This is a genomic window from Labrys sp. Lb11, assembly GCF_057554225.1.
In genome coordinates this window covers 964,049-1,021,719 of sequence record NZ_BAAJOT010000002.1, presented here as the reverse complement: position 1 = coordinate 1,021,719, position 57,671 = coordinate 964,049, and the positions used below count along the sequence as shown (strand labels likewise).

The 57,671-nt window shown below is 70.4% G+C and carries 45 protein-coding genes, 1 pseudogene and 1 riboswitch (2 of these 47 running past the window's edge); of the genes and pseudogenes, 17 read left to right on the top strand and 29 right to left on the bottom strand.

Annotation, left to right across the window (positions count from 1 at the left end; genetic code table 11):
* The 14 genes from AC27L4_RS09795 to thiC all read right to left on the bottom strand — a co-directional run.
* A protein-coding gene (locus AC27L4_RS09795; protein ID WP_487141900.1) for a Gfo/Idh/MocA family protein crosses the window boundary here: on the bottom strand, positions 1-399 show its 5' end (the start). 633 nt of this gene lie to the left of the window's left edge; 399 of the gene's 1,032 nt are visible here — the first part of the coding sequence; it begins with the start codon at positions 397-399; the stop codon falls past the left edge of the window.
* A 4-nt stretch (positions 400-403) separates the two neighbouring features.
* Positions 404-1,468, bottom strand: coding sequence for an ABC transporter permease (locus AC27L4_RS09790; protein WP_487141899.1), 1,065 nt, complete (start codon positions 1,466-1,468; stop codon positions 404-406).
* Positions 1,465-3,027, bottom strand: coding sequence for a sugar ABC transporter ATP-binding protein (locus AC27L4_RS09785; RefSeq protein WP_487141898.1), 1,563 nt, complete (start codon positions 3,025-3,027; stop codon positions 1,465-1,467). Before AC27L4_RS09785 ends, AC27L4_RS09790 begins: the two co-directional genes overlap by 4 nt.
* Entirely contained in the window at positions 3,024-3,647 is a 624-nt protein-coding gene (locus AC27L4_RS09780) for a DUF2291 family protein (protein ID WP_487141938.1), read from the bottom strand. Before AC27L4_RS09780 ends, AC27L4_RS09785 begins: the two co-directional genes overlap by 4 nt.
* A gap of 221 nt (positions 3,648-3,868) precedes the next feature.
* Positions 3,869-4,810, bottom strand: a complete 942-nt coding sequence (locus AC27L4_RS09775; RefSeq protein WP_487141897.1) for a substrate-binding domain-containing protein — start codon at positions 4,808-4,810, stop codon at positions 3,869-3,871.
* Between the two features lie 47 nt (positions 4,811-4,857).
* Positions 4,858-5,685, bottom strand: a complete 828-nt coding sequence (locus AC27L4_RS09770) for a phosphogluconate dehydrogenase C-terminal domain-containing protein (RefSeq protein WP_487141896.1) — start codon at positions 5,683-5,685, stop codon at positions 4,858-4,860.
* 257 nt (positions 5,686-5,942) lie between these two features.
* On the bottom strand, positions 5,943-7,307 hold the full coding sequence (locus AC27L4_RS09765) for an aspartate aminotransferase family protein (protein WP_487141895.1): 1,365 nt from the start codon (positions 7,305-7,307) through the stop codon (positions 5,943-5,945).
* 7 nt (positions 7,308-7,314) lie between these two features.
* Positions 7,315-8,703 carry an aspartate aminotransferase family protein gene (locus tag AC27L4_RS09760; RefSeq protein WP_487141894.1) on the bottom strand — a complete coding sequence of 463 codons (1,389 nt, stop codon included), beginning with the start codon at positions 8,701-8,703 and terminating at the stop codon, positions 7,315-7,317.
* Between the two features lie 335 nt (positions 8,704-9,038).
* Positions 9,039-9,833 (bottom strand): bifunctional hydroxymethylpyrimidine kinase/phosphomethylpyrimidine kinase, encoded by a 795-nt coding sequence (thiD, locus tag AC27L4_RS09755; RefSeq protein ID WP_487141893.1) that lies wholly within the window; start codon positions 9,831-9,833, stop codon positions 9,039-9,041.
* Positions 9,830-10,426 carry a thiamine phosphate synthase gene (locus AC27L4_RS09750; protein WP_487141892.1) on the bottom strand — a complete coding sequence of 199 codons (597 nt, stop codon included), beginning with the start codon at positions 10,424-10,426 and terminating at the stop codon, positions 9,830-9,832. Before AC27L4_RS09750 ends, thiD begins: the two co-directional genes overlap by 4 nt.
* On the bottom strand, positions 10,423-11,205 hold the full coding sequence (locus AC27L4_RS09745; protein ID WP_487141891.1) for a thiazole synthase: 783 nt from the start codon (positions 11,203-11,205) through the stop codon (positions 10,423-10,425). Before AC27L4_RS09745 ends, AC27L4_RS09750 begins: the two co-directional genes overlap by 4 nt.
* A 1-nt stretch (position 11,206) precedes the next feature.
* Positions 11,207-11,404 carry a sulfur carrier protein ThiS gene (gene thiS, locus AC27L4_RS09740; RefSeq protein WP_487141890.1) on the bottom strand — a complete coding sequence of 66 codons (198 nt, stop codon included), beginning with the start codon at positions 11,402-11,404 and terminating at the stop codon, positions 11,207-11,209.
* Positions 11,373-12,374 (bottom strand): glycine oxidase ThiO, encoded by a 1,002-nt coding sequence (gene thiO / locus AC27L4_RS09735; protein WP_487141889.1) that lies wholly within the window; start codon positions 12,372-12,374, stop codon positions 11,373-11,375. Before thiO ends, thiS begins: the two co-directional genes overlap by 32 nt.
* A gap of 5 nt (positions 12,375-12,379) precedes the next feature.
* Positions 12,380-14,233, bottom strand: a complete 1,854-nt coding sequence (thiC, locus tag AC27L4_RS09730) for a phosphomethylpyrimidine synthase ThiC (protein ID WP_487141888.1) — start codon at positions 14,231-14,233, stop codon at positions 12,380-12,382.
* A 70-nt stretch (positions 14,234-14,303) separates the two neighbouring features.
* Positions 14,304-14,405: riboswitch (TPP riboswitch) on the bottom strand.
* Positions 14,406-14,783: 378 nt separating this feature from the next.
* Between thiC and AC27L4_RS09725 the strand changes: the two genes are divergently transcribed.
* On the top strand, positions 14,784-15,710 hold the full coding sequence (locus AC27L4_RS09725) for a calcium-binding protein (protein WP_487141887.1): 927 nt from the start codon (positions 14,784-14,786) through the stop codon (positions 15,708-15,710).
* 146 nt (positions 15,711-15,856) lie between these two features.
* On the opposite strand, the gene AC27L4_RS09720 is transcribed toward AC27L4_RS09725, so the two are convergent.
* Together AC27L4_RS09720 and AC27L4_RS09715 are read right to left on the bottom strand one after the other, a co-directional pair.
* On the bottom strand, positions 15,857-16,204 hold the full coding sequence (locus AC27L4_RS09720) for a hypothetical protein (protein ID WP_487141886.1): 348 nt from the start codon (positions 16,202-16,204) through the stop codon (positions 15,857-15,859).
* Positions 16,205-16,237: 33 nt separating this feature from the next.
* On the bottom strand, positions 16,238-17,581 hold the full coding sequence (locus AC27L4_RS09715; protein ID WP_487141885.1) for an aspartate aminotransferase family protein: 1,344 nt from the start codon (positions 17,579-17,581) through the stop codon (positions 16,238-16,240).
* Between the two features lie 460 nt (positions 17,582-18,041).
* Here AC27L4_RS09715 and AC27L4_RS09710 point away from each other — a divergent pair, with 460 nt between their 5' ends.
* From AC27L4_RS09710 to AC27L4_RS09690, 5 genes and pseudogenes are all read left to right on the top strand, one after another.
* Complete coding sequence (locus AC27L4_RS09710; protein ID WP_487141884.1) at positions 18,042-18,878, top strand: DeoR/GlpR family DNA-binding transcription regulator; 837 nt, start codon at positions 18,042-18,044, stop codon at positions 18,876-18,878.
* 157 nt (positions 18,879-19,035) lie between these two features.
* Positions 19,036-20,019 carry a helix-turn-helix domain-containing protein gene (locus AC27L4_RS09705; RefSeq protein ID WP_487141883.1) on the top strand — a complete coding sequence of 328 codons (984 nt, stop codon included), beginning with the start codon at positions 19,036-19,038 and terminating at the stop codon, positions 20,017-20,019.
* A gap of 322 nt (positions 20,020-20,341) precedes the next feature.
* A complete protein-coding gene (locus tag AC27L4_RS09700; protein ID WP_487141882.1) occupies positions 20,342-21,007 on the top strand; it encodes a MarR family winged helix-turn-helix transcriptional regulator in 666 nt (221 codons plus the stop codon).
* 43 nt (positions 21,008-21,050) lie between these two features.
* Positions 21,051-21,329, top strand: a pseudogene (locus AC27L4_RS09695) (TlpA family protein disulfide reductase); the annotation flags it as partial.
* On the top strand, positions 21,326-22,024 hold the full coding sequence (locus AC27L4_RS09690; RefSeq protein WP_487141881.1) for an MOSC domain-containing protein: 699 nt from the start codon (positions 21,326-21,328) through the stop codon (positions 22,022-22,024). The pseudogene AC27L4_RS09695 and the gene AC27L4_RS09690, both read left to right, overlap by 4 nt.
* A gap of 12 nt (positions 22,025-22,036) precedes the next feature.
* On the opposite strand, the gene AC27L4_RS09685 is transcribed toward AC27L4_RS09690, so the two are convergent.
* Positions 22,037-22,987 (bottom strand): phosphotransferase, encoded by a 951-nt coding sequence (locus AC27L4_RS09685; RefSeq protein WP_487141880.1) that lies wholly within the window; start codon positions 22,985-22,987, stop codon positions 22,037-22,039.
* Complete coding sequence (locus AC27L4_RS09680; protein WP_487141879.1) at positions 22,984-23,940, bottom strand: phosphotransferase; 957 nt, start codon at positions 23,938-23,940, stop codon at positions 22,984-22,986. The genes AC27L4_RS09685 and AC27L4_RS09680 overlap by 4 nt, the downstream gene beginning before the upstream one ends.
* Positions 23,941-24,284: 344 nt before the next feature.
* Between AC27L4_RS09680 and AC27L4_RS09675 the strand changes: the two genes are divergently transcribed.
* Both AC27L4_RS09675 and AC27L4_RS09670 read left to right on the top strand, forming a co-directional pair.
* Complete coding sequence (locus AC27L4_RS09675; protein WP_487141878.1) at positions 24,285-25,685, top strand: amidase; 1,401 nt, start codon at positions 24,285-24,287, stop codon at positions 25,683-25,685.
* A gap of 6 nt (positions 25,686-25,691) precedes the next feature.
* On the top strand, positions 25,692-26,936 hold the full coding sequence (locus AC27L4_RS09670; RefSeq protein ID WP_487141877.1) for an allantoate amidohydrolase: 1,245 nt from the start codon (positions 25,692-25,694) through the stop codon (positions 26,934-26,936).
* A 179-nt stretch (positions 26,937-27,115) separates the two neighbouring features.
* On the opposite strand, the gene AC27L4_RS09665 is transcribed toward AC27L4_RS09670, so the two are convergent.
* The 7 genes from AC27L4_RS09665 to AC27L4_RS09635 all read right to left on the bottom strand — a co-directional run bounded on the left by AC27L4_RS09665 (position 27,116) and on the right by AC27L4_RS09635 (position 38,837).
* The gene (locus AC27L4_RS09665; protein ID WP_487141876.1) at positions 27,116-28,930 is read right to left on the bottom strand and encodes an ABC transporter ATP-binding protein; all 1,815 of its coding nucleotides are present in this window, start codon (positions 28,928-28,930) and stop codon (positions 27,116-27,118) included.
* 4 nt (positions 28,931-28,934) lie between these two features.
* Positions 28,935-29,840, bottom strand: a complete 906-nt coding sequence (locus AC27L4_RS09660; RefSeq protein ID WP_487141875.1) for an ABC transporter permease — start codon at positions 29,838-29,840, stop codon at positions 28,935-28,937.
* Positions 29,841-29,843: 3 nt separating this feature from the next.
* Positions 29,844-30,824, bottom strand: a complete 981-nt coding sequence (locus AC27L4_RS09655) for an ABC transporter permease (protein WP_487141874.1) — start codon at positions 30,822-30,824, stop codon at positions 29,844-29,846.
* Positions 30,825-30,893: 69 nt separating this feature from the next.
* Positions 30,894-32,456 carry an ABC transporter substrate-binding protein gene (locus AC27L4_RS09650; protein ID WP_487141873.1) on the bottom strand — a complete coding sequence of 521 codons (1,563 nt, stop codon included), beginning with the start codon at positions 32,454-32,456 and terminating at the stop codon, positions 30,894-30,896.
* Positions 32,457-33,116: 660 nt separating this feature from the next.
* Positions 33,117-35,543 carry a GcvT family protein gene (locus AC27L4_RS09645; RefSeq protein ID WP_487141872.1) on the bottom strand — a complete coding sequence of 809 codons (2,427 nt, stop codon included), beginning with the start codon at positions 35,541-35,543 and terminating at the stop codon, positions 33,117-33,119.
* A 373-nt stretch (positions 35,544-35,916) separates the two neighbouring features.
* Positions 35,917-37,092, bottom strand: a complete 1,176-nt coding sequence (locus AC27L4_RS09640; protein ID WP_487141871.1) for an MFS transporter — start codon at positions 37,090-37,092, stop codon at positions 35,917-35,919.
* Between the two features lie 194 nt (positions 37,093-37,286).
* The gene (locus tag AC27L4_RS09635; protein WP_487141870.1) at positions 37,287-38,837 is read right to left on the bottom strand and encodes a trimethylamine methyltransferase family protein; all 1,551 of its coding nucleotides are present in this window, start codon (positions 38,835-38,837) and stop codon (positions 37,287-37,289) included.
* A 216-nt stretch (positions 38,838-39,053) separates the two neighbouring features.
* On the opposite strand from AC27L4_RS09635, the gene AC27L4_RS09630 reads away from it, so the two are divergent.
* The gene (locus tag AC27L4_RS09630; protein WP_487141869.1) at positions 39,054-40,214 is read left to right on the top strand and encodes an iron-containing alcohol dehydrogenase; all 1,161 of its coding nucleotides are present in this window, start codon (positions 39,054-39,056) and stop codon (positions 40,212-40,214) included.
* Between the two features lie 33 nt (positions 40,215-40,247).
* On the top strand, positions 40,248-41,357 hold the full coding sequence (locus AC27L4_RS09625; protein ID WP_487141868.1) for a mandelate racemase/muconate lactonizing enzyme family protein: 1,110 nt from the start codon (positions 40,248-40,250) through the stop codon (positions 41,355-41,357).
* A gap of 10 nt (positions 41,358-41,367) precedes the next feature.
* On the opposite strand, the gene AC27L4_RS09620 is transcribed toward AC27L4_RS09625, so the two are convergent.
* Entirely contained in the window at positions 41,368-42,270 is a 903-nt protein-coding gene (locus AC27L4_RS09620; RefSeq protein WP_487141867.1) for a DMT family transporter, read from the bottom strand.
* A 186-nt stretch (positions 42,271-42,456) separates the two neighbouring features.
* On the opposite strand from AC27L4_RS09620, the gene AC27L4_RS09615 reads away from it, so the two are divergent.
* The 7 genes from AC27L4_RS09615 (at position 42,457) to denD (ending at position 50,716) form a co-directional block, all read left to right on the top strand.
* Positions 42,457-43,395 carry a LysR substrate-binding domain-containing protein gene (locus AC27L4_RS09615; protein ID WP_487141866.1) on the top strand — a complete coding sequence of 313 codons (939 nt, stop codon included), beginning with the start codon at positions 42,457-42,459 and terminating at the stop codon, positions 43,393-43,395.
* 34 nt (positions 43,396-43,429) lie between these two features.
* Entirely contained in the window at positions 43,430-44,593 is a 1,164-nt protein-coding gene (locus tag AC27L4_RS09610) for an MFS transporter (protein ID WP_487141865.1), read from the top strand.
* A 245-nt stretch (positions 44,594-44,838) separates the two neighbouring features.
* Positions 44,839-45,666 (top strand): FadR/GntR family transcriptional regulator, encoded by an 828-nt coding sequence (locus AC27L4_RS09605; protein WP_487141864.1) that lies wholly within the window; start codon positions 44,839-44,841, stop codon positions 45,664-45,666.
* Between the two features lie 38 nt (positions 45,667-45,704).
* Positions 45,705-46,691 (top strand): substrate-binding domain-containing protein, encoded by a 987-nt coding sequence (locus AC27L4_RS09600; RefSeq protein WP_487141863.1) that lies wholly within the window; start codon positions 45,705-45,707, stop codon positions 46,689-46,691.
* Positions 46,692-46,794: 103 nt separating this feature from the next.
* Positions 46,795-48,690 carry a sugar ABC transporter ATP-binding protein gene (locus AC27L4_RS09595; protein ID WP_487141862.1) on the top strand — a complete coding sequence of 632 codons (1,896 nt, stop codon included), beginning with the start codon at positions 46,795-46,797 and terminating at the stop codon, positions 48,688-48,690.
* 11 nt (positions 48,691-48,701) lie between these two features.
* Positions 48,702-49,700, top strand: a complete 999-nt coding sequence (locus AC27L4_RS09590; RefSeq protein ID WP_487141861.1) for an ABC transporter permease — start codon at positions 48,702-48,704, stop codon at positions 49,698-49,700.
* Between the two features lie 38 nt (positions 49,701-49,738).
* Positions 49,739-50,716: a D-erythronate dehydrogenase gene (denD, locus tag AC27L4_RS09585; RefSeq protein ID WP_487141860.1), complete on the top strand. Its 978-nt coding sequence runs from the start codon at positions 49,739-49,741 to the stop codon at positions 50,714-50,716.
* A gap of 157 nt (positions 50,717-50,873) precedes the next feature.
* On the opposite strand, the gene AC27L4_RS09580 is transcribed toward denD, so the two are convergent.
* The 3 genes in view from AC27L4_RS09580 to AC27L4_RS09570 are tightly spaced (at most 43 nt apart) and all read right to left on the bottom strand, a layout consistent with a single transcriptional unit that may run on beyond the window.
* Positions 50,874-51,476: a hypothetical protein gene (locus AC27L4_RS09580; RefSeq protein ID WP_487141859.1), complete on the bottom strand. Its 603-nt coding sequence runs from the start codon at positions 51,474-51,476 to the stop codon at positions 50,874-50,876.
* A 43-nt stretch (positions 51,477-51,519) separates the two neighbouring features.
* The gene (locus tag AC27L4_RS09575; RefSeq protein ID WP_487141858.1) at positions 51,520-54,633 is read right to left on the bottom strand and encodes an efflux RND transporter permease subunit; all 3,114 of its coding nucleotides are present in this window, start codon (positions 54,631-54,633) and stop codon (positions 51,520-51,522) included.
* Positions 54,630-57,671 carry the 3' portion of an efflux RND transporter permease subunit gene (locus AC27L4_RS09570; protein ID WP_487141857.1) on the bottom strand. It continues 75 nt past the right edge of the window, so 3,042 of the gene's 3,117 nt are visible here — the last part of the coding sequence; its start codon lies beyond the right edge, outside the window — the gene reads right to left on this strand; it ends in the stop codon at positions 54,630-54,632. Before AC27L4_RS09570 ends, AC27L4_RS09575 begins: the two co-directional genes overlap by 4 nt.

Here is a 57,671-nt window from a genome sequence, read left to right as displayed (position 1 = left end):
CTGGATCGGCGTCTGCCAGCGGAAGTTCTCGTGCACCATCAGCGGCACGCCGGCCGCCTCGCAGGCGGCGACCATGGCGCGGGCGTCGGCCATGCCGGCGGCGAAGGGCTTCTGGCAGATCACCGGCACGCCGTGGCGCGCCGCCAACTCGACCAGGGGACGATGGCTCGCCACGGTGGTGGCGATGTCGACGAAGTCGAGTCCCGGCAGCGCCGCCAGCATCTCGGCCGCGTCGGCATGGCGCGCGGCGATGCCGAAGGCCTCGCCCACGGCCTTGAGACGGGCCGGGTCGCGGTCGCAGATCGCCACGATCGTCGCCCCGGGGATGTCGCGCCAGGCATGGAGCTGGTTGACGGCGAAGAAGCCGCAGCCGATCAGGGCGCCGCGAAGCTCGGCCATGGTCTCACCCCATCCTGGCGATCTGGCGCAGCGCCACGCGCTGCTGCAGCCGGCGCTGGGCCTGGTCGACGACGACGGCGACGATGATGACCAGGCCCTTGATCACCATCTGCCAGAAGGAGGAGACCCCCATCATCACCAGACCGTCGGAGAGGATGCCGATGACGAAGGCGCCGACGATGGTGCCGCCGATGGTGCCGCGCCCGCCCGACATGGAGGTGCCGCCGAGCACCGCCGCGGCGATGGCGTTGAGCTCGAAGCTTTCGCCGGTGGCGGGGTGGGCGGCCATCAGCTCGGAGGAGATGATCAGGCCGACGATCGCCGCGCTGAAGCCGGAAAACATGTAGACGAACATCTTGACCCGGGCGACGCGGATGCCGGAGAGGCCGGCGGCGCGCTCGTTGCCGCCGACCGCGAAGATATGGCGGCCGAGCGGCGTGCAGCGGGCGACATAGGCGGCCACCAGCGCCACAACGGCCAGGATCCAGATCGAGAGCGGCAGGCCGAGGAAGCGGCCGGCACCGAGGATGTCGTAGCCGGTGGTGCCGAGATCCGGGCGTCCGACCAGGTTGGGGAAGGTGCGCCCGTCCGAGGACAGCAGCGCCAGGCCGCGGCAGACATAGAGCGTGCCGAGCGTGGCGATGAACGGCGCGACGTTGAGCCTGGTGATCAGGAGGCCGTTGACGGCGCCGATGGCGACGCCGATGCCGAGCGTGATCAGCACCACCTCGACCACGTTGAAATAGACGGTGTAGCCGATCGGCAGCTCCAGCCCGTTGAGGATCAGGCCGCCGGCCACCATGCCGCTGAGGCCGACGATCGAGCCGACCGACAGGTCGATGCCGCCGGTGACGATGACGAAGGTCATGCCCATGGCCAGGAAGGCATTGAGGGCGACGTGCTTCGACATCAGGATCAGGTTGGCGCTGCTCAGGAAGTTCGGCGCCGCGAAGGAGAAGAAGATCAGCACGGCGAAGAGCGCGATGAAGGTGCGCAGCTTCATCAGGCTGAGCGCCAGGGAGCCGCCGGCGGGGGGGCGCTGCGTCTGGGTGTCCTGCGCGGCTGTCATGGCTGCTGTTCCCTGGAATGCGAGGGGCCGGCCGGGCCGTGGCCCTGGGCGGAGGCGGCGACGACCAGCGCCTCCGTCGCTTCGGCGCGGTCGTAGAGGGCCGTCAGCCGGCCGTTGCTCATCACCGCGATGCGGTCGGAGAGCGACATCACCTCCTCGAGGTCGGAGGTGACGAACAGAATGCCGAGGCCCTGGGCTGCCAGGCGGCGCATGGTGCGGAACACGTCGGCCTTGGCGCCGACGTCGATGCCGCGGCTCGGCTCGTCCATCAGCAGCACCTTCGGCCCGGTCATCAGCGCCTTGCCGATCACCACCTTCTGCTGGTTGCCGCCGGAGAGCGAGGTGACCTCCAGCGCCGGGTCGGCGACCTTGATCGACAGGTCGCGGATGGCGGCGTCGATCGCCTGCCGTTCGCGGTCGGCGCGGATGTGGAAGCCGCCGGCAAGGAACTTCGACAGGCTCGCCATGGTCAGGTTGGCCGCGACCGGGAGCATGGTGACCAGTCCCTCGCGCTGGCGGTCCTCGGGAATCAGCGCCAGGCCGCGCCGGATGCGGCCGGTGACGTCGGCCTCGGCCACCGGCTTGCCGTCGATGAGGATGCGGCCGGTGGCGTGGCGGTGCCGGCCCATGATGCAGTCGAAGAGCTCGCTGCGGCCGGCGCCCATCAGCCCGTAGACGCCGAGGATCTCGCCGCGGCGCAGCGACAGCGAGACGTGGTCGACGGCGAGGCCCCCGGCCGGGCGCGGCAGGCAGATGTCCTCGGCCCTGAACACCTCCGCGCCGATGGCATGCTCCTGCGGCTTGGCGAAATCCTTGGCGTCCGAGCCGATCATCTGCCGAACGATCCACGGCACGTCGATGTCGGCGACGCGCTCGTGCCCGGTGATGCGGCCGTCGCGCAGCACGGTGATGTGGTCGCCGATGCGGATCAGCTCCTCGAGCCGGTGCGAGATGTAGACGATGGCGACGCCGCGGGCCTTGAGGTCGGCTATGACGCGGAACAGGATCTCGACCTCGGCGGCGCTGAGGGCCGAGGTCGGCTCGTCCATGATCAGGATGCGCGCATCCTGCGCCACCGCCTTGGCGATCTCGACCAGCTGCTGCTGGCCGATGCGCAGATCCTCCACCGGGGTGCGCGGATCGATGCCCGTCTCCAGCCGCTCCAGGAGCTCGGCCGCCCGCCGCTCCTGCCCGCGATGGTCGATGCCGCGGATGTCGCGGGTGATCTCGCGGGCGGCGAAGATGTTCTCGGCGACCGAGAGGTTGCCGAACAGGTTGAGCTCCTGGAACACCATGCCGATGCCATGGCGCACCGCCTCGCCCGGATTGGGGAAGACGACGGGCTTGCCGTCGAGCAGGATGCGGCCCGCCGTCGGCTGCTCGACGCCGGCGATGATCTTCATCAGCGTCGACTTGCCGGCGCCGTTCTCGCCGACGAGGACATTGACCGCGCCGCGGCGAACGTCGAAATCGGCATGCTTGACCGCGACGGTGCCGGAATAGACTTTCGACACGCCCTCCAGCCGCAGGACGACGTCATCGGTGACGGCGGCGGTCATGACGTCGGCCCGAGCGTGATCTCGGCCGGGGTCACCAGCGGCGGTTCGCCGGACCCGGGCGCCTGGAAGACGCCGAGGACGGTGACCGACCGGCCGACGAGGCCGTCGCGCGGCAGCTTCGACAGGCTGTCGCGGTCGACATGCTGGTTGAAGGCCTTGCCGAAGCGGGCGAAGTCGGTCTGGTTGGAGAAGTCGTTGAAGGAGACGAAGTCGAGGGCGTCGCGCAGCGCCGTGCCGCGGATCACCGGGCCGATCTGCACCGTGGCGTCGGGCTTGCTGTCGCCGTCGGTGTCGACGCCGATGGTCGCGGCCCGTGTGCCGGTGTCGGCGGCGACGATGCGGCCCTCGATCTTCGCCGCATAGGTCCAGGGCGCGGAGGCCTGCTCGCGGTGGCCGTAGCGCTTGCCGGCCTCGTCGGACGCCGAGCGGACCAGGGCGATCACCTCCGGGAACGGCCCGGCCCTGGCGGCAAGCGCCGGGAGGGCCTTGGTGTCCCAGACGTCGGCGACCATCCGGTCGGGATCGAAAGCCGCGGCCTGGCTCTGCTGGGCCTTGACCTCGGCCGTGGGCACGATCTTGCAGGCTGCGAGCGCCAGGCCGGCGGCGGCCACGAGGGCCAGCGTTCCGACCCTGGCGGCTCGCTGCGAGCCGCCGGCCAGCAGCCCTCGTCGAGGCAAGGCTTCGTGTCGCGGTTCCTGCAGGGCGATCGGAATCGCGCGCTGGAACTGCGACAGCAGGCGCAGGGCGCCGCGGCCGGCGGATTGGGACTGGTGCACCGTTTCGCTCCCTCGCCCATGGTCCGGCCCCGCGGTCGCCCCGGGGCCGGCATGGCTCGCGCCCGTCAGTTGGTGAGCGCGAAGGTTTCGAGCTTGCCGGCATTGTCGCCGGTGACCAGGACGCAGTCCATCAGCTGCTTCTCCTGGGCCGGGCCCTTGCCGGTCTTGATGAAGGCGTCGGCCTGCTCCACCGCCATCTGCGCCTGGGCATAGGCGGGCTGCAGCACGGTGGCCTTGATGCCGCCCTGCTTGATCGAGTCGCGCACGTCGTTGGAGCCGTCGAAGCCGACGACGATCACGTCCTTGCGGCCGGCCGCGGCGAGGGCGGCGTAGGCGCCCATGGCCATGGTGTCGTTGCCGGCGATGACGCCCTTGATGTCCGGGTTCGCCTGCAGGATGGTCTCCATCTTGGCGTAGGCTTCCGGCTGGCTCCAGTTGGCCGACTGCTGCGCCACCATCTTCATGTCGGGATAGTCGTCGATGACGTCGTGGTAGCCCTTGGAGCGGACGCCGGCATTGGTGTCGGACTCCTTGCCGACAAGCTCGACATAGTTGCCCTTCTCGCCCATCAGCTTGACGAACTCCTGCGCGCCGAGCTGGGCGCCCTGGTAGTTGTTCGAGACGATCTGGGCGACCGCGACGCCGGTGGCGCTGATCTCGCGGTCGATCAGGAAGGAGGGGACCTTGGCGTCCTTGGCCTTCTTGACGGCGGCGACGCTGGCGTCGGCGCCGGCGTTGTCGAGGATGATCGCCTTGGCGCCGCGGGCGATGGCGGTGTCGACCAGCTCGGACTGCTTGTTGGCGTCGTCGTCATGCACCAGCACGAGCGTGTCGTAGCCGAGCGCCTTGGCCTTGGCGGCGGCGCCGTCCGCCTCCGCCTTGAAGAAGGGGTTGTCGTGCGAGGGGGTGATGATGGCGATCAGGTCCGCCGCCATGGCGCCGGCGGCCGATCCGAGCGTCAGGGCGCCGGCGAAGGCGGCGCCGAGCAGCAGGCGTTTCAAGGTCATGGTCGTCCTCCCGTTGTCGTTCTTGCGGATCCGGCTTGCCCGGCCGGTCAGGTGATGCGGCGGATGCTCTCGGCGATCTCGGCGGGCTCGAACACCTTCTTCCAATCGGAGCGCATCAGCGCCGGCTTGCCGAAGGTGATGGCCTTGTTGCAGGCGTCGGAGAACACGCCCTCGACCTCCTTGAAGATCACGGCGCCGAGCACGTTCATGTGGCCGAGCAGGAAGTCGCGCGCCGCCTCGGCGGGCACGCCGCGGGCCACGACCTCGTCCATGGCCTCGCGCATCACGTCGAGCAGCGTGGCGCAGACCGTCTCGGACAGGCCGGGCTCGAGCAGGGCCATCTGCTCGACCGTGACGCGGTGCGAGCGCATCACCGGCGCCCAGATCACCTTGGCGATCTCCTCGCCGAGGGCATAGGCGCTTTCCGGGCCCTGCATCAGGGCGCTGACGATGTGCTGCTTGGCGGCGATGCCGCCGAAATGGTCGCGCCGCGCCGCCAGCTCCGTCTCATCGTTGAAGATCGGCGGATGGCAGGGGTGGGTGACGAAATAGGTGAGGTCGGGACGCTCGGGCAGATGGCCGGCGAAGGGCGCGGCCGCATCGAGGGCGATGACCATGGTCCCGGCTTCGAGCTTCGGGGCGATGCCGGCCGCGACCTTGCCGATCAGCGTGTCCGGCACGGCGAGGATCACCACTTCGGCGCCGTCGAGCGCCGCATCCGGCGTGACGCAGTCGAGGCCGAGCCCATCCTTCAGCCGCTGGCGGCCGGCTTCGCCGACCTCGACGTGGCGGACCGCGAAGCGGGATCCTTGGAGGTTTTTGGCCAGGCGGTAGCCCATCTTTCCGCCCGCGCCGAAGAGTGCGATCGCCGTCATGGACTGTCCCGTCTCCCTAAGCGCCGAGAATGTCCTGCCAGTTACATCGAACTGGTATGATGAGTCAATCAGTATTCCTCCATCTCAGCATGATGGCGCGATCAGCAGGCAAGGCTGCGCCGCCGGCGCCGGTCGGCCCGTCGGGGAGGTCGTGGAATGGACAGCAAGGGAATGATCGCAGAGACGCCGGCCGGTCCCTCCGCGGGGAGGAGCCGGCCGGCGTCGATGGATCAGGTCGCGGGCCGGAGAGCGGCCCGTCAGGGTTTCACGAGCTCGCCCACGACATCCGCGAAGGCGCGGACCAGGGCGCCGACATCGGCGGGCGACGTCGCCGGCGAGACCAGCATCATGTTGTGGAAGGGGGCGATCAGCACGCCGCGATTGAGCAGGCCGAGATGGACGGCCCGCTCCAGCGCGGCGATGTGGGTCGCCTCCGCCTCGGTGCCGTTGCGCAGCGGCTCCGCCGAGAAGATGAACTCGACCCGGGCGCCGACCCGCGCCACGTGCCAGGGCAGGCCCGCTCGCCGGATCACCGCCGCGAGACCGGCGTCGAGCTCGGCGGCGAGGCGTTCCATGTGGGCATAGGCCGCCTCGGTCATCACCTCGGTCAGGGTGGCGTGCATGGCGGCGAGGGCCAGCGCATTGGCCGAGAGGGTGGTGCCCATGCCGGAATAGCCGGGCGAGGCCGCCCGCGCCGCGTCGAGGCGCCGGGCCACTTCGTCCGAAAAGCCCCAGACCGAGGCGGGGACGCCGCCGGCCACCGGCTTGCCGAGCACGAACAGGTCCGGCTCCAGGCCGTATCGCCCGGTGTAGCCGCCCGGGCCGGTGGAGATGGTGTGGGTCTCGTCGATCAGGAGCAGCGTGCCGGCCGCCCGGGTCAGGCGCCGCAGGGCGTTGTGGAAGCCGGGCTCGGGCTGCACCATGGCCGAGTTGGTCAGCACCGGCTCGGTGATGACGCAAGCGACGTCCCCGGCCTTGAGCGCCCGCTCGAGCGCCGGCACATCGTTGAACTCGACGATGGCCGTGTTGGCGGTGAGGTCGACGAACTGGCCGAGGACGCCGGGCCTGAGCGCCGGCCGGCCGTCGACCAGCCGCACGAAGGTCTCGTCGACCGAGCCGTGATAGCAGCCGTTGAACACCAGGATCCTCGGCCGGCCGGTGACGGCGCGGGCGACGCGCAGGGCGAAGCGGTTGGCGTCGGTCGCCGTGGTCGCCACCTGCCAGTGCGGCAGGCCGAAGCGCTCGGCCAGCAGCCGGCCGATCCCGGCGGCCTCGGGCGTCGGCAGCATATAGGTCAGGCCGCGGCCGGCCTGCGCGGCGACGGCGCGCGCCACCGGCTCGGGCGAATGGCCGAACATCGAGCCGGTGTCGCCGAGGCAGAAATCGGCGAGGCGATGGCCGTCGACATCGGTGATCGAGGCGCCGCAGGCCTCGGCCACCGCCATGGGGAACGGTGTCGGCCAGTCGCGCATCCAGTGCATCGGCACGCCGTCGTAGAAGCCGTCCGCCAGCCTTGCCGCCAGCGCCCGGGACTGTGGCCGCGCCGCGGCGAAACGCGCGCTCTCGGCGGCATGGAAGGCCGCGGCGCGCGCGGCGGCGATGCCGGCGAGGATCTGCGGCATGAGCTCCTCAGACATAGCCGCGCCGTTTCACCTCGCCCCAGGCATCGTCCAGCGTCTTGCGGGCGATGCGGACGAGTTCGTCGACTTCCTCATGGCTGATCACCAGCGGCGGGGCGATGATCATCACGTCGCGGGTGGCGCGCATCACCAGGCCGTTCTGGAAGGAATAGTCGCGGGTGATCGTGCCGACCGTGCCGATCTCGACCGGCCAGGCGGCGCGCGTCGCCTTGTTCGGGGTGAGCTCCAGCGCCCCGATCAGGCCGATCATGCGCGCCTCGCCCACCATCGGGTGGTCGGCGAGGCCGAGCCACTGCCTCTGCATGTAGGGGCCGATGTCGTCATGCACGCGCTCGACGATCTTCTCCTGCCGCAGGATGCGCAGATTGGCGATGGCGGCGGCGCAGGCGGCGGGATGGCCGGAATAGGTGTAGCCGTGGTTGAAGTCGCCGGCGTTGGCGATGACGTCGGCGACCTTGTCGGACACCATGACGCCGCCGATCGGCAGGTAGCCGGACGACAGGCCCTTGGCCATGGCCATGATGTCGGGCTCGTAGCCGAAATGCTGGCAGCCGAACCATTCGCCGGTGCGTCCGAAGCCGCAGATCACCTCGTCGGAGATCAGCAGGATGTCGCGCTCGCGGCAGATGCGCTGGATCTCCGGCCAATAAGTGGCGGGCGGGATGATGACGCCGCCGGCGCCCTGCACCGGCTCGCCGATGAAGGCGGCGACCTTGTCGGCGCCGATCTCGTCGATGGTGCGCTCCAGCTCCCGGGCGGCCCACAGGCCGAACTCTTCCGGCGACCTGTCGCCGCCCTCGCCGTACCAGTAGGGCTGGGCGATATGGACGATGCCGGGGATCGGCAGGCCGCCCTGGGCATGCATCGGCGCCATGCCGCCGAGCGAGGCGCCGCCCATGGTCGAGCCGTGATAGCCGTTCCGACGCGAGATGATGACGCTCTTGGCCGGCTTGTCCTGCGCCGCCCAGTAATGGCGCACCATGCGGATGATGGTGTCGTTGGATTCGGAGCCCGAGCCGGTGAAGAACACCCGGCCGAACTGCGGCGGCGTCACCTCCGCCAGCAGGCGCGACAGCTCGATCGCCGGCAGGTGCGTGGTCTTGAAGAAGGTGTTGTAGAAGGGCAGCTCGCGCATCTGCGCCGCCACCGCCTCGATGATCTCCTCGCGGCCGTAGCCGACATTGACGTTCCACAGCCCCGACATGCCGTCGATGATCTCGTTGCCGTCGGAGTCCCACAGATGCACGCCCTTGGACTTGACGATGACCCGCGCGCCCTCGGCGTTGAGGCCCTTGGTGTCGGTGAAGGGATGCATGTGGTGCGCGGCGTCGATGGCGCGCAGCTGGGCAGTCGACAGGTTGGTCTGGTGCAGGCTCATGATCCGGCGCTTTCGGGGAAAAAGACTGGCCTGATTTTGTGATCACAAAATCAGGAAGTCAAGCCGGGGGGCGCGGGCCTGTCGGCTTTGCTTGCGGCCGTGCGAGACGCCACGGTTCCGCTCTCACCGCGACGCCAGCGTCTTCCCTCCCCCTTGCGGGGAGGGATAAAGGGTGGGGGTCCAACAGGATAGGACGCGCCCTACGCCAACGACCCCCAACCCCCAACCCCTTACCCCTCCCCGCAAGGGAGAGGGGAGCGGTCGGCGTCGCGCCCGAAGCTGTTATCCGCGAATGGACCCTGAGGAATCGCCGCGCGCGGCCGATCGCCGGCCCGCTACCACCAGTCGACGAAGTGATGCACCGGGCCATGACCGCGGCCGATCCTGAGGTCACGGCCGGCGGCGAGGGCGCGGGTGAGATAGGCCTTGGCGGCGGCGATGGCGGGCGCCAGCGCCAGCCCGCGGGCCAGGCCGGCGGCGATCGCGGCCGAGAGGGTGCAGCCGGTGCCGTGCAGGGCGTCGGTCTCGATCCAGTCGGCGGCGAAGCGCTCGACGCCGTCGGCGGTGACCAGGATGTCGACGGCCCGCGCCAGCCCGGCATGGCCGCCCTTGACCAGCACCGCCCGCGGCCCGAGCGCCAGCAATTGGGCGCCCTGGCGGATCATGGCCTCCTCGCCGGCGGCGATGCCGGTCCCGGTGAGGGCGGCCGCCTCGGCGAGGTTGGGGGTGAGGCAGGCGGCCAGCGGCAGCAGGCGGCGGCGCAGCGCCGCGGCCGCGGCCGGCGAGATCAGCCGGTGGCCGGAGGTGGCGATCATCACCGGATCGAGCACCAACGGCGCCGGGCTGCCCGCCAATGCGGCCGCGACGGCCTCGACCGCGGACGGGTTCGGCACCATGCCGATCTTGATCGCGCCGACGTCGCAATCCTCGATCACCGCCGCGACCTGGCCGGCGATGACGGCGGCCGGCACGGCGTGCACGGCGCGAACGCCCTGCGTGTTCTGCACGGTGACGGCGGTGATGGCGCTGGCGCCGTAGACGCCGAGAGCCGAAAACGTCTTGAGGTCGGCCTGGATGCCGGCGCCGCCGCCGGAATCGGAGCCGGCGATGGTGAGGGCGATCGCCGTCATCCGACAGCGGCGGCCCAGGCCCGCGCCCGTCCCTCCGGGTCGACATGGCCGACCACGTCGCTCACCACCGAGACGACGTCGGCGCCGGCGGCGAGGCACAGGGGCGCGCGCTCCAGGGTGATGCCGCCGATGGCGACCAGTGGGCGGGCGCCGACGAGGCGCCGCCAAGCGCCGATGCGCGCCAGTCCTTGCGGGCCGAAGCGCATCGCCTTCAGCGTCGTCGGATAGATCGGGCCGAGCGCGACATAGTCGGGATCGGTCGCGAGCGCCCGTTCGAGCTCGGCATGGTCGTGCGTGGAGACGCCGAGCCGGATGCCGCGGGCGCGGATCGCCGGCAGGTCGGCTTCGTCGAGGTCTTCCTGGCCGAGATGGACATAGTCGGCGCCGGTGTCGATGGCGACGCGCCAATGATCGTTGACGATCAGCTGGGCGCTGACGGCCGTGCAGGTCGCCAGCGCCGCCCGGACCTCGGCGAGGAGGGTGGGCTCGTCGCGGTCCTTGATGCGCAGCTGGATGAGCCGAGCCCCGGCCGGCACCAGCCGCGCCACCCAGGCGGCGCTGTCGACGATGGGGTAGAAGCGGGGCAGCGTCATCCCAGCATCGCCTTTCCGATCACGGGGGTCGAGGGGGCCGCCATGTCGCGCGGCGGCATCGGCTCGGCCAGGAAGGCGGCACGCCCGGCCTGGATCGCCCGGGCGAAGGCCTCGGCCATCGCCGGCGGCTTGCCGGCCCTGGCGACGGCGGTGTTGAGCAGGACGGCGTCGTAGCCGAGCTCCATGGCCGCAGCGGCATGGGAGGGCAGGCCGATGCCGGCGTCGACGATCAGCGGCACGCCGGGAAAATGCGCCCTGAGGCTGCGCAGGCCGTAGACGTTGTTGAGGCCGCGGCCGCTGCCGATCGGCGCCCCCCAGGGCATCAGCACCCGGCATCCCGCCTCCAGCAGCCGTTCGGCGACGACCAGATCCTCGGTGGTATAGGGAAAGACCTCGAAGCCGTCGGCGGCGAGGATGCGGGCGGCCTCGACCAGGCCGAACACGTCGGGCTGCAGCGTGTCGGTCTCGCCGATCACCTCCAGCTTGATCCAGGGCGTGCCGAAGACCTCGCGCGCCATCTCAGCCGTCGTCACCGCCTCCTTGACGGTGTGGCAGCCGGCCGTGTTGGGCAGGACCCGGACATCGAGGCCGCGCACGAAGCCCCAGAAGTCCTGGCCGCTGCGGCCGGCGAGGCCCTCGCGGCGCAGCGACACGGTGACGACGCCGGCCTGCGAGCGGCGCACCGCCTCGGCCAGGATGGCGGGCGAGGGATATTGGGCGGTGCCGAGCAGCAGGCGCGAGGCGAGCGACGTGCCGCAGAGATCGAAGGTGTCGGCCATGTCAGCCTCCCTGCATCGGGGCGAGAATCTCGACTGCGTCGCCCTCGGCGAGGCGCGTCCGCGGGCGTTCGGCAGAGCGGACGAAGTGGCCGTTCAGGGCCGTGGCCACCACGGCGCCGCCATAGCCGAGCGCCTCGAGCAGGGCCTCGAGGGTGGCGGCGGCCGAGTCATGCGCTTGCCCGTTGACGATGATGGTCATCGCGAGTCTCCGGAAGCGAGAGGACGGTGTCCGCCACCTGCCGCGCCATGGCGGGCGACAGCAGGAAGCCGTGGCGGAACAGGCCGTTGAGATGAAGGGTGCGGCCGCGCCGCACGATATGGGGCAGGTTGTCGGGGAAGGCCGGGCGGACGTCGGCGCCGATCTCGACGATCTCCGCCTCGGCGAAGGCCGGGTGGAGGGCATAAGCCGCGCCGAGCAGTTCCAGCGCCGCCCGCACCGTCGCCGGGCCGCGCCGGCTGCACTCGATCATGGTGGCGCCGATCATGAACAGGCCGTCGCCCCGCGGGACGACATAGAGCGGCAGGCGCGGATGCAGGAAGCGCACCGGTCGCGACAGGGTGACGTCGCGGCTGTGCACGAGCGCCATCTCCCCGCGCACGCCGCGCAGATCCGGCAGGAGATGGCGTGCGGCAAAGCCCCGGCAGTCGATGACGATGTCCGCCTCGGGCGGGGCCGCGTCCGCATCCACGCCGAAGCGGATCGGCACGCCGCGGGCCGTCAGCCGGTCGGCGAGCGAGGCCAGCGCCGCGCGTGGATCGAGGTGCGCTTCGCCGGCAAAGTAAAGTCCGTGCCGGAAGCGCCCGGCCAGGTCCGGCTCCAGCGCGGCGATCCCCGCCTCATCGACGCGCTCGTGCTCCGTGGTGCGCCGGGCGAAGCGGTCGAGCTCGACGGTGTCGCGGGCCGGGGCGACCACCAGCGTGCCGTGCTTGATGGTGCCGGCATGATGACGCGGCCACCAGGCCAGGGCTTGCCGGCCGAGGTCGGTCACCTCGGCCTCGGCGCTCTCGCGCTCGCACCAGGGCGCCAGCATGCCGCCGGCAGCCCAGGAGCAGGCGCCGGCACCGAGCTGCGGGCCCTGCTCCAGCACCTCGACCGGGACACCGCGCTCGGCGAGCTCGGTGGCGCTGGCAAGGCCGGCGACGCCGGCCCCGATCACCGTGACGCGCATCGCCGTCACTCCGCCGCCGGGACGTAGAGCGCGCCGCCGCCGTCCAGGAATTCGCGCGATTTCTGCGCCATGCCCGCACGGGCCTCGGCCTCCAGCGCCGCCGCCTCCTTGCGCAGCTCCTGGGTGATCTGCATCGAGCAGAATTTCGGGCCGCACATCGAGCAGAAATGCGCCACCTTGTGCACGTCCTTGGGCAGCGTCTCGTCGTGGAAGGCGCGGGCGGTGTCCGGATCGAGCGACAGGTTGAACTGGTCCTCCCAGCGGAAATCGAAGCGCGCGCGCGACAGGGCGTCGTCGCGCAGCTTCGCCGCCGGGTGGCCCTTGGCGAGGTCGGCGGCATGGGCCGCGATCTTGTAGGTGATGACGCCGGTCTTGACGTCGTCGCGGTCGGGCAGGCCGAGATGCTCCTTGGGCGTGACGTAGCAGAGCATCGCCGTGCCGAACCAGCCGATCATCGCCGCGCCGATGCCGGAGGTGATGTGGTCGTAGCCCGGTGCGATGTCGGTGGTCAGCGGACCGAGGGTGTAGAACGGCGCCTCGCCGCAGGCGGCGAGCTGCTTGTCCATGTTGGCCTTGATCTTGTGCATGGGCACATGCCCGGGGCCTTCGATCATCACCTGGCAGCCCTTGTCCCAGGCGATGCGGGTGAGCTCGCCCAGGGTCTCCAGCTCGGCGAACTGGGCGGCGTCGTTGGCATCGGCGATCGAGCCGGGGCGCAGTCCGTCCCCGAGCGAGAACGAGACGTCGTAGCGGCGCATGATGTCGCAGATCTCGTCGAAGCGCTCGTAGAGGAAGCTCTCCTGATGACGCGCCAGGCACCAGCGCGCCATGATCGAGCCGCCGCGCGAGACGATGCCGGTGACGCGCCGCGCGGTCAGCGGCACATGGGCGAGGCGCACGCCGGCATGGATGGTGAAATAGTCGACACCCTGCTCGGCCTGCTCGACCAGCGTGTCCTTGAACACCTCCCAGTCGAGCTTCACCGGATCGCCGCCGACCTTCTCCAGCGCCTGGTAGATCGGCACGGTGCCGATCGGCACCGGCGCGTTGCGGATGATCCAGGAGCGGATGTTGTGGATGTTGCGGCCGGTGGAGAGATCCATCACCGTGTCCGCGCCCCAGCGGATGGCCCAGACCAGCTTCTCCACCTCCTCGGCCACGCCCGAGGACAAGGCGGAATTGCCGATATTGGCGTTGACCTTGACCAGGAAGTTGCGGCCGATCGCCATCGGCTCGAGCTCGGGATGGTTGATGTTGGCGGGAATGATGGCCCGTCCGCGCGCCACCTCGTCGCGCACGAATTCCGGCGTGACGAAGGCGGGGATGGCGGCGCCGAAGCTTTCGCCGTCGCCGAGGCGCGCGCCGGCATCGGCAAGCGCCGCCTCGCGGCCGAGGTTCTCGCGATGGGCGACGTAGACCATTTCCTCGGTGACGATGCCGGCACGGGCGAACTCGTACTGGGTGACGAGGGCGCCCGCGCTGCCGGCGCGCAGGGTACGGCGGGCAGGGCAGGGCTCGACCAGCCGGTCGGCGCCGACATGGCCGTTGTCCTCCGGGCGCACGCCGCGCCCCGCCACCTCCGGAAAGCCGCGGGCGGCGATCCAGGCCTCGCGGACCGGAGGCAGGCCCCGGCCGAGGTCGATGGCGGCGGCCCCGTCGGTGTAGGGGCCGGATGAGTCATAGACCCGGAGGGCCGGCTCCTGCGGGTCCGATAGCACAATCTCGCGGAACGGGATGCGCAGGTCCGGTTGCGACTTCGGCGCCGCGTAGATCTTGCGCGAGCCGGCGACCGGGCCGGTGGTGACCGAGTCCGGGGCGGTGCGGATCTCTTTCTTCGGCGCGCGCATATGCGTGTTCATGGATCTCCTCCTGCAGCCAAGGAGATCCGGGTGTGACGATGTTGGGGATGGGCTTCAGACCCGCAGGGCTGAATGCCCCCATTCCCGTCCCTCCGCCGGCATGACCCGGATCAGGTTCAAGGGTCCGGCTTGCGCCATCTCAGCCCCTCGCGGGGCACCCCTCGGAATGCCGCAAGCATCTGCCGCAGCCGTGGGCTTGTCAACGGCGGAGTTTCCCGCCGTGGTCGGCTCGCGATCCGAATGCCGCGCACGGCGAGCGCGCCCGCAGGCCACGCGGAGCCCGCAGGTCACGGCGCCGGCGAGGCGACCGCATGGGCATTGGTCGGATATATTTCATTTGTAATGCTGTGACGGCAGATCGTAGCCGTCGCGATTTCGGTGGGTCAATTGTGTCGATATCTCAGTCGGTTGATGCGTATTTGGAGGGTGGTAGCGTTATTTTTCTCGAAAATTCATTGTTACATTTGAAATACTTACATAATAACTTGAATTTCACAGTAGTTATGATATTTTTCACCCAGGGCAAAGATCAACGCAACGGAAAGATGACATGACGACATTCACGCTCACCAATGCGCAGGACACGCTCAACGGCGGCAACGGCACCGACATATTCCAGGGAGCGGCCGGGGGCCTCGACACCCTCAACGGCAATGGCGGTACCGACTTCTTCTTCATCGAGGCCGGGCAGACCGGCTCGATCAACGGCGGCAGCGGGTATGATTTCCTGTTCCTGACCGGCTCCGGCGTCAACAACGAGCTCGACGTCAACCTGAAGATCTCGGGTGTCGAGGAACTGGTCGTCGACGCCACGAACCTGTTTGCAAGCGTGGCCCAGCTCAAGGGGATCCAGAAATTCGACATCAACAACTCATCGGATCAATTTCACTTCTTCCTGAGGGGGGCCGGCGGCGCCCTGGACTTCACGAACACGTTCACCGAACCGCAGAAGCTGGTCGTCGAAGCCGAGCAGGCGACGTCCGCCGTCCAGATCATCGGCAGCGTCAAGAGCGACGACATCTCCGGGTCCGACTTCAGCGACCAGCTCTCCGGCGGCAAGGGCAATGACACGCTGCGTGGCGGTGCTGGCAACGACACCATCAATGGCGGCCTCGGATTCGACACGCTCTACGGCGACGACGGGAAGGACCGGTTCCTGTTCAACAGCGCGCTGGGCCCGAGCAACATCGACCATCTCGGCGATTTCCGGCCGGTGGACGACGTGATCCTGCTGGATCATTCGGTTTTCGCCGCTCTCGGACAGACGAGCGGGAGCCTCACCGCCAGCGCCTTCAAGGTCATCGGGAACGGGCAGACGGTCGATGCGAACGACCGCATCATCTACAACCAGAAGACCGGAGCGATCTATTACGACGCGGACGGGTCGGGGGCCGGCGCGGCCGTCAAGTTCGCGATCGCCGACAATTTCTCCGGCGACGTGCCGGTCCTGACCCATCTCGACTTCCTCGTCGTGTAGTCGCAACCGGCAGCCTCCGGCGGATCCGGGCTCCCGCCGCCGGGAGGCGCCGGGCCGACGATCTGCTCAACGGCAGCATCTCCGCCCCGATGCCGGGGCGGAGATGCGGGTCATGCGCCGGTGTCCTCCTCGAATTCCGGGCGCCGTTACGCGCGGAAGCGGCGGATGCGGTCGGCCTTGGCGCGGCCGGCGGCGCTGTCCCGGCGCTCCAGGACGTTGGTGAGAGTGAACAGGCAGAGGCCGTCGACGGGGCTGCGCTCGACGGCGTCGACCATGGCGACGAACTCGGCGGCGCCGATCTCCTCGACGGCATTGTCGAACCCGCCGGGATGGAAGGGCAGGGTGTTGATGGCGACGGGCAGGTCCGGCTTGACGCCGCGCACAGCCTGGCGGATGCCGCCGATCAGGCCGCGAGTCCGCCCCTTCGATTGCGGCGCCGGGCGGGACCGACGGGCGCCGGGGCCCGGTCGCGGCAGGCCGAGGCGGGCGGTCATCCATGCCTGCTTCTTTAAGTTAGCCGGCTTCCTTCACCTCTCCGGCAACCCGCGCAGCACGGCGTCGCAGGCTTCCACCACCATGTCGGCATTGGCCTTGCTGAAGCAGAGCGGCGGGCGGATCTTCAGGGTGTTGCCGTAGGGGCCGGCTGCGCCGATCAGGATGCCGCGGTCGCGCAGGCCGTTGATCACAGCGGCGGCCGTCTCCGGTGCCGGGGTCCGCGCTTCACGGTCGGTGACGAATTCGAGGCCGATGAACAGGCCGGCGCCGCGCACGTCGCCGATGGCGGCGTGGGCGTTGGCGATCTCGCGGAGACCGCGGCGCAGGTGGTCGCCGACGATGCGGGCATTCTCCATCAGCCCCTCATCCGCGATCACGTCGAGCACGGCGAGGCCGGCGGCCGCCGCGACGGGATTGCCGCCGAACGTGTTGAAATATTTGTCCCGGGCGTTGAAGGCGGCGAGCAGGTCCGGCCGCAGCGCCATGCCGGCCATGGGGAAGCCGTTGCCCATCGGCTTGCCCATGGTGACGATGTCCGGGACGACGCCGTGGCGGGCGAAGCCCCAGAGCGCGTCCCCGGTGCGCCCGAAGCCGGGCTGGACCTCGTCGGCGATGAACAGGCCGCCATGGGCGTGCACCGCCTCGACCACCGGGGCGAGCAGGCCGACGGGATCGGCATGGACGCCGTCGCTGGAGAAGACGGTATCCGCCATCAGCCCGGCGAAGCGGATGCCGTGGCGCTCGAGGTCGGCCGCCGCCTCGGCCACCGCCGCGGCGAGGCGCGCGCCGGGGTCGGGCGCGGGGTCGCGGTAGATGTCGGGCGCCGGCACGGCCCGCACATGCGCCGCCAGCGGCCGGCCGGGCCGCGAGGACGGGGAGACGTCGGTGACCGCGGCCGTGTTGCCGTGATAGGCGGTGCGGGTGACGACGAAGCCGGTGCCGCCGGTCGCCGCCTGGGCCACGCGCAGGGCAAGGTCGTTGGCCTCGCTGCCGGTGCAGGTCAGCACCAGATTGCCGATCGCCGCCGGCATGGTCGCCAGCAGGCGCTCGGCGTAGGCGTCGACGATCGCGCTGAGGTAGCGCGTGTGGATGTTGAGCGTGCCGACCTGGCCGCGGATGGCCTCGACCACGCGGGGGTGGCAGTGCCCGACCGAGGGGACGTTGTTGTAGACGTCGAGATAGGCGCGGCCGTCGGCGGCGTGCATCCACACGCCCTCCGCCCGCACCATCTCGATCGGCTCGCGATAGAACAGCACCGAGCTCGAGCCGAAGGCGCCGAGGCGGCGGGCGACGGCGCGCCGCGTCCTGTCGTCGGCGGAAGTGCCGGCGCCCGGGTCGAAGGCGTTCAGAGCGAGAATTCCCTGGTCCTGCTGCATGGTTCCGCCTTCCCGCCCCGGGGCTCGCCTGTTGGATGTCCGCGCCGGCTCCGTCTCGTCTTCCCGGCCCCGGATATCGTGTCCCGTCGATCCGGCGAGGATCGTCCGACAATGTGGACATTCCCACAATGGCCGCGGAACCACGGCAACGAAGTGACAGAACCCGAGACACCGCCGATTTCCCCGGTGTGCAACCTTGGAAGCCGCGGGATTTCGCAACAAGCGCTGAACGTACACCCGAAGAGGCTGGCCAGGAAGGGCTCTGCGGTCGCATTCGCGTTTGAGGAAGGGGCCACATATTTGTGTGGACATCCACGACATCTCATGCGCAAGATTTGTCGGCGCGGGAGAGCGGCGGGGTTGGAGGTCCGGTCTTCAGCGGCAGGCGGCTTCTGTCGGCCGGGCCGTGGTTCGGCCGCCGGATTCTGCTTCGTCGGCATCCGCAGCAGGGAGGCGCGCGATGACGGGCAATGCATCGCCGACGGCCAGGGGAGGCGAGCGCCAGCGCGCGCCGCAGGGGCAGGACCGTGATCGCCTGTCCAAGGCGGTGCGGCATGAGCGCATCATCGCCCAGCTCACGGCGGCGCCGGCCCTCAGGGCCTCGGAGCTGGCGGTGGCGCTCAGCGTCTCCGGCGAGACCATCCGCCGCGACCTGGTCGAGCTGCACGAGCAGGGGCTGATCAACCGCACCTACGGCGGCGCCTCGCGCCCCTTCGCGGCAGAGGCCTCGCGCAACGACCGGCGGCGGGTGATGATCGCCGAGCGCGAGGCCATTGCCGCGGCGGTGTCGGCGATGATCCTGCCCAAGGAGGTGCTGATGCTTGGCGGCGGGACGACCACCTATCACGTCGCGCGCTTCCTGGCGGCGCGCAACCACGACATCACCGTCATCACCCATGATTTCGCCAGCGCCATCGCGCTCGGCACCAATCCGACCATCCGGGTGCTGTGCTGCGCCGGCCGGCTCCATGCCGGCGAGGGTTATCTGCTCGGCTCGCAGACCATCGCCAGCATCAACGGCTACGAGGCCAACCGCGCCATCGTCGGCGCCACCGGCATCGGCGCCCGCGGCCTCTACGACGTCGACGAGGAGGCGGGCGCCGTCTATGGCGCCATGATCCAGCGGGCGGCGGAGGCGATCGTGGTCGCCGACCACGGCAAGTTCGATCAGCTTGCCGTCGCCATCTGCGCACGCTGGGATGCGATCGACCGGCTCGTCACCGACAAGCCGCCCTCGGGAGCGCTCGCCCTGGCATTGCGGGAGGCCGGGACGGAGGTCGTCGTCGCCGAGCCGTGAGCGGCCGGCCCCGCGACTTCGCGGGGCGGAGCATCGCGGATCGGCGCACGGTTCCGATCCCGCGCACTCCGCCGAGGCTTTGAAAATCTGCAGGTTTCCGCACCGTCCCGTGGGGGCGTCAGCGAACCCTGCCTGGAATTGCAAGGGACCGAGCACCATGCAGATTTCCGCAATCGGCAACGGCCTGGCGACGCGGCAGCAGATCCGCATCGGCCGGCTCTGTCTCGAGGTCGCCGCCGCGGCGCGCGGCATCGTGTACGGCCGCGACCGGCTCGCCCCGACGGTGGACAGCGCCTATGTGCTGGTGATCCCGCTGAGCGACCCGCTGCATTACAGCCAGGCCGGCCGGGCCGGCACCATCGCCGCCGGCGAGTACCTGCTGCTGAACCAGGCGGACTATTACGAGATCGCCTCCGAGACCGATGCGGCGCTGCTGACGGTGCGCATCCCGGCGACGGAGCTGCGCGGCCGCCTCACCTCGGTCGACGACCATGTCGGCCGGCGCTTCGAGGCGCATGAGCAGATGACGCGACTGCTGGTCGATCTCGTGCGCGGCGTCGCCGACGCCTTTGCCGAACGGCCGCCGCCGAACCCTGAGGCATTGGCCACCGAGATCGTCAGCTTCGTCGCCCTGGCGATCGGCGCGGAGGACCGCGGCTCGACGCTCGACGTGCGCAATGCCCGCTATCGTCTCAGGCGGCGCATCTTCGATTTCATCGAGAGCCATCTCGGCGACCAGGATCTGTCGCCCAAGACCATCGCCGCCGGCAACCGCATCTCGCTGAGCTATCTCTACAGCCTGTTCAACGACGACAACACGACCGTCGGCCAGTTCATGCAGAGCCGGCGGCTGCAACGCGCCTACGAACTGCTGGTGGCCGACCCCAAGGGCCACCTGACCGTGGCCGAGATCGCCTACCAGGTCGGCTTCAAGAACGTCTCGCATTTTTCGCGCAGCTTCAGCCGGCAGTTCGGCATCGCCCCACGCGATGCCCGCCAGCTCGCCTGCCTCTCCGGCATCGGCGGCACCGCCAAGACGCGCGGGCGAGCGGCCGCGGACCGCCGGGACGGCGGGCCCCTCGACGGTGCCTTCGCGCTACGCTGGCAGGCGGCGGCGCCGGAGGGCGGCGTCTCGGCCTGACCCGGGCAGACGCATCCGGGGCCGGGGCTGGCCGACGCCCGCGCGGCGTGACCGGCATCAGGCGCACCACGGGCAACGACCATCGCCTCGCCTGCGAGTGCGTCGGGAATCAGCCTGGACAGGTTGATCTTGGCTTCGTGAACCGAGAACTGGACCATGGACATCTCCTTGGCCAATCACTTGACCAAGGAGATCGGGCCGGACAGGGCCATCGTGGATCGGCGTGGAATGTTGACCCGCTCGCTGTGGCGCGGTCCGCCTTTCAAGAGCCAGACCGGACAAGAGGCTTGACGATTATAGATAGGAATCCTATGAGATTACCATGAGCACCTTCGATGCCATCTCCGAGCCGCTGCCGCGCCGCCTGCGTGACGGGCTCGACCGGCTGGCCGCGGTGTTGAAGGCCGATCAATGGTCGGCCGCCGGTGCGGTGGGCCTCAACCCGACCCAGGCCCACGTCCTGTCCTTCCTCGCCGGCCGCGGCGCCGGCGGCCTGCGCGTCAAGGCGATCGCCGGCCATCTCGGCGTCACCCAGCCCACGGCCACCGACTCCGTCGCCGCGCTCGAGCGCAAGGGGCTGGTCGCCAAGACGGCCGATGCCACCGATGCTCGCGCCGTGGCGGTGGCGGTGACGCCGGCCGGACGCGAGGCGGTCCGCGCCGTCGGCCTCGCCGCCATGGCGACCGACATGGCGCTGGCCGAGCTGGCGCCGGCCGAGCAGGCCGACCTGCTGCTCCTGGTGATCAAGCTGATCCGCGCCCTGCAGCGCGCCGGCCGGCTGCCCGACCAGCGCCTGTGCGTCAGCTGCCGGCATTTCCGCCCGAACGCCTATCCGGGCGCGGATCTGCCGCATCATTGCGCGCTCGTGAACGCCGCCTTCGGCACCCGGCATCTCCGGCTCGACTGCGCCGAGCATGACATCGCCGAACCCCCGGCCCAGGCGGCAGCCTGGAAGAGCTTCGCCGGCCCGGGGGCCGCACCTCCCTAGCCCGGAAAGGACGGGATCCATGACGAGATTCGAGCCGCGGGGCATCGGCCTGCACACGGTGTTCGAGCATCACGCCGCGATGACGCCGGTGGCGCTGGCCGCCTTCCTGCACGAATACCGTTTCAGTTTTCCGGTCGGGGTCGACGAGGCCTCGCCGGAGGGCCCGATCCCGGTGACGATGCAGCGCTTCGGCATGCGCGGCACGCCGACCGGCATCCTGATCGGCCGCGACGGCCGGATCCGCCATCACGGCTTCGGCCAGGAGGAGGACATGGCGCTGGGAGCCCGCATCCAGGCCGCCCTGGCGGAGGCGGCGCCGTGAGGCTCGTGGTCGACGCGCTCAACGCCGGCGCCCTTGCGCCGCTCGGACCGGGAGGCCTGCCGAGCGGCATCGCCAAGACCGCGCAGCCAGGGCCCTGGCAGGTCACGCGGACGGGGCTCGCCGGCGACCACCAGGGCGACACGCGCCACCATGGCGGGCCGGAGAAGGCGCTGCATCATTATCCGCGCGAGCATTACCGGGCATGGGCGGCGGAAGATCCGGCGTCCGGCCCCTTCGTCGACCAGGCGCCGATGTTCGGCGAGAACGTCTCGACGACGGGCGCGACGGAACGGGACATCCATGTCGGCGACGTCTTCGCCTTCGGCCCGGCCCTGCTGCAGGTCAGCCAGGGCCGCCAGCCCTGCTGGCGCCTCAACGCCCGGACGGGCCGCTCCGACATGGCCCGCCGCGTCCAGGCCAGCGGCCGGACCGGCTGGTACTACCGGGTGCTCCGGCCCGGGCTGGTCGAGCCGGGCGCGGCCCTGGTGCTGGCGGCGCGACCGCAGCCGGCCTGGCCGCTCGCCCGTATTGCCGGCATCCTCTATGACGGGCAGGGCGGTCCGGCGGACTGGGCCGCGCTCGCGGCGCTGCCGGACCTCGCCGAAAGCTGGCGAGGCCTGTTCGCCCGGCGCCTCGACACCGGACGGATCGAGGACTGGTCGCGGCGGCTCGACGGCGAGGCGGCCCGGGCGTGAGCGGCCGGCCGCTCACACCGCGCGCAGCCAGGCGTCCCAGCGCGAATCGTACATCACGTCGCGAGCGCGCATATATTTCCACACCCCGTACTTCTGGTAGTCGAAGTCCCAAGCGTTCAGCTTGCGGTTCACCACCGCCCAGGACGCCCATTTGATGTCGGCGAGGGCGCGGTTGAGCCAGACCCGCGCCACCATGTCGGGCCGGACCGCGCCGAAATACTGCTCGATCAGCCCCAACGTCTGCCGTTCGTCGAAGAACATCTCGGCGAACAGCACGCCGAGCTCGTAGGCCCGCTCGTTGTTGGAGGCGAACTCGTAGTCGATCAGCTTCATCGGCCTCGGCGCGCCGTCGCCGACCAGGAAATTGCCCGGCATGGGGTCGTTGAAGCAGGGGACGAGGTCGAGGCCGGAGGCGAGGAAGGCGGCCTTGGCCTGGCGGTAGCGGTGCTCGATCCAGGGCATCGCCGGCGGAAAATGCGCGCCGAGCGAGCGGCCCTGGTCGAGATGCTCCTCGATCATGTCGAAGATGGTCTTGGTCAGCGACAGCGCCGGTCCGCCATGCAGGCGGCGATAGATGTCGAGCACGTCGGCCTGGATGGCGGGATTGGAGAAGTCGGCATTGGTGCAGGCGCGGTAGCCGGTCATGAACTCGCTGACCTCCAGCCCGTCGGCGGCGTCGAAGAACACGACTTCCGGCGCGATGCCGGCCGCGTGGGCGTTGCGGGCCGCCTCGTTGGCGGCGACGCGGTCGATGAACATCTCCGAGCCGGCGCCGGGGATCTTGACGAAGTAGCTGCGGGGATGGCCCTCGACCTCGACCAGCCAGTTCTGGTTCATCAGCCCGCCGACCAGGGCGGTGTAGCGCACGTTGCGGCCCCGCCAGGGGGCGACGCGGGCGACCGCCTGCTCCAGGGCGTGCTCATGGGCGGTGACCGCCTCTCCCAGGCGCTTTGCGACGCTCATCCGATCCTCCGCACCCATTCGCCGAACCGCGGCTCGCGCACAGCCATGCGGCAGCGCACGAAGCGCCAGGAGGCGAACTTGTAGAACTCCAGCGTCTTGCGCGCCGATTTCGCCGCCACGAGCGCGCCGATCAGGCCCCAGCGCAGGTCGTCGGCGACGCCATAGATCCGGGCCCGGTCGAAGGCCCGCTCGTCGAAGCCGCCGGTGAAGCGGATGAAGGCGTCGCGCGCCTCCGGCTCCTCGTCGAAGGCCTCGACCAGGAAGCTGCCGAGATCCTCCAGCGGGTCGGCGGTGGTCGCCCGGTCCCAGTCGACCAGGCGGACTTCGCCAGCGTCCGATATCAGCACGTTGGAGACGTTGCCGTCGCCATGGATCGGCACCCCGGCGACGCCGAGGGCGCTGACCGCTTCGCCGGCATGGCCGAGCTCCGCCACCAGCCAGTCCGCATCGGACGGCAGTTCGGCCCCGGCCGCCCGGGCGGCGGCATGGAAGCGCTCGATCTCGTCGAACACGCCCTCCGTCCTGGGCAGCGGCGGGCCGTCCTGAAAGCGGCGGCGGGCGGCGAGCACGCGGTCGACGATCGCGGGCTCGAGCAGGCGCTCGAGCGTGCCGACGCGCCATCCCCGGTCGAGGTCCTCCATCACCAGCACGCCGGTCGCGGCGTCGGCCAGATGCACCGTCGGGCCGACGCCGAGATCCGAGGCCCGGCGCGCGGCCTCGAAGGCGCAGGCGACGTCGATGGTCAGCGCCGCGTCGGCGTCCATCAGCTTGACGAACAGGCTTTCGCCACCCGCCTTGTCGACGACGCGCCAGGGCGAGCCGTCGACGCCGCGCCAGCTCGGCGAGGCGAGGATGGGAATGGCGGGCTCGGCCGTCACCTCCCGGTGCTCCCAGCCCGGCACGGCGCGCAGGCTCGCCCGCACCTGCGCCAATTCCCCGTCGAACCCTCTCATATCGCGCCTTCGGTCTTCCTGCCGGTCCCTGGATGCGGCGAAGCGCGGCCGAAAGCCGTGTCCCGCCAGGGTAGTGTCGCGGGGAACTGCCGAAAGGGGGATGCCTGATGCTCCACCATTTCGTGCCCGGCACACCGGCGCCCTACCGCCCGGCCGGCAATCTCCGCTAAAGCGTCTTGCGATCTGACGGAATCGCGTCAAGCCGCAAAGACGCGTCGAAACAAAGCGTTAGAGCAAAACGCGTTTCCACCGAAACGCGCTTGGCTCCGGTCCGGCTCCGCCGAGGGCGCGGCGAAAGCGGCCCGGTGGGCGGCGGGTCGCCACGTCCTGGCCAGGGAGGGTCCATGTCGATCGAGAAGCTGGTGGCGCTGAGCGTCGGCGACCTCACCCGGGCCTATGCGGCGGGCAGCCTGTCGCCGGTCGAGGTCCTCGAGGCGGTGCTCGCCCATGTCGAGGCGGTCAACCCGGCGGTGAACGCCCTGTTCTCCATCCGGCCCGACGAGGCCCTGGCCGAGGCCCGCGCCTCCGAGGAGCGCTGGCGGGCGAAGGCGCCGGCCGGCCTGCTCGACGGCGTGCCGATGACGGTGAAGGACAGCGTCGCCATGACCGGCTGGCCCTATCTGCACGGCATCGCCGCCAACGCCGACCTGCCGCCCTCGACCTATGATTCGCCGCCCGCCCTGGCCCTGCGCCAGGCCGGCGCGGTGATCTTCGCCAAGACCGCCATGCCCGATTGCGGGCTGCTCGCCTCCGGCATCAGCTCGATGCATGGCGTCACCCGCAACCCCTGGGGGCTTGCCTGGAACACCGGCGGCTCCTCCGCCGGCGCCGGCGCCTCGGTCGCCGCCGGCATGGGCTTCCTGTCGGTCGGCACCGACATTGCCGGCTCGGTGCGGCTGCCCGCATCCCATTGCGGCATCGCCGCGCTGAAGCCGACCCATGGCCGCGTGCCGCACCTGCCCGCCGACACCATGCGCATGGCTGGGCCGATGGGCCGGCGGGTGGAGGACATCGCCCGGCTCCTGACCGTGCTGACGCGCCCCGACCAGCGCGACACCTGGAGCTTCCCGCCGGATGCGACGCAGTATCAGGCGCATCTCGACCGCGACCTCGCGGGGCTCAGGATCGGCGTCCTCACCGACATGGGCTTCGGCCTCAGGCCCGAGCCGGCGGTGCGCACGGCGGTGGAGGCGGCCGGCCGGCTGCTGGCCGGAGCGGGGGCCCGGGTCGAGCCGTTCGCCCCACCCTTCTCCGAGGACGCCTACGCGCCGATCGACCTCTTCCTCCAGGTTCGCGGCTATTGCGAGGTCATGGGGCTGCCGCCGCACGGCGAAGGCGGCGTCAACCCCCATGTCCGCGACTGGGCGAAGGGCGGGGCGCGGCATTCCGGCGCCGACGTCTACCGGGCGCTCGGCGAGATCAACCGGGCCAAGGCCAGGCTGCTCGCCGCCTTCGAGGGCTGGGACTATGTGATTTCCCCGACCCTGCCGGTGGTGAATTTCCCCGCCGAGGATCCCGGCGTGGTGTTCGAGACGCCGCTGGCGCACAGCCTGTTCACCGCCCTCTACAACCAGACCGGCCAGCCGGCCGCGACCGTCTGCACCGCTTTCGATGCGCGCCGCCTGCCGATCGGCGTGCAGGTGATCGGCCACCGTTTCGACGACCTCGGCGTGCTGCAGGTCGCCAAGGCCCTGGAGGACCGGCGGGGCTTCGCCATGGACTGGCCGCTCGCGCCGCGCCCCTGACCCGCCATGACCCGATCGCCGGCCTTTCCCGTCCTGCACGATCTCATCGCCGCCTTCGCCAGGCACGGCGACAGCGGCGACGGCGGCGTCCGGCGCCTGACGGCCTCGATCGAGGACAAGGCGGCGCGCGACCTGCTGGCCGCGGAGAGCCGTCGCCGCGGCTTCGATCTTTCCGTCGACCCGATCGGCAACATGTTCGGAGCCGCGGTCCTGGCGCCGGCCTCGACCGAGGCCGTGCTGGTCGGCTCGCATCTCGACAGCCAGCCGACCGGCGGGCGCTATGACGGCACCTATGGCGTGCTGGCGGGGCTGCTGGCGGTCGAGGCCGTGGCGGCGCGGGCGGCGCGGCAGCCGGGCGCGGCGCGGCGCAACCTCGTCGTCGCCAACTGGACCAACGAGGAGGGGGCGCGGTTCCAGCCGAGCCTTACCGGCAGCTCGGTCCAGGCCGGTCTGCTGCCGCCGGCGGCGGCCCTGGCGCTCGCCGACGGCGACGGCGTCACCCTCGGCGAGGCGCTCGCCGGCATCGGCTATCGCGGCGAGGGGGCGCTGCCCTTCCGGCCGGCGCGCTATGTCGAGCTGCACGTCGAGCAGGGCGCGCGGCTGGAGGAGGCCGGCGCCGACATCGGCGTGGTTGAGGGCGCCTGGGCGGCGCGCAAGCTGTCGCTGGTCTTCACGGGCGAGCCCTCGCACACCGGCCCGACGCCGATGCCGCGGCGGCGCGACGCCCTGCGCGCGGCGGCACGGGCCATCGATGCGCTCCACGCCGTGGTCGAGGCGAGCGGCTCGGGCGCCCATGCCTCGGCGGCACGGATCGTCGTGCACCCCAACTCCCCCAATGTCGTGCCCGACCGGGTGCAGGTCTGGTTCGAGTTGCGCCACGAGGACGAAGCGCTGGCGGCGGCGCTGGGCGACCGGTTCCTCGACGCGGCGCGGGCGGCAATCGGGCCGCTCGGCGTCGGCCTGGCCGTCGCCGCGGACGAGCGGCGCGGCACGGCGCTGCTCGATCCGGCCGGCGCGGTCCTGGTGCGCGAGGCGGCGCAGAAGCTCGGCTTCTCGACGCTGGCGATGAAGACGGTGGCCGGGCACGACGCCCTGGCGCTCAACCGGCGCATGCCGGCCTCGCTGATCTTCGTGCCGAGCCGGGGCGGCCTCAGCCACACGCCGAAGGAGTTCACGGACGCGGCGGCCCTGGACAAGGGCCTGGCGGTGCTGATCGAGGTGCTGTGGCGGATGGTGACGGGGGAGGAGTGAGAGGGAAGGCGCTCAGCCGGCGCGATCATCGGCCTTCGCGGCCGTGGCGAATTCGGCCTTCAGGGTCTCGTCGACCCGGAAGGTGAACGTCGTTTCGCTCATGGCGCGCGCCATGTGTTCCGTGACGCACGTATCGCAGCGCAGGGCTGCTCGCGCCAGATTCAGCCTGTCGCGGCCCCTCACGCCGCCGCAACTTCGTCCTCTTCCCCGGCGTCGAGCAGGTGGCAGGCGGCGAAGCGGCCGGGCTTGTGCTCGCGCAGGCGCGGCGCCTCGGCGCGGCAGCGGCCGAAGGCCTGCGGGCAGCGCGAGGCGAAGCTGCAGCCGGGCGGGATGTCGATCGGGCTCGGCGGCTCGCCCTCCAGGAGATGGCGGGCGGGGTCGAAGGGCTTGTCCTCCAGGGTCGGCGCCGCCGAGAGCAGCGCCTTGGTGTAGGGGTGCTGCGGCTCGAAGAACAGGTCGTGGTTGTCGGCGATCTCGACCATCTCGCCGAGATACATCACCGCGATCCGGGTGCAGACCTTCCGCACCATGGCGAGGTCGTGGGAGATGAAGACGTAGGTGAGGTCGTTCTTCTCCTGCAACTGCGAGAACAGGTCGATCAGCTTGGCCTGCTCGCCCTGGTCGAGCGCCGAGAGCGTCTCGTCGAGGATCAGCAGCTTCGGCGACAGGATCAGGGCGCGAGCGATCGAGATGCGCTGGCGCTCGCCGGTGGAGAGGGCGTTGGGCAGCTGGTCGTAGAGCGCCTCGGGCAGGCCGACCTCGCGCATGGCCGCCACCACCCGCCGCCGCAGCTCGGCCTGCTTCAGCCCACCGCGCAGCAGCAGCCCCTCCTCGACCATGCGGCCGACCGTGGTGCGTGGCGGCAGGGCGTTGTAGGGGTCCTGCAGCAGGAGCTGGAACTCGCCGCGCTTGTCGAGGAGCTGGCGCGGGCCGAGGGCGGCCAGCGAGGTGCCGCCGAGCACGATGTCGCCCCGGTCCGGCGCCTCCAGCCAGGCGAGCAGGCGGGTCAGGGTCGACTTGCCGCAGCCGGACTCGCCGACGATGCCGAAATTCTCGCGCGGCAGGATGTCGAAGCTGACGCCGCGCACCGCCTGGATGCGGCGATAGGTGTTGAAGGTGCCGCGCTTGCGCATGAGGTAGGTGCGGTGCGCGTCCCGGATGCTGAGCAGCGGCGCTTCGCCGGCCCTGCGGCGCGACACCGGCTGGTCGCGGGTCGACCAGATGCGCGGCACGTCGGCGATGGCCCGGCGCGTGTAGTCCGACTGCGGTGCCGCAAGGAGATCGGCAAAGGGCTGCTGCTCCACCAGTCGGCCCCGGTGCAGCACGGCGGTGCGGCCGCCGAACTGGCCGAGCGTGGCCAGCGAGGAGGAGAGGTAGATCGTCGCCATGCGGTGGCGCAGGCACAGGGCGTGCAGCAGCGCCACGATCTGCGCGCCGATGGTCACGTCGAGGGGCTGGGTGATGTTGTCGGCGATCAGCACGGCCGGCTCGGCGCAGATGGCGTCGACGATCATGGCGCGCTGCATCATGCCGCCGGAAAAGCGCGAGGGATATTCGAAGAAGCGCTCCTTCGGCGAGGGGATGCGCACTTCGGCCAGGAGCTGGACGACGCGCTCGCGGCATTCGCGCGCGTTCCATTCGGGCCGGACGCTGCGCAGCTTCTCGACGATCTGCACGCCGACCGGCTGGGTCGGGTCGAGCGAGCTCTGCGGCTTGGAGCCGATATAGGCGACGTCGCGGCCGATGCGGCAGGCGCCGCGCTCGCGGATGTCGCGGCCGGCGAAGGCGACGGAGCCGCGCGCCAGGGTCAGGCTCTCGGGCAGCCAGTCGGCCAGGGCCCGGCTGAGCACCGTCTTGCCCGCGCCGCTCTCGCCGTAGATGCCGAAGATCTCGGCGGCGTTGAGGCGCAGGCCGACGCCCTCGATCACCGGCGCCGCGCCGTCCGCCGGGCTCACCGTCAGGTCGCGCGCCTCCAGGATGAGCGAAGCGTCCATCGGGTCAGCCTCCGTAGATCTTGTTGCGGGCCTTCTCCAGCGCCGAGCCCATCAGGTTGATCGAGGTCAGGGCCAGCGCCAGGAACACGCCGGGGCTGGTGGCGATCCACCAGGCATTGATCAGGTATTTGCGGCTGTCGGAGATGATGCTGCCGAAGCTCGGCGTCGGCGGCTGCACGCCGAGGCCGAGGAAGCCGAGGATCGCCTCGAAGATCATCATCCGCGCCACGTCCAGCACGGCGACGAAGGCGATCGGCGGCAGGATGTTGGGCGCCGCGTAGAGCAGCAGGATGCGCCAGTCGCCGGCGCCGAGCACGCGCAGGCCGCGCACGTACTCCTTGCTGCGCTCGGTCACCGCGGCGCTGCGGGCGACGCGCGCATAGAGCGGCCAGCCCGACAGGGCCAGGACGATGATGATGGTCAGCGGCTCGGGCTTGGACACGCCGAGGATGGTGATGGCCAGGATGATCATCGGGATGGAGAGCTGCGCATCGGTGATGCGCATGATGATCGTGTCCCACCAGCCGCCCTTGAAGCCGGCGAGCAGGCCGAGGCCGCAGCCGATGAGAAAGACCAGCACCACCGTGACGATGCCGATCAGCAGCGAGTAGCGCAGGCCGATCAGGCAGCGCATCAGCATGTCGCGGCCGAGCTGGTCGGTGCCGAGGGGATGGACCCAGGTCCATTTCTCGCCGAGGAACAGCGGCGGCAGGAACTTGTCCTTGACCACCATCTTGGTGGCCGAGATCGACGAGATCTCCGGATAGATCGCCGAGGCCAGCAGCAGGCCGACGAAGATGAAGAAGCCGATGCGGAAGCTGACCATGCGCCAGGCCGCCGCCAGGATGCGGCGGTTGACCGAGGCGGTGCGGCCGGCGGCGGGGGCGGTGTCCGCGGTGATCATCGCCATCGGTCAGATCTCCACGCGCGGATCGATGAGATAGGCGACGAGGTCGACCAGGATGTTGATGAAGACGAAGACGGCGGAGGTGGTGATGGCGATGCCCTGGATCACCGGGAAGTCGCGCCCGAGCACCGAGACCACGGTCAGGTTGCCGAGACCGGGATAGTCGAAGATGTATTCGATGACGAGCACCCCGCCGATCAGGGTGGAGAGCTGGATGCCGAGCAGGTTGACCAGCGGCACCGCCGAGTTGCGCAGGGCGTGCGACAGCACGATGCGCCGGCGCGACAGGCCGCGCACCCGCGCCTCGTCGATGAACGGCGCCTGCATGACCTCGCCCAGGGCCGTCGTCAGGGTGCGGATGATGAAGGGGGAAATCTCCACCGCCAGCACGAAGGCCGGCAGCAGCACGTAGGAGAAGCCCTTGTAGCCGAGCGCCGGCACGAGATTCAGCTTCACCGACAGGAACAGGATCAGGACGATCGCCAGCCAGAAGTTCGGGATCGACACGAACAGCGACTGCACGCCGAAGGCGAGCGAATTCTGCCAGCCGTTCTGGTGCAGCCCGCCGGCGACGCCGATGGGAAAGGAGATGAGCAGCGCGAACACCAGGGCGACGCCGGCGAGCTGCAGGGTGAGCGGCAGCCGCTCCAGGATCAGATCGGCGACCGGCGCCATCTCCGCCTTGGTCGGGTCGACATATTGCCCGCCGGCGGCGACGCCGCCGCTGCGCGGCCGGATATAGGACTGGCCGAGGTCACCGCGCGCCAAGGCGGCCATGTAGCGGCCGTACTGCACGATGATCGGGTCGCGCAGGCCCATCTTCCTGGCGACCTCCTCGACCACGTTGTCGGGCGCCATGCCGCCGACGATCAGGCGCACGGGATCGCCGGGCACGACGCGCAGCAGGGTGAAGATGATCAGCGAGGTGATGCCGACGATCAGGATGCCCTGCGCCACCCGCTTGACCAGGAATTCGAGGATCAACATGCAGCCGGACCGTCCCGATCGTCATCCGGAGGGAGGGGAGCCGGCCGGGGCCGGCTCCTGCGACAGGCGTCAGGCGAGCGTCGCCTTGCTCATGTCCTGCATGCCGTTGGGATAGATGTAGAGGCCGTCGAGCTTCTTGTTGTAGGCGTGGATGAAGACCGAGGTGAACAAAGCGAGCGCCGGCGCCTTGCGGGCGAGGGTGGGCAGCGTCTCCTCCTGCAGGATCTTCTTGCGCTCCTCGATCGACCCGGCATTGCGCTCCTTGTCCAGCACCGCGTCGATCTCCGGGTCGACGATGCCGGTGATGCGTTTGGACGAGGAGTGGAAGTGGGTGCGGATGACCAGATCCGGCTCGGGCGAGCCGGTGCACCAGCCGCAATCGATCATGTGGCCTTCGCCGCCGCCGGGCTTGTCGTAGAGCAGGTTGCCCCAGGCCGCGACCTCGAGGGTCTGCAGGTTCACCTTGAAGCCCTGCTCCTGCAGCATGCCGGTGATCAGCTCGGCATATTCCTTGGTCTTGGGATAGAAGCCGACCGAGGAATAGTAGGTCAGCTCCGGCAGGCCCTCGCCCTTGGGGAAGCCGGCCTCGGCCAGCAGGGCCTGCGCCTTCTCCGGATCGAACTCGGGATAGTCCGCCACCTCGACGTAGCCGAACTTCACCGGCGAGATATGCGCCTTGGAGGCGGTGCCGGAGACGCCGAGCACCTCGAGGACCTGGGCGCGGTCGATCGAATGGCAGGCGGCCAGACGGATGCGCGGGTCGTCGAACGGCTTCTTGGAGCAGCGGAAGAACAGATACTTGTTCTCCACCGAGACCGCCTTGTGGATGGCGAACTTGTCGTCCTTGCCGATGGTCTCGACCTGCTCCTGCTCCAGGCGCTCGATGATGTCGGCCTCGCCGTTGAGCAGCGAGAGGGTGCGCGTGGTCGTGTCGCCGACGAAGCGGTATTCGAGGCCCGGGATCTTCGGCGCGCCGAGGAAGAAGTCGGGATTGGCGGCGAGCACCGTGGTGTCGCCCTTCTGGTCGACATACTTGAACGGGCCGGTGCCGTTCATCCGCGCCGAGAGCTGGGCCTTGTTGGCGATGTCCTTGGCCGACATGATCGGCAGGAAGGAGGAGAGGTAATAATAGAGGCCGGCGGGATAGCCGTGCGCCTTGGTGTTGATGTTGCAGGTGTGGTCGTCGACGACGTCGACCGTCACCGGGCCGGGATACCATTGGGCCGGCCGGTCGGGCTGCGAGCCGTATTCATAGGTCGCCTTGACGTCGGCGGCGGTGAAGGGCGTTCCGTCATGGAACTTGATGCCCTTGCGCAGCTTCACCTGCAAGGTGTGGATATCGACCGGCGTCAGGGATTCGGCCAGCTCGAACACCAGCTCGTCCGGTTTTTCCGGGCGCATCGGCGCGCGGGTGAGATAGCCGAAGACGAAGCCCTCGACGATCAGCTGGCCGAGATTGGTGTGAGTGGTCGGATCCCAGTTGCCGGTCAGCGCCTCGGCGCCGAGAAAGCGCAGCGTCCGTCCCTCGGCCGCGAAGGCGGAGTTGACGAGGAAGTCGGGGTTGACCCGGCCGAAGCCGTAGGCGCCGGCACCCGCCAGCGCTCCCAGCATGAGGTCTCTCCGATTGATCATCTGTCGGTCCCTTGCCTGGATGGTCGGGAGATTGCTCTTGACTCCCCGGATGCGAGCCGGCGTCGGACCGCGGCGAGGCCGCGCAGCGATCGAGTCCTGCCACCGTCTCCCTCGGCGAGCTTGGGAAACTCTAGAACAGATGCGACCGGCGCCTGATACCTGCCGCTCCACGATTCCGTTGCTGACGGTCTTTGCGCCGGGAGCCCATCATGGGCCCTCGCCTGTGCCGTAGGCATGCGCCGGGCGGTTCGATCCCGATGGCATCTCTCAGCACGGCGACATGACGGCGCACACCGAGCTATGCGTCCGATCGATCGGCTCGAATGCGGTGTGCCACAGCCTGGGGATCCGATGGAGCTTCCTCATCGCCGGGACAGCGGCTGGATGCAGCCCTGCCTGGAAGCGTTGCAGCATCTGCTCCGATCCAACAGCGAGGAAAAGTCAGGCCGGGCGGATGCGGCGGCAATCGAGCCCGGATACCTCACCCAGGCGGGTGCGTCCCCGCCGACGTCAAGCCCCGCTGTCTTGCCGCAGCCGGCCGATGTCGCGAGGCCGAAGGACATGGCCGGGACGACCGGCGCTGTTGTCTCCCGGCGACGCGCATTGGCGCACGGCGAATGGGCGCCGCGCAGCTGCGATGCCGCCGGTCGACGTCCGCCGCTACCCGCGCATGCGCGCGCCCTTCGGGTCGAACAGCGGCTCGATCGCCATGCGGGCCGGGCGGCGGTCGCCGATGATCTCGATCTCGTAGGCGGCGGCAGGGTCGAAGGCAGCGGCCTTGACGTAGCCGAGGGCGACGGAGGCCTCGGACCAATGGGCATAGCCGCCCGAGGTCACCCAGCCGACCACCGCGCCGTCCCGCCAGATCGGCTCGTCGCCGATCACGTCGGCGTCGAGCGCTTCGACCACGAAGGTGGCGAGGCGCTGGGTCGGGCCCTTGTCACGGGCGCGCAGCATGGCGTCGCGGCCGACGAAGGCCGGCTTCTGGGTCGAGACGAAGCGCTCCAGCCCGGCTTCCCAGGGCGTGTAGATCGGCCGGTACTCGCGCGACCAGGAGCCGAAGCTTTTCTCCAGCCGCAGCGCGTTCAGCGCCCGGCCGCCGAACGGCCGCAGATCGAGATCCGCGCCGGTCTGCGCGAGCAGGTCGAACAGGGCGCGCTGGTGCTCGGGTCGCACCCAGATCTCGTAGCCGAGGTCGCCGGTATAGGTGACGCGCCCGACCCGCGCCGGGATCGGGCCGACATCGAAGCGGTCGATCGCCATGAAGGGGAAGGCGGCGTTGGAGACGTCGCGGCCGGCGAGGCGCGACAGCAGCTCGCGCGACTTCGGCCCGGCGATCTGCAGGCCGACGAGGTCGAGGCCGAGGCTGCGCACGGCGACGCCGCTCGCCGGCAGGCGGGCGAGGAACCAGCGCATGTGGTACTGCTCGGCCAGGCCCGAGCCGAGGATCAGGAAGCGGTCGGCCGCCTCGCGGGCCAGGGTGAAGTCGCCGATCAGCATGCCCCTGTCGTTGAGCATCGGCGTCAGCACCATGCGCCCTTCCGCCGGCAGGCGGTTCGGCAGCAGCGTCTCCAGCCAGGCCTCGGCGCCGGGCCCGGTCACCTCGTACTTGGCGAAGTTGGCGATCTCCAGCAGGCCGACGCCCTCGCGCACGGCGCGCGCCTCGGCGCCGACATGGGGGAAGTCGTTGGAGCGGCGGAACGAGAACTCGTCCCGGGCCTCGTCCCGGGACGGCGCGAACCAGAGCGCGTGCTCCAGTCCGGTCATGTCGCCGAACACGGCGTGGCGCTCGGCGAGGCGGTCATAGACCGGGGTGGTGCGGAACGGGCGGGCCGCCGGCAGCTCCTCGTTGGGGAAGCGGATGCGGAAGCGGCGGGCATAGTTCTCGCGCACCTTGGCGTTGGTGTGGCCGAGGGTGGTCCAGTCGCCGTAGCGGGCGACGTCCATGCCCCAGACGTCGAAGCCGGGATCGCCCTCGACCATCCAGTTGGAGAGGGCGAGGCCGACGCCGCCGCCCTGGGAGAAGCCGGCCATGACGCCGCAGGCGACCCAGAAGTTCCTGAGGCCCCGGATCGGCCCGACCAGCGGGTTGCCGTCCGGCGCGAAGGTGAAGGGGCCGTTGATGATCTTGCGGATGCCGGCGCGCTCGAAGGCGGGGAAATGGCGGAAGCCGATCTCCAGCTGCGGACTGATGCGGTCGAGGTCGGGCTCCAGCAGGTTCTGGCCGAAATCCCAGGGCGTGACCGTCTCCGACCAGGGTCTGCAATCGTGCTCGTAGGTGCCGAGCAGCATGCCGCCACGCTCCTGGCGCATGTAGATCTCGCCCTCGAAGTCGAGGGCGGTGATCATCTCCTTGCCGGTCGAGCGGTTGATCTCGGCGACCTCCGGCATGTCCTCGGTGAGAAGGTACATGTGCTCCATGGCCAGCACCGGCAGTTGCAGGCCGACCATGCGGCCGACCTCGCGCGCCCACAGGCCGCCGCAGTTGACCACGTGCTCGGCATGCACCGTGCCCTGCTCGGTGACCACGTCCCAGCTGCCGTCCTCGCGCTGCGCGAGGTCGAGGACGCGGTTGCGCAGCACGATCTCGGCGCCCTTGAGCCGGGCGGAGCGGGCATACGCATGGGTGGTGCCGTAGGGGTCGAGATGGCCCTCGAACGGGTCCCACATCGCGCCGACGAACTCCTTCTCCTCCATCAGCGGCAGGAGCTTCTTGGCCTCGGCGGCAGAGATGATCTCGGTGTGCATGCCGAGATAGCGGCCCTTGGCATGGGCCATCTTCAGCCAGTCCATGCGCTCGCGCGTGCCGGCGAGCATGACGCCGCCGGTGAGATGCAGGCCGCAGCTCTGGCCCGACAGCGCCTCGATCTCCTTGTAGAGCTCGACGGTGTATTGCTGCAGCCTGGCGACGTTGGGGTCGCCGTTGAGCGTGTGGAAGCCGCCCGCCGCATGCCAGGTCGAGCCGGCGGTGAGCTCGGCGCGTTCGATCAGCATCACGTCGGTCCAGCCGGCGCGGGCGAGGTGGTAGAGCACCGAGCAGCCGACCACGCCGCCCCCGATGACGACGACGCGCGCATGGGATTTCATGCCGAAGATCCTCCGGTCGAGGGATGGGGAGAGGAAGGAAGCGGGACGGAGCGCGAAAAACCGTCTCCGCCGAAGGTGGGGAAGGCAGTCCTACGCCCTTCTCGGAACCGCGCGCCGGACCCTGGGGGCGGTTCATCAACGCGGGCGTCACGGCTGGAGTTGATCCGGCCATCCCGAGCGAAATCGAACTCGATTTCGCTGCGAGATCGCTTGCGATCTCGTAAGGGAACGGCGCGATTGGGGCCTATCTTCACCCCATTCCGTGTCGTTGTGTGCGCGTGGATGGCCGGATCAAGTCCGGCCATGACGGTCGAGAGGGCGTGCCGCGGGAGCGGCGAAGCACGTGTTCGCGAACGAGCCCTCGGGCCCCGTGTCAGGCCCCGACGGGCTTCGAGCGGCGCAGCGAGAGGCTGATGCCGATGGCGAGCGCGAACAGCGCCACGAACAGGCCGAAGGAGGCGCCGATCGAGGCGCGAGTGACGATCTCGCCGACGAGATAAGGCGTGGGCAGCCGCGGCAGCGCCGAGGCAAAGGCGACCAGGGCCAGCGAGGCGGACGGGGCGAGCGGCGAGCGGGCGACCGCCATGGCGAAGCCGCAGGGCACCACGCAGGCGGTGCCCAGGCCGACCAGGCCGAAGCCGATGGCGCTGACGGCGAAGGCCGGGCTGACGGTGACGATGACGAAGCCGGCCAGGGCCAGGACCAGCGACAGAACCAGCAGCAGCGGGTCGCCGAGCCGGCGGCGCAGCGGATCCGCCTGGAAACGGATCAGCGCCTGCGCCAGCGCGAACACGGCCGCGCCCGTCCCGGCCCAGGCCGCGAATTCCTGCGCCTGCTCGATCAGGAGCGGCGCCGACCAGGCCGCGGCGGTCATCTCGCCGGCCATGGAGATGCCGACCACGATGCCGAGCAGCACCAGCACCAGCCGACCGCTGCCCCCGGCCGCCGTCACGCCGCGCGGCGGGTCGATGCCCCGCTCGGGCGTGCCGGCGGCAATGCCGCAGGCCGCCAGCGCGAACGCGATCAGGGCGATGACCGAGACCGGCCATGTGCCGAGATTGGCTGCGAGATAGCCGCTGGTGATGGCGCCGATCGCCATGCCGAGCGAGGCGGCGCCGTGCAGGCCGGCGAAGATCGGCCGGCCGAAATCGGCTTCGACCCGGGTGCCCTCGGCGTTCATGGTGAGGTCGACCAGCCCGGCGACGAGGCCGTAGACCGAGAAGGCCGCGAAGAAGGTCTGCGGCGACGGCGCCTGCAGCAGCCCCGCCAGCAGCAGGCCCTGGACCGGCAGCCCGAGCAGCAGGATGCGCCTCAGGGATGCGCGCCGCGCCACCCAGCCGCCGGCGGTCATGCTGACGAGGTAGGCCAGCATGAAGAAGGTCAGGGCGGCGCCGAGCAGCCGCGGCGTCACTCCGGCCTGGCGCGCCACTTCCGGCAGCGAGCTGCCCCACAGGCCGTTGGAGATGCCAAACACCAGGAAGGTGGCGAAGACGGCCGCATGCGCGCCGGGAGCCAGCGCGCGGGCGGGGGACGGGAGGACAAGCGACATGGAAGGAGCCGGACCGAACAGACGCCGAGCCTTCGCCAAGGATCGGGCGGCATCGGACGCCAAGCATTGTCGCAGGGTGAATATGGCGAAACAATGTGACCGCCGGGCGCAATCGCAAACGTTTTGCAGGTGTGGTTTTCCGGCCGCGCCGATCGACGCGGCTCGGACGGATGGCGGCGGCGGGCGGCACCGGCTCAGAAGTCCGTCGGTGCGCCGCCCTCGGCCTTGCGGCGGGCGACGAAGGCGGTCAGCTCCTCGCGGACGGCCGGATCGATCGGCGGCTCCTCGTAGGCTGCGAGCCTGGCCTTGTAGAGTCGGTTGGCCGTGTCGTAGGCGGTGGGCGAGCCGGCCTCGCGCCAGCTCTCGTGGTTGCGCCAGTCGGAGATCATCGGCGCGAAGAACGCCGTGCGGTAGCGCGCCTGGGTGTGGGCGCAGCCGAAGAAATGCCCGCCCGGCCCGACCTCGCGCATGGCTTCGATCGCCAGGTCATCCTCGCCGACGGCCAGCGGCGTCAGGAAGGCGGCGATCATGTCGAGCAGGTCGGCGTCGATCACCATCTTCTCGAAGCTCGCCTGCAGGCCTCCCTCCATCCAGCCGGCGCCGTGCATCAGCAGGTTGACGCCGCCCATCACCGCGCCCCAGAGCGAGAACACGCTCTCATAGGCGGCCTGTGCGTCGATGGTGTTGGCGGCATTGGTGTTGGAGGAGCGGTACGGCAGGCCGTAGCGCCGCGCCAGCTGGCCGCCGACCAGAGCCGCCTTCATCTGCTCGGGCGTGCCGAAGGCCGGCGCGCCGGAGCGCATGTCGACATTGGAGGTGAAGCCGCCATAGACGAAGGGCGAGCCCGGCCGCACCGACTGCGCCACGACCAGGCCGGCGAGCGCCTCGGCATTCTGCTGGGCCACGGCCCCGGCGATGGTCACCGGCGCCATGGCGCCCGCCAGGGTGAAGGGCGTCAGCACCACCACCTGGTTGCGCCGCGCCATCTGGATGATGCCCTCCAGCATCGGGATGTCGAGCTTGAGCGGCGAGTTGGAGTTGATGATGGTGAAGAGCGAGGGCTCGCGCTCCAGCGTCTCGTCGTCGATACCGCGGGCGATGCGCACCATCTCGATGGCGTCGAGGTTGCGCTCCCGGCCCAGCGAATAGGCGTGGATCGCCTTGTCCGACAGGGTCAGCATGTCGAACAGGGCCTCGAGATGGCGCACGGAGGCGTGGATGTCGGCGGGCTCGACGGGATAGCCGCCCCACAGGTGCACGGCGTCGAGCGTCTGGCCGAGCCGGATCAGGTTCTGGTAGTCGCGCTTGTTGCCCGGCCGGCGCCCGCCCTCGCGGTCGCTGACGTTGGGGGCGCTGGCGACCGAGCAGAAGGCGAGATGATCGCCGCCGAGCACGAGATTGCGGCGGGGATTGCGGGCATGCAGCGTGAAGCTCCGCGGTGCCAGGCCGATCTTGGATTCGACCAGGCCGCGGTCGAAGCGCACCCGGTGGGAGCCGGGCTCGACGTCGGCGCCCTCGGCCTTGAGCAGGGCCCTGGCCTCGTCGTGCAGCACGTCGACGCCGATCTCCTCCAGCACCCGCAGCGAGGCGAGGTGGATCGCCTCCAACTCGTCCGCGGAGACGCCGGGCGCCGGCGGGAAGGGGAGGCGCGGCTGCGGCCTGGGAGCCTGCGGCCCGGCGGCGCGGGCCCGCTCCTCCCGGCCGCGACGGCGCGGCCGTTCGCTGGTTTCGGCGGAAAGCTCCATGATCGTCCCCTGCGGCCGGATGCCCCGCCAAGCTAGCGCGCCGGTCCGCCCCTCGCCACGGCGAAACGGCCATATCGGTTTTTTGCATCGGCTCATCGCATAAAGGCAGAGGCGCCGTCCGGCGGCCGGGCTAAAACGGGATGCCGGCCGGCGCATCGCCGCGCGCCAAGCAGGTTCTCTCGAACCTGCTTGCACCCATCTCGGGGGACCACCGTCATGACCCGCTACGTGCACACGAGGGTGCCGCGCATCACCGGCGGCGCCGGAGCGCGCGAGGCCGCCGGAGCCCTGGTTTCGGGCCTGGTCGGGCCGGGCGGCCATGTGGTGCTGGTCGCCGACCCCGGCCTGAAGCCGACCGGGCTGATCGACGACGTCCAGGCCTGCCTCGCCAAGGCCGGGTTCGGCGTCTCGGTGTTCTCCGACTTCGGCGGCGACCCGACCGTGGCGGCCGCCGATGCCGCCGCCTCGCTGGCGCGCCGCAGCCGGGCCCGGGCGGTGGTCTCGCTCGGCGGCGGCTCGGCCCTCGACCTCGGCAAGGTGGTGGCGGCGATCGCGACCACGGCGGCGACGGCGCGCAAGTCGGCCGTCGACTACGAGCTGTGCAAGCGTCCGTTCCCGCGCAAGCGCCTCGCCTCGGTGGTGATCCCGACCACGTCGGGCACCGGCTCGGAGATGACGCGCACCGCCATCCTCACCCGCGCCGACAAGGCCAAGGTCTGGCTGTGGGGCGAGGAGCTGAAGGCGGACGAGGTGATCCTCGACCCGGAGACGACCCTCTCCCTGCCGCCCTTCCTCACCGCGGCGACCGGCATCGACGCGCTGGTGCATGCGCTGGAGGCCTCGACCAACGCCAACGCGACCGAGATCAACAACATCTTCGCCCATGAGGCGATCCGCCTGGTCGCGACCCATCTCGAGCGGGCGGTGGGCGACGGCAAGGACCTCGCCGCCCGTGAGGCGCTGCAGCGGGCGGCGGCGCTCGGCGGCGTCGCCATCGACAATTGCGGCACGGCGGTCGGACACAATATCGGCCATGCCCTGGCCTCGCTGCGGCCGATCCATCACGGCCGCTCGGTGGCGCTCGGCCTGATCGCGACGCTGCCCTGGAACGTCACCGGCGACGACGGCGCCTTCGCCGCCGCGGCGCGGGCGATGGGCGTGACCTCGGCGGCGGCGTTGCCGAAGGCGTTCGAGGCGCTGACCCGGTCGATCGGCCTGCCCGTGTCCCTGGCTCAGGAATTCGCCGGGGTCAGCCCGGAGCGCCTGGCCGAGCAGATGGCACGGCCGGAGAATGCGGCCATGCGCAATTCCAACCGGCGTCCCATTGCCGATACCGACCTCATCGCCTTCGCCCATACCGTGCTGACGCAGGCGTGACCATTGGCGGAACCCGCCGAGACGGAGCGGTCCATGAAGATCACCGGCATCGAGATCACCCATCATCGCCTGCCGCTCGACCCGGCCTTCCATGCCAGCTGGGACACCCAGCCGCGCACGGCCTTCGACGCCACCATCGTGCGGGTCACCACCGACGAGGGGCTCACCGGCGTCGGCTCGGGCGACACCATGACCGGATTCGCCGGGCATGAGCGCTTCTTCATCGGCCAGGATCCGATGGCGATCGAGCGGCACTACCGCATCCTGTCCAACATCCAGTTCCATTACGGCCGCTGCTGGCCGCTCGACCTGGCCTTGTGGGATCTCATCGGCAAGATCACCGGCCAGCCGGTGTGGAAGCTCATCGGCGGTCTTTCCGACCGCATCCCGGCCTATGCCTCGTCCGGCACGCTGCGCCAGCCCGAGGCCCTGGCGGACGCGGCCGAAGCCTATCTGGCGCAGGGCTTCAAGGCTCTGAAGATCCGCTTCCACCGTGGCGACTGGCGCGCCGACATCCGGGCGCTGGAGGCGGTCAGGGCGCGCATCGGCCACAAGCTCGACCTGATGGTCGACTGCAACCAGGGCTGGCGCATGTCGTGGGACGCCTATGCGCCCTGGTCGCTGAAGGATGCGGTGCAGGTGGCGCGCGAATTGGAGCGGCTCGGGGTGTTCTGGATGGAGGAGCCGCTGCACCGGGCCGACCGGGAGGGCATGCGGCGCCTGCGCGAGATGGTCGACATCCGCATTGCCGGCGGCGAGATGACGCGGGAGCTGTCCGAGTTCCGCGACCTCATCGGCGAGGGCTGCCTCGACGTGCTGCAGCCGGACGCGGCCCTGGTCGGCGGCATCACCGGCCTGCGCCGGGTGGCGGCGATGGCGCAGGAGCACAACCTCGTCTTCACGCCCCACACCTGGACCAACGGCATGGGCGTGGTCGCCAACTGCCACCTGACCGCCGGCCTTGCCGATGCGCCCTTCATCGAATTTCCCTACGACCCGCCGGAATGGAGCACCGTACGCCGCGACTTCATGATGGCGGCGCCGCTGGAGGTCGACGCCGAGGGCATGATCGTCCTTTCCGACACGCCGGGCCTGGGCTACCAGCCGGACGAAGCCGTGCTGGCAAGGACGCGGATCGGCTGAGCGCCGGCGTTCAGCCGCCGGCGAGGCGCCGGACCGCGAGCCGGCGCCGTTCCCACCAGATCAGGCCGAGGCTGGAGGCGGCGATGAGCGCGGCGCCGAGCACGACATGCGGCGCCGGCACCTCGGCCCAGATCAGATAGCCATAGAGGAAGGCCCAGGCCAGGCCGGTATATTCGATCGGCGCCAGGGCCGAGGCCGGGGCATGGCGGAAGCCCTCGTAGAGCACGTATTGGCCGAGGGCGCTGACGACGCCGAGGGCGATCATCAGGCCCCAGCCTGCGGCATCCGGCGTACGCCACAGCCACGGCATGGTCGCGGCGCAGACCACGGCGAACAGCACGCTGCTGGCCAGCATCTGGTTCAGCGTCGTCTCGGTGCGGCTGACCAGGCGCACCAGCACCACGCTCCAGGCCCAGCAGAAGGCGGCGAACAGCACCATCGCCGCCGGCGCCAGATCCGGCGCGCCGGCCGGGTTGGCCGCCAGCAGCACGCCGGCGAAGCCGCCGATCACCGACAGCCAGCGCGCCGGGCCGACCCGCTCCTTCAGGACGAGGATCGACAGCACCACCACCAGCATCGGCGCTGCGAAATAGAGCGTGGTGAGCTCGGCCAGGGGCAAGTGCCGCGCCGCCGAGTAGAAGGAGAACCAGGCCGCCAGGATCAGCACGGCGCGCAGGACGAGCGAGCCGCGATTCGGGCTGCGCCAGATCGGCGGATGGCGCTCGCGCCGCACCAGGACGGCGGCGAAGGCGACGATCATCACGCTGCGCACCATGAGGATCTGCGGCACGGCGTAGTCGGCCACCAGCCACTTCACCAGCGCGTCCTGGATGGCGAAGAAGGCATAGCCGAGCCCGGCCAGGGCAATGCCGGTCAGCGGACGTTCGTCGGTGTCTGGCGAAACGCGGAGCACGCGCACCTGCGGGGGAGGGGAATCACCATTGTCCATAGCACGCCACGCCGATGCTTGGCACGCCATGGCGTGAGACGGACTTGCGTCAATCCGACGTCAGTGGCCCTCGCAGCGTCGCACGGCGGACAGGATGCCCGCCGCCGCACGCCATGATGGCCGCAGCCTCCCCTCCTTCCCGAGTCGTCGATGGACAGACGCTGGCTCCCGCTCAACGCCTTGCGCGCCTTCGAGGCCGTGGGTCGCCACGGCAGCTTCACCGCGGCGGCGCAGAGCCTCCTGGTGTCGCAAAGCGCCGTCAGCCGCCACGTCATCGGCCTGGAGGAGTTCCTCGGCGTTGCGCTGTTCGACCGCAAGCCGCCGCAGCCGGTGCCGACCGATGCCGGCCGTCGCCTGCTGCCGGTGGTGGAGAAGGCGCTCGACCGCATCGACGCCACGCTGGAGGAGATCCTGCGCGAGCGCGGCCAGCCGCGCCGCTCGCTGCGCGTGCTGCTGCCGACCACGTTCGCCCAGCGCCTCGCCGTGCCGATCCTGCGCGATTTCCGCGGCGAATTCCCGGATGTTACGCTCGACATCGACACCAGGCCCGTTCCCGGCAGCGCCGAACGCGAGGCCGACATCGCCGTGGTCTACTCGCCGCCGCGCGTCGCTCCGCAGGTGCTCGACCTCCTGTGGATGGTGCGCCTCACCATCCTGTGCCATCCGGCCGTGGCGGCGCGCAAGCCGGCCGATGGCCTCGCCGCCTTCGTTGCCGCCAACGACCTGCTGCATGTCAAGGTCGACGGCCGGCCGCCGCGCTTCCTGTGGGAGACGTTCGCCCGCACCGCCGGCATCGCCTCGACCCAGGTCGACCGCGGCCTCCTGTTCGACACGGCCCAGCTGGCGGTGCAATACGCGCTTTCGGGCGAAGGCCTCGCCCTGGTCGACCCCGTGCTGTTCCAGGACGAGATCGCGGCGGGGCGGCTGGTGCGTCCGTTCGAGATCGACGTGGACGACGGCTACGGCTACTACCTCGCCATCCATCCCGACGACCTCGACCGGCCGGAGATCTCGCTGTTCCGATCCTGGCTGATCCGCCGCTTTTCCCGCCCCTTCGCCCTGCCCGACGCCCAGCCGAGCACGCGCTGACCTCCCTGCCTCCGTTCCCGCCGAGTATCCCGTCGTGCGCCCCGCCTATGCTTCCATCACCGCCCTGCTGGTCGCCGTGTTCGGCGTGCTCACCGGCAACGGCGCCCTGACCACGCTGCTGCCGGTCCGGGCGCAGATCGAGGGCTTCCTCCCGCTCGACATCGGCCTGATGGGCTCGGCCTATTTCGGCGGCATGCTGGCCGGGGCGACGCTGACGCCATGGCTGGTGCAGCGGCTGGGGCATATCAAGGCCTTCGGCCTGTCCTCGGCGCTGGGCGCCCTGGGTATCCTGGCGCTGGGGCGCTTCGTCGAACCGCTGGCCTGGATCGCCATCCGGGGCCTGTGCGGCTTCTTTCTCGCCGGCATCTACGCCATCGTCGAAAGCTACCTGCAGGGCAAGGCCGAGAACCGCTATCGCGGCCGCCTGCTCGGCATCTATTCGATCACGCAGTATGGCGGCTGGGCGCTGGGCAACCAGGTGATGCGGCTGGGCGAGCCGACCTCCTTCGCCCTGTTCGCCATTGCCGCAGCCGTGGTGGCGATCTTCCTCCTGCCGCTGGCGCTGGTGTCGGACGATGCGCCGACGCCGGGCGCCGCGCCGGCGCGCATGAACCTCGCCTGGCTGTTCCGCACCTCGCCCGTCGGCTTCGTCAGCGTCATCCTGATCGGCTTCGCCAACGGCCCGTTCTGGTCGCTGACGCCGGTCTACGCCACCGATATCGGCATGAGCAGCATCGCCACCGGCACGCTGATGAGCGCCATCACCATCGGCGCTGCAGCCTTCCAGTTCCCGGTCGGGCGCATTTCCGACGGCACCGACCGGCGCTACGTGCTGATCGGCCTGTGCGTCCTGACGGCGCTGTGCGAGGTCGCGCTGTTCCTGCACGGGCCGGCCCTGGTCGGCTGGCCGCTGACCCTGCTCGGCACGGTGATGGGCGGCATCATCGCCACGCAGTATTACTGCGCCTCGGCCCACACCAACGACCGGACGGGACGCGAGAATGCCGTGGGCGTGTCGGCGGCGCTGCTGTTCCTCTATTGCATCGGGGCGATCCTCGGGCCGGTGACGGCCTCCTGGGCCATGCAGGCCTTCGGCGCCGGCGCGCTGTTCCTGCACAATGCCGGCATCCATCTGGCCATCGCGGTGTTCGTCACCCTGCGCGTCTGGCGCCGGGCGGCGGCCGTGCGGGAAGCCTGACTGCCGGGATCGGTCAGGCCCCGGCCGTCGTCGGCACGCGGACCTGCAGGCGGTGGCGGATCGGCCGCTGCCTGACCGTCCGCGCCCCGCCGACCCCGGATGGTCGCCGATCCTCCGGATCAGCATGCCTCTTGTGGTCGCCGCGGTTCGGCGACCGCCGATGCTCCCCTTGACAGGCTTCGGGAAGCTCGTCTTGATAGGACTGGTCTGCTGTATGGACCACCAGATCAGTTGGCGTTGAAACCATGGCGTCGCGCAGCGACCTTTCCGTCCTCGAATCCGTGCCGGAGTTCCGCCGCGGCGTGGTGCGGCACAGCGTGCGCGACATCGTCGCCGACAAGGTCGCCTCGCTGATCGCCGCCGGCATGCTGCAGGTCGGCGATGTGCTGCCGAGCGAGCGGGATCTGGCCGCCGCCCTGCAGGTCAGCCGCGAGACCGTGCGCGGCGGCATGCAGATCCTGGCGACGCGCGGCATCATCGAGGTCTCGCACGGCGCCCGCACCCGGGTGATCAGCGACGATGTCGGGCCGGTGGCGACGGGCCTGCGCGAGCCCAAGCTGATCAATTCCTACGACATCGAGGCGGTGCAGGCGGCGCGCCTGCTGGTCGAGAGCCAGGTGGTGGCCGAAGCCGCCCGGCGCATCGACGCGGCGACGCTCGCCCTGCTCGACGCCTCGCTGAAGACCCAGCTCGAGGCGCTCGACGATCCCGTGCGCTTCCTGATCTGCGACCGCGAGTTCCACACCGCCATCTACAGGTCCTGCGGCAACCCCCCGCTGGCCGATTTCGTCACCGATCTCTACACCTACATGATGGACCACCGCCGCCGCGCCGTGTCGCGGCCGGGCGCCATCGCGCTGAGCTGCCGCGACCATGCGGTGATCCTCGAGGCGCTGCATGCGCATGATGTCGAGGCCGTCGTGGCCGGCTTCGGCGTGCATCTCGACCGCATCTACACCACCACCCGCTCGATCCTCGAAACCGCGCCTGCGGCCCCCGCGGCCCGGCCGGCGTGGCGCAAGACCGCCCCGCAATGGAACGTCTCCGGCAGAAGGGACGAGGAAGAGACATGACAACCGCGCCGCAACGCCGGCGCCGATAGGAGGAAGCCGTGAAGAGAAGGACTTTCATGCAAGTGGCCGCCGGCGCCGCCCTGGCGACCGGAGCCGCCCCGTTCGGCCTCATGCCGGCGCGCGCCGCCGAGAAGACCATCGTCTACCTGACGCCGGGCCTCGACCTGCCGTTCTGGCGCTACCTGTCCAAGGGCGTGGAGGCTGCGGTCAAGGCGAAGGGCTATGCCTATCAGGCGCTCGATTCCCACAACGACCCGCAGGCCCAGCTGCAGAACGCGCAGGATTCGATCGCCAAGGGCGCGGCCGGCATCGTCATCTCGCCGACCGACTCCTCCACCGCTCCCAGCGTGCTGGCGCTGGCCAAGCAGGCGGGCGTCCCGGTGGTGATCGCCGACATCGGCACCAACAGCGGCGACTACGTCTCCTTCATCATCTCGAACAACTACGAAGGCGCCAAGGGCGTCGGCCTGGCCCTGGCCGAGGCCCTGAAGAAGAAGGGCTGGCAGGACGGCTCGGTCGGCCTGATCACCATCTCCCAGGCCCGCAAGAACGGCCAGGCCCGCACCAAGGGCTTCCGCGACGGCCTGGCCGAGGGCGGCGTCAAGGCCAAGGAGGCGGCGCTGCAGCAGATGCAGGCCTACACCGCCGAGGAGACCTTCAAGTTCACCCAGGACATGCTCACCGCCAACCCCGACATGCGCGGCCTGTTCGTGCAGACCGACGCGCCGGCCATCGGCGCGCTCCGGGCGATCAAGGCGGCGCGCCGCGACGGCGAGATCCTGGTGGCGGCCTTCGACGGCATCCCGGAATTCGTCGATCTCCTGAAGTCCGGCCAGCTGGTCGCCAGCGGCATGCAGCAGCCCTACCTGATGGGCGTCAAGTCGGGCGAGGCCATGGTCAGGCACCTCGCCGGCGAGACCGTCGAGAAGGAGGTCTCGGTGCCGATCCTGGCGGTCAGCAGCCAGAACATCGAGGAGCTCCTGCCCACGGTGAAGCAGACCGTCTTCGCCAACGAGATGGGCTGATCGGCTCCCGCCCGCGTCCCGGCGCCGGGGCGCGGGCGGCTTCATCCTTCGTCGTCATGCATGGCCGGGCCGCTGCCCGGCCGTGCCTTCGTGGAATCCGCCGATGCCTCCCGCCAACCCGACCGCGGACGGGACGCCGCTGCTCACCGCCGGCGGCGTCGTCAAGACCTTCGACCGCACCCGGGCGCTCGCCGGGGCCTCATTCGAGCTGCGCGCCGGCGAAGTGCACGGCCTGCTCGGCGCCAACGGCGCCGGCAAGTCGACCCTGTCGAAAGTGATCTCCGGCCACGTGATTCCCGACGAGGGCCGGATCGTCTATCGCGGCCAGCCGATCCGTCTGCGCTCGACCCGCGATGCGCTCGACATCGGCATCGCCATCGTCATGCAGGAGACCAGCCTGGTCCCGGACCTGTCGGTGGTGGAAAACATCTTCCTGCCGGAGTTCGGGCGCAAGGGGCGCCTGTCCTATCCGGTGCTGCGCCGGCGCGGCGAGGAGCTGCTGGAGACGCTCGGCCAGGCCGGCGCCCTGCCGCTCGACATGGAGGTGCGCCGCCTCTCGGCCGCGCAACGCCAGCTGGTCGAGATCGCCAAGGCGCTCGGCGTGCAGGCGAGGCTGATCATCTTCGACGAGCCGACCGCCTCCCTCAGCCCCGGCGAGGTCGACCGGCTGTTCGGCATCATGACGCGGCTGCGCGCCGCCGGGAACGGCCTGGTCTTCGTCTCCCATCGCCTGGAGGAGGTGTTCGAGATCACCGACCGCGTCACCGTGATGCGCGAGGGCCGCACCGTGCTGCCCTCCTGCGCCACGGCCGCGCTCACCCAGGCCGAGCTGATCCGCCACATGGTCGGCCAGGATGTCGGCAGCATCTATGCGCCGCGCACCTCGATCTCGGGCGCCGGCACGCCGACCGTGTTCGAGGTCGCCGGCCTCCAGGCGCCCCCGGCGGTACGGGACGTTTCGTTCAGCGTCCGCCAGGGCGAGATCCTCGGCCTCGGCGGCCTTGTCGGCGCCGGGCGCTCGGAGACCGTCGAGGCGATCTTCGGCCTGCGGCCGCGCGTCGCCGGCACGATCCGTCTGGCCGGCAAGGTGATCGATCCGCGCCGGCCGGCCCAGGCGGTGAAGGCCGGCATCGGCTTCGTCGCCGAGGATCGGCGCAACCAGAGCATCGTGCCGGACCTGTCGGTGAAGGAGAACCTGCTGCTCGCCCATCTCGGCGCGCACCGGGGCTTCGGCCTCGGCTATCGCAGCCGCGAGCGCCAGGTCGACGCCCTGCTGCAGAGCCTCGGCCTGCCGGCCGACCGGCTGCTCGACGCCAACATGCTGAACTTCTCCGGCGGCATGCAGCAGAAGATCATCATCGCCCGCTGGCTGCTGCTGGAGCCGCGGGTGCTGATCCTCGACGAGCCGACCAAGGGCGTCGACATCGGCACACGCGCCTCGATCTATGCGCTGCTGCGCGACATCGCCGCCAGGGGCGTGGCCGTGGTGCTGGTCTCCTCCGATTTCGAGGAACTGCTGGGGCTCTCCGACCGCATCGTGGTGATCAGCGACGGCCAGAGCATCGCCGACCTGCCTTCGGCGCTGCTGGACGAGGAGAAGCTGACGCTGCTGGCGGCGCCGCGCACCTCCATGGCCCGCAACACGGCCGTGCTGAAATCGCTCACCGCCGAGGCCGGCGGCGCCGGCTTCTGGGCCCTGCTCGACGGCGAGCGGCTGATCTGCCTCAACATGGTCGTGGCCGACAAGGCGGCCGATCCGGGCTTTGCCGCCGGCGAGGCCCGGGCCTTCGCCGACACCGGCATCGGCACGGCGCTCCGCCGCCGCGACGACGCCTTCGTGCCCGAGCCGGCGGGCGGGCGCTCGACCATGCTGGTGCCGCTGCGCAACAGCCGCGGCCATGACCTCGGCTGGGTCGGCCTGACGCTGCCGGTCGGCGCGCCCACCCCACCCCCCGAGGAGGTCCGGCGCCGCGTCGAGACCCTTGCGACAACCTTGTGAAGGGAGCCCCGATGTCCCGCTCCACGGACAGCCCAGCGACGCTCCGGCCGGCATCGAGCCCGATGCGCCGCGGCCTCACCGCCCTGACGCAGCGCCTCGAGGTCCGCATGCTGGTGCTGGCCCTCGCCCTGGCGGTCGTGCTGTCGCTGATGTCGCCCTATTTCCTGACGCGCACCAACATCTTCAACGTGCTCGACCAGTCCGTGGTGATCGGCATCGTCGCGGTCGGCATGACCTTCGTCATCCTCACCGGCGGCATCGACCTCTCGGTCGGATCGGTGGCGGGGCTGACCGGGATCATCCTCGGGCTCAGCGTCCAGCACATGCCGCTGGAGGCGGCGATCCTGGTTGCGGTGCTGGCCGGCGCGGCCATCGGCCTTCTCTCCGGCTTCCTGATCGCCTATTGCGGCCTGGCCGCCTTCGTGGTGACGCTCGGCGTGATGGCGATCGGGCGCAGCCTCGCCTACATCCTCTCGGGCCAGACCGCACTCTCGACCATCCCGGACCGCATGTCGGCGATGGTCTACACCAGCGTGCTGGGCATTCCGGCCAATGTGCTGTTCCTGGCGGCGCTCTATCTCCTGGCCTGGGCCTACCTGACCTGCACCAAGGGCGGACGGATCATCTACGCCGTCGGCTCGAACAAGGAGGCGGCCCGCGCCGCCGGGCTCAACGTCCTGTTCTATTCGATCCTGCCCTACGTCGTCTCCGGCGCGCTGGCGGCAGTGGCCATCACCTTCTCCATCGCCCGCATCCTGTCGGCCGATCCGCTGGCCGGCAACATGATGGAGCTGGACGCCATCGCCGCGGTGGTGATCGGCGGCGCCAGCCTGTTTGGCGGGCGCGGCTCGATCATCGGCACCCTGATCGGCGTGCTGATCATGGTGATGATCCGCAACGGCCTCAACCTGCTGGGCGTCTCGCCGTTCTGGCAGGGCTCGGCCATCGGCTCGATCATCATCATCGCGCTGCTCATCGAACGCGTCGTCAGCCAGCGCGTCGGCCGCTGACGCCGCGCTCCTCCCATGTCCTGAAGGAAAGAAGGCCCATGCACATCCTGATCCTCGGCGCCGCCGGCATGGTCGGCCGCAAGCTGACCGACCGTCTCGTCGCCGACAAGGCGATCGACGGCCGCGAGATCACCGCGCTGACCCTGGTCGACGTGGTCGAGCCGGCGGCGCCGGCCGGCTTCTCCGGCAAGGTCGCGACCGTCACCGCCGACCTCTCCGCGCCCGGTGCCGCCGCCGGCCTCGTCGCCGGCCGGCCTGACATCATCTTCCACCTCGCGGCCATCGTCTCCGGCGAGGCCGAGGCCGATTTCGAGAAGGGCTACCGCATCAATCTGGACGGCACGCGGGACCTCTTCGAGGCCGTCCGGGCGGAGGGCCTGCGCGCGCCCTACCGGCCGCGCCTCGTCTTCACCTCGTCGATCGCCGTGTTCGGGGCGCCGTTCCCGGACAAGGTGGCGGACGAGTTCTTCCAGACGCCGCTGACCAGCTACGGCACGCAGAAGGCGATCGGCGAGCTGCTGCTCGCCGATTACAGCCGCCGCGGCTTCTTCGACGGCATCGGCATCCGCCTGCCGACGATCTGCGTCAGGCCGGGCAAGCCGAACAAGGCGGCGTCGGGCTTCTTCTCCAACATCCTGCGCGAGCCGCTGGCCGGGCAGGAGGCGGTGCTGCCGGTGTCGGAGGAGGTGCGGCACTGGTTCGCCAGCCCGCGCTCGGCCGTCGGCTTCCTCATCCATGCGGCGAGCGTCGACCTCACCCGCGTCGGGGCGCGGCGCAACCTCAACATGCCCGGCCTTTCGGCCACGGTGGGCGAGGAGATCGAGGCGCTGCGGCGCTTCGCCGGCGACAAGGCGGTGGCGCTGATCCGCCGCGAGACCGACCCGATCATCGAGCGGATCGTCGCAGGCTGGCCGCGCGACTTCGAGACGCAGCGGGCGCTCGACCTCGGCTTCCGGGCCGAAACCTCGTTCGACGACATCATCCGCGCCCATGTCGAGGACGAACTCGGCGGCTGACGGCGTCGGCCGCGACGCCGGAGCGGCTGTCGCGGCTTTCGCCAAAATCGACGCTGCCCGGAGTCATGCGTGCAGGCAGGTTCGGGAAAACCTGCCTGCACGTCGGGGCGCCGGGAGAAGAAGCGGTTGGCGTCGCGGCGAAAGCCGGCCCGGCCGCTCAGTAATTGCAGCCGTCGTCGTAGCCGCCATATCCGTAGCCGCCATAGCTGCGTCGCGGAGCATAGGAGACGTAGCCCTCGTCCTGATAGTAGCGCACCACCTTGCGCGGCTTCTTCACGGGCCTGACCAGCTTCTTGACCACCGGCGGCGGGGGAGCCGCGGCAGGCTCCTCAGCCGGCTCGGCCGGGGCCGGGGCCTCCGCCACCACCGGCGGCGGCGCGACCTTGGGCTGAGGCACGGCGGCGGGCGCGGGGGCCGGCGGCGGCGGAGCCGGCGTGTCGGCGGCGATGTCACCAGTGACGTCGGCCGGCTTGGGCTCGGCGGGCTGCTGCTGCACGAGATCCTTGGCGACGGCCTCGGCCGCCTTGGTGTCGACGACCTCCGGAGCGGGCGCGGGCGGCGGCGGGGGGGCCGGCTTGATCACCGGAGCGGCGAGCACCGGTGCCGGCGCCGCCTCGGCGGCAGCCACCGGAACGATCTGTCGGGTGCGGTTCGCCGCCGGCGCCGCAGCGCCGGGCTTGGAGGGTTCAGTCTGGGCGAAGGCGGCGCCGGTGGACATGAAGGCGATGGCGGCGACGGAAGCGACAAGCAGGATGCGCATGTGAGTCTCCGGGTCCCGAGGCTTGATTGATCCTGGGAGGAGACTAGGCAGGGCGGGCGGGGCCGGCTGTGCCGGTTGACACAAGGGGAGCCGGGGCGCGGGCCAGGCGCCGGTGCAGCCGGTCGAGCATCAGGTAGATCACCGGGGTCGTGTAGAGGGTCAGCACCTGCGAGACGATCAGGCCGCCGGCGATGGTGATGCCGAGCGGGCGGCGCAGCTCCGAGCCGGCCCCGGTGGCGACGATGAAGGGCAGGGTGCCCAGCAGGGCGGCGAGGGTGGTCATCAGGATCGGCCGGAAGCGCTCAAGGCAGGCCTCGAAGATCGCCGCCTCGGGCGAGATGCCGTGGCGGCGTTCGCGCTCCAGGGCGAAGTCGACCAGCATGATGCCGTTCTTCTTGACGATGCCGATCAGCAGGATGATGCCGATGAAGGCGATGATCGTCAGCTCGCCGCCGGTGAGCTCAAGGGCCAGCAGCGCTCCGAGCCCGGCCGAGGGCAGGGTGGAGATGATGGTCAGGGGGTGGGCGAGGCTCTCGTAGAGCACGCCCAGCACGATATAGACCGCCAGAAGCGCCGCCAGGATGACGAGGCCCTGGCCGCCCGAGGCGATGCGGGCCGCCGCCGCGTCGCCGGTGAACTCGGCGTGCAGGTTCGCCGGCAGGTGCATGCCGAGCACCGCCGCCGACACCCGGGCCGAGGCGTCTTCCAGCAGCACGCCGGGCGCCAGGTTGTAGCTGATGGTCACCGACGGATACTGGCCCTGGTGGTTGACCTGCAGCGGCGCCAGCGTGCGCTCGATCCGGGCGATGGCGGCGAGCGGCACCTGGGTGTCGTTGGCGCCGGGGACGTAGAGCCGGGTGATGCGCTCGGGGTCGCGGGCGAAGGCGGGGTCGGCTTCCAGCACGACGCGATACTGGTTGCGCTGGGTGTAGATCGTCTCGATCTGGCGCTGCGAGAAGGCGTTGTTGAGCGCGGTGTCGATGTCCTCGATGCGCACGCCCAGGCGAGCCGCCGCGTCGCGGTCGATCGTCACCGTCGCCTGCAGGCCGTTCGGCTGGCGATCGGTGGTGACGTCGACCAGGCCGGGCTCGCGCTTCAGCCGCTCCACGACCTTGGGGGCCCAGGCGATCAGCTCGTCGAAATCGGGGTCCCAGAGGGTGAACTGATATTGCGAGCTGGTGGAACGCCCGCCGACCCGGATGTCCTGCGGTGCGATCATGAACACGTTCATGCCGGCGACGCGGGCGAGGCGCTGGCGCAGCCGGTCGATGACCGCGGTGACCGGCGGCCGTTCGCCCAGCGGCTTCAGCGCGATCGAGAGCTGGCCCTGGTTGACGGCGCCCGACAGGCCGCCGCCGACGGAGGAGCCGACATTGGCCACTGCCGGATCCTCGCGCACGATCGCCGCCACCCGTGTCTGCAGCGCCGCCATGGCGGGGTAGGAGATGTCGGTGGAGGCCTGGGTGAAGGCCTGGATGAAGCCGGTGTCGTCCTGCGGCACGAACCCCTTCGGCACGGCCATGTAGAGCCAGACGGTGGCGGCGACGGTGGCGACAATGATCAGGAGCGTCAGCGCCCGGTGGTGCAGGACCGCCCGCAGCGACCGGCCATAGGCGCTGGCGAGCGCGCCGAGCCCACCGTCCACGAGGCGGTCGAACCAGGTCGACGGCCGCGCATCGGCGGCGCGCAGGCGGTGGGCGCAGATCATCGGCGTCACCGTCAGCGACACCGCCGTCGAGACGATGATGGCGAAGGCCAGCGTCAGCGAGAACTCGCGCAGGAAGCGCCCGACGATGCCGCCCATGAAGAACAGCGGGATGAAGGCGGCAAGCAGCGACAGGCTGATCGAGACCACGGTGAAGCCGATCTGCCGCGCCCCCTCCAGGGCGGCGCGCATCGGCGTCAGCCCCTTCTCCAGGTTGGCGTAGATGGTCTCGATCATGACGATGGCGTCGTCGACGACGAAGCCGACAGACACGGCGAGGGCCATCAGCGACAGGTTGTCGATGGAAAATCCGGCCGCCCACATCGCGGCGACGGCGCCGGAGAGCGAGAGCGGCACCGTCACTCCGGCGGCGAGGGTCGGGGCGAGGCGGCGCAGGAAGACGAACACCACAGCCATCACCAGCACGATCGTGGCGGCCAGGGTCCACTGCATGTCGAGGACGCTGGCGCGGATCGTCGTCGTCCGGTCGGTCAGCACCGCGATCTCGATGCCGGCCGGGATCAGCCTGGCGATCTCCGGCAGCATGGCCTTGACCGCGTCGACCGTGGCGATGACGTTGGCATCGGCCTGCCTGGAGATGCTGAGCAGCACCGAGGGGCGGCCGTTGAACCAGGCGTCCGAGCGGCGGTTGCGCACGCCGGCCTCGACCGTCGCCGCGTCGCCGAGGCGGATCATGGCGCCGCTGGCGGTACGCAGCAGGATATCGGCATAGTCCTCGGGGGTCTTCAACTGGCCGTTGGTCTCGATCGCCAGCATCGTCTCGGGACCGTCGATGGCGCCGAGCGGGGCCAGAACATTGGCGTTGACGATGGCGGTGCGGATATCCTCCAGCGCCAGGCCCATGGCGGCGATGCGGTCGGGATCGAGGCGCACCCGGATCGCCGGCTGGTCGGCGCCGCTGGCATTGACGCCGCCCACGCCCTCGACCTGGGACAGGCGCTGGGCGACGACCGTGTCGGCGGCATCGTAGACCGCGCTCGGTGCGATCGTGTCCGAGGTCATGGCCAGGATCAGCACCGGCGCCGCGGCAGGATTGAATTTTCGGAAGGTGGGCAGGGTCGGCAGGTCGCCGGGCAGGTCCGTGGCGGCCGCGTTGAGGGCGGCCTGCACGTCCTGCGCAGCGCCGTCGACGTCGCGGCTGAGGTCGAACTGCACGATGATGCGGCTGGAGCCGAGCGAGGAGGTCGAGGTCAGCTCGGTGACGCCGGCGATCGCGCCCAGACGCCGCTCCAGCGGCGCGGCGACGCTGGCCGCCATGGTGGCGGGGTCGGCGCCGGGCCGGCTGGCGGTGACCATGATGGTCGGCAGGTCGACCGCCGGCAGGCTCGCCACCGGCAGGACGTGGTAGGCGATCAGGCCCGCCAGCATCACGCCGATGGCCAGCAGCGTCGTGCCGACCGGCCGGCGGATGCAGGGGGCGGAGATGTTCATTCCACCGTCCCGTGGCCGATGGAGGCGGGCAGGGCCGGCGGCCTGGCGCGGGCGAAGCGGGCGCGCAGGTGCTCCAGGCCGAGATAGATCACCGGCGTGGTGTAGAGAGTGAGAATCTGGCTGAGGATCAGGCCGCCGATGATGGTGACGCCGAGGGGAATGCGCAGCTCCGAGCCTGTGCCGTGCTGAAGCGCCAGCGGCAACGCGCCGAACAGCGCCGCCAGCGTCGTCATCATGATCGGCCGGAAGCGCTTGAGGCAGGCCTTGACGATCGCCTCGCGCGGCGCGAGGCCCTCGGTCCGCTCCGCCTCCAGGGCGAAGTCGATCATCATGATCGCGTTCTTCTTGACGATGCCCATCAGCAGCACGATGCCGATCAGGGCGATGACCGAAAGGTCGATGCCGAGCGCCATCAGCGCCAGCAGGGCGCCGACGCCGGCCGAGGGCAGGGTCGAGAGGATGGTGACGGGGTGGATGGCGCTCTCGTAGAGCACGCCGAGCACGATGTAGATGGTGACGACCGCGGCGAGGATCAGCCAGGGCTCGTTGGCGAGCGAGCGGGCGAACTCCGCCGCGTCGCCGGAATAGCGTCCGGAGACGGAGCCGGGCAGGCCGATCTCGGCCTGCGCCCGGTCGACGGCCTCGACCGCGTCGCTGAGCGAGGCGCCGGGCGCGAGGTCGAAGCTGACGGTGACCGCCGGGAACTGCTCGTCATGCTCGATCACCAGCGGCGCGGTGCGGCGGGTGATGGCGGCGACGGCGGAAAGCGGCACCTGTGCATCGCCGGCGCCGGCGACATGCAGGCTGCGAAGGGCGGCGGAGTCGCCGAGATAGCGCGGCTGCGCCTCCAGGATCACCCGGTACTGGTTGGCCTGGGCGTAGATGGTGGCGATCTGGCGCTGGCCGAAAGCGTCGTTGAGGGCGTCGCTGACCGACTGCATGGAGACGCCGAGCCGCGCCGCCGTCTGGCGGTCGAGGTCGACGAAGATCTCGCCGCCGCCGTCCTGCGCCTCGGAGGCGACGTCGTGCAGGGCCGGCTCCAGGCGCAGGCGCGCCGCCAGCTTTTCCGCCCAGGCCGCGACCTCGGCAGTATCGGTGCCGGTCAGCGTGTACTGGTAGGCGGCCCGGCTGGCGCGGGTGCTGATCTGGATGTCCTGCGTCGCCTGGAAGGTGACGGAGACGCCGGGGATGTGGGCGGTCTGCGCCTGCAGGCGGCGGATGATGTCGGAAGCGGTGCCGGCGCGCCCGGCCCGGGGCCGCAGCACCAGCGTCAGGGCGCCGGTGTTCGAGGTCAGGTTGGTGGGGCTGACGCCGGTGCTGGTGACGACGCCGCGCACGTCGGCGTCGCGGCCGGCGATACCGGCCACTTCGGCCTGGGCCCGGTTCATCGCCTCGAAGGAGGCCGTCGGCTCGGCCTGGACCACGGCGGTGATCAGGCCGGTGTCCTGCGGCGGCAGGAAGCCCTTGGGGATGGCGACGTAGAGCGCCACGGTTGTGGCCAGCGTCGCCGCAGTCAGCGCCAGCATCAGACCGGACCGGTCGAGGGCCCGGAGCAAGGTGCGATGGTAGAAGGCGACGACGCGGTCGAGCCCGGCGTCGAGCCAGCGCACGGGCCCCCGGCCGCGAGCGGGCGTGGTGCGCAGCAGCCGGGCGCACATCATCGGCGTCAGGGTCAGCGACACCACCGCCGAGACCACCACGGCGATGGTCAGCGTCAGGGCGAACTCGCGGAACATCCGCCCGACGATGCCGCTCATGAACAGGAGCGGGATGAACACCGCGACCAGGGAGACCGTCAGCGAGATCACGGTGAAGCCGATCTCGCGGGCGCCGGCGAGGGCGGCGTCGAACGGGGTCTCGCCCTCCTCGATGTGGCGGACGATGTTCTCGATCATGACGATGGCGTCGTCGACGATGAAGCCGGCGCCGATGGTCAGCGCCATCAGCGAGAGGTTGTCGAGGCTGAAGCCGACAAGCCGCATCACGCCGAAGGTGGCGATCACCGAGAGCGGCAGCGTCACGCCGGCGATCAGCGTGGCGTTGAGGGTGCGCAGGAACAGGAGCACCACCAGGATCACCAGGGCGATGCTGATCACCAGCGTCATCTCGACGTCGTGGATCGAGGCGCGAATGGTCTCGGTGCGATCGTGCACCACCTCCAGGGAGACGCCCGCCGGAATGGCGCCGCGCAGCCGCGGCAGCGTGGCGAAGATGCGCTCGACCGTATCGATGACGTTGGCGCCGGGCTGGCGCAGGATGTCGATCACCACTGCCGGCCGGCCCTGATAGGTGGCCCCGACCCGGGTGTTCTCCAGCCCGTCGATGACGTCGGCCACGTCCTGGAGGCGCACCGGGCCGGTGCTGCGCTGGGCGATGATGATCTGCCGGTAGGCCTGCGTGTCGGTGATCTGGTCGTTGGCGGCGATGGTGTAGGACTGGTGCGTGCCGTCGAGCGAGCCCTTCGGCCCGGCGACGCTGGCATTGGCCACGGCGGTTCGCACGTCCTCCAGGGCAAGGCCGTAGCCGGCGAGGCGGGCGATGTCGGCCTGGATGCGCAAGGCCGGCCGCACGCCGCCCTGCACCTCGACATGGCCGATGCCGCTGACCTCGGCCAGGCGCTGGGCCAGCAGCGTGTCGGCGATGTCGCTGAGCTGGCGGATGGAATAGGTGTCCGAGCGCAGCGCCAGGGTGACGATCGGCGTGTCGGCCGGGTTCACCTTCGCATAGGTCGGCGGGTAGGGCAGGGTGCGCGGCAGGGTCGAGCCGGCGGCGTTGATGGCGGCCTGCACGTCCTGGGCGGCGCCGTCGATGTCGCGGTCGAGGTCGAACTGCAGCGTCACCTGGCTGATGCCGAAGGCGCTGGAGGACACCATGGTCGACAGGGCCGGGATCTGGCCGAGCTGGCGCTCGAGCGGCGCCGTGACCAGCGCCGCCATGGTGCCGGCGTTGGCGCCGGGCAGCTGGGTCGTCACCTGGATGGTCGGAAAGTCGACCTGCGGCAGCGGCGCGACCGGCAGGGAGAGATAGCCGAGCAGGCC

Coding starts and splice junctions, on each gene's coding strand:
- AC27L4_RS09790 (WP_487141899.1), bottom strand. CDS start 1,468: ATGACAGCCGCGCAGGACACCCAGACGCAGCGCCCCCCCGCCGGCGGC.
- AC27L4_RS09785 (WP_487141898.1), bottom strand. CDS start 3,027: ATGACCGCCGCCGTCACCGATGACGTCGTCCTGCGGCTGGAGGGCGTG.
- AC27L4_RS09775 (WP_487141897.1), bottom strand. CDS start 4,810: ATGACCTTGAAACGCCTGCTGCTCGGCGCCGCCTTCGCCGGCGCCCTG.
- AC27L4_RS09770 (WP_487141896.1), bottom strand. CDS start 5,685: ATGACGGCGATCGCACTCTTCGGCGCGGGCGGAAAGATGGGCTACCGC.
- AC27L4_RS09765 (WP_487141895.1), bottom strand. CDS start 7,307: ATGCCGCAGATCCTCGCCGGCATCGCCGCCGCGCGCGCCGCGGCCTTC.
- AC27L4_RS09760 (WP_487141894.1), bottom strand. CDS start 8,703: ATGAGCCTGCACCAGACCAACCTGTCGACTGCCCAGCTGCGCGCCATC.
- thiD (WP_487141893.1), bottom strand. CDS start 9,833: ATGACGGCGATCGCCCTCACCATCGCCGGCTCCGATTCCGGCGGCGGC.
- AC27L4_RS09750 (WP_487141892.1), bottom strand. CDS start 10,426: ATGACGCTGCCCCGCTTCTACCCCATCGTCGACAGCGCCGCCTGGGTG.
- AC27L4_RS09745 (WP_487141891.1), bottom strand. CDS start 11,205: ATGGCCGACACCTTCGATCTCTGCGGCACGTCGCTCGCCTCGCGCCTG.
- thiS (WP_487141890.1), bottom strand. CDS start 11,404: ATGACCATCATCGTCAACGGGCAAGCGCATGACTCGGCCGCCGCCACC.
- thiO (WP_487141889.1), bottom strand. CDS start 12,374: ATGCGCGTCACGGTGATCGGGGCCGGCGTCGCCGGCCTTGCCAGCGCC.
- thiC (WP_487141888.1), bottom strand. CDS start 14,233: ATGAACACGCATATGCGCGCGCCGAAGAAAGAGATCCGCACCGCCCCG.
- AC27L4_RS09725 (WP_487141887.1), top strand. CDS start 14,784: ATGACGACATTCACGCTCACCAATGCGCAGGACACGCTCAACGGCGGC.
- AC27L4_RS09720 (WP_487141886.1), bottom strand. CDS start 16,204: ATGACCGCCCGCCTCGGCCTGCCGCGACCGGGCCCCGGCGCCCGTCGG.
- AC27L4_RS09715 (WP_487141885.1), bottom strand. CDS start 17,581: ATGCAGCAGGACCAGGGAATTCTCGCTCTGAACGCCTTCGACCCGGGC.
- AC27L4_RS09710 (WP_487141884.1), top strand. CDS start 18,042: ATGACGGGCAATGCATCGCCGACGGCCAGGGGAGGCGAGCGCCAGCGC.
- AC27L4_RS09705 (WP_487141883.1), top strand. CDS start 19,036: ATGCAGATTTCCGCAATCGGCAACGGCCTGGCGACGCGGCAGCAGATC.
- AC27L4_RS09700 (WP_487141882.1), top strand. CDS start 20,342: ATGAGCACCTTCGATGCCATCTCCGAGCCGCTGCCGCGCCGCCTGCGT.
- AC27L4_RS09685 (WP_487141880.1), bottom strand. CDS start 22,987: ATGAGCGTCGCAAAGCGCCTGGGAGAGGCGGTCACCGCCCATGAGCAC.
- AC27L4_RS09680 (WP_487141879.1), bottom strand. CDS start 23,940: ATGAGAGGGTTCGACGGGGAATTGGCGCAGGTGCGGGCGAGCCTGCGC.
- AC27L4_RS09675 (WP_487141878.1), top strand. CDS start 24,285: ATGTCGATCGAGAAGCTGGTGGCGCTGAGCGTCGGCGACCTCACCCGG.
- AC27L4_RS09670 (WP_487141877.1), top strand. CDS start 25,692: ATGACCCGATCGCCGGCCTTTCCCGTCCTGCACGATCTCATCGCCGCC.
- AC27L4_RS09665 (WP_487141876.1), bottom strand. CDS start 28,930: ATGGACGCTTCGCTCATCCTGGAGGCGCGCGACCTGACGGTGAGCCCG.
- AC27L4_RS09660 (WP_487141875.1), bottom strand. CDS start 29,840: ATGGCGATGATCACCGCGGACACCGCCCCCGCCGCCGGCCGCACCGCC.
- AC27L4_RS09655 (WP_487141874.1), bottom strand. CDS start 30,824: ATGTTGATCCTCGAATTCCTGGTCAAGCGGGTGGCGCAGGGCATCCTG.
- AC27L4_RS09650 (WP_487141873.1), bottom strand. CDS start 32,456: ATGATCAATCGGAGAGACCTCATGCTGGGAGCGCTGGCGGGTGCCGGC.
- AC27L4_RS09645 (WP_487141872.1), bottom strand. CDS start 35,543: ATGAAATCCCATGCGCGCGTCGTCGTCATCGGGGGCGGCGTGGTCGGC.
- AC27L4_RS09640 (WP_487141871.1), bottom strand. CDS start 37,092: ATGTCGCTTGTCCTCCCGTCCCCCGCCCGCGCGCTGGCTCCCGGCGCG.
- AC27L4_RS09635 (WP_487141870.1), bottom strand. CDS start 38,837: ATGGAGCTTTCCGCCGAAACCAGCGAACGGCCGCGCCGTCGCGGCCGG.
- AC27L4_RS09630 (WP_487141869.1), top strand. CDS start 39,054: ATGACCCGCTACGTGCACACGAGGGTGCCGCGCATCACCGGCGGCGCC.
- AC27L4_RS09625 (WP_487141868.1), top strand. CDS start 40,248: ATGAAGATCACCGGCATCGAGATCACCCATCATCGCCTGCCGCTCGAC.
- AC27L4_RS09615 (WP_487141866.1), top strand. CDS start 42,457: ATGGACAGACGCTGGCTCCCGCTCAACGCCTTGCGCGCCTTCGAGGCC.
- AC27L4_RS09605 (WP_487141864.1), top strand. CDS start 44,839: ATGGCGTCGCGCAGCGACCTTTCCGTCCTCGAATCCGTGCCGGAGTTC.
- AC27L4_RS09595 (WP_487141862.1), top strand. CDS start 46,795: ATGCCTCCCGCCAACCCGACCGCGGACGGGACGCCGCTGCTCACCGCC.
- AC27L4_RS09590 (WP_487141861.1), top strand. CDS start 48,702: ATGTCCCGCTCCACGGACAGCCCAGCGACGCTCCGGCCGGCATCGAGC.
- denD (WP_487141860.1), top strand. CDS start 49,739: ATGCACATCCTGATCCTCGGCGCCGCCGGCATGGTCGGCCGCAAGCTG.
- AC27L4_RS09580 (WP_487141859.1), bottom strand. CDS start 51,476: ATGCGCATCCTGCTTGTCGCTTCCGTCGCCGCCATCGCCTTCATGTCC.
- AC27L4_RS09575 (WP_487141858.1), bottom strand. CDS start 54,633: ATGAACATCTCCGCCCCCTGCATCCGCCGGCCGGTCGGCACGACGCTG.